At 58.6% G+C, this 56,046-nt stretch carries 53 protein-coding genes and 2 pseudogenes (1 of these 55 cut by a window edge); 25 read left to right on the top strand and 30 right to left on the bottom strand.

What is annotated here, in order from left to right; all coding sequences use genetic code 11:
* Both dcuC and rna read left to right on the top strand, forming a co-directional pair.
* A protein-coding gene (gene dcuC / locus C3451_RS07750) for an anaerobic C4-dicarboxylate transporter DcuC (RefSeq protein ID WP_017382481.1) crosses the window boundary here: on the top strand, positions 1 to 686 show its 3' portion. The gene continues 682 nt to the left of window position 1, outside the view; the window shows 686 of its 1,368 coding nt (coding positions 683–1,368); its start codon lies beyond the left edge, outside the window; the stop codon is at positions 684 to 686.
* Between the two features lie 94 nt (positions 687 to 780).
* Positions 781 to 1,590 carry a ribonuclease I gene (gene rna, locus C3451_RS07745; RefSeq protein ID WP_023299580.1) on the top strand — a complete coding sequence of 270 codons (810 nt, stop codon included), beginning with the start codon at positions 781 to 783 and terminating at the stop codon, positions 1,588 to 1,590.
* On the opposite strand, the gene C3451_RS07740 is transcribed toward rna, so the two are convergent.
* Positions 1,584 to 2,210, bottom strand: coding sequence for a flavin reductase family protein (locus tag C3451_RS07740; protein ID WP_023299579.1), 627 nt, complete (start codon positions 2,208 to 2,210; stop codon positions 1,584 to 1,586). The two genes, rna and C3451_RS07740, sit on opposite strands and share 7 nt — an antisense overlap.
* A 262-nt stretch (positions 2,211 to 2,472) precedes the next feature.
* Here C3451_RS07740 and rnk point away from each other — a divergent pair, with 262 nt between their 5' ends.
* Positions 2,473 to 2,883, top strand: coding sequence for a nucleoside diphosphate kinase regulator (rnk, locus tag C3451_RS07735; RefSeq protein WP_022647414.1), 411 nt, complete (start codon positions 2,473 to 2,475; stop codon positions 2,881 to 2,883).
* Positions 2,884 to 3,021: 138 nt separating this feature from the next.
* Here the strand turns inward: rnk and C3451_RS07730 are convergent, their stop codons facing one another.
* Positions 3,022 to 4,260 carry a zinc-dependent alcohol dehydrogenase gene (locus C3451_RS07730; RefSeq protein ID WP_045621820.1) on the bottom strand — a complete coding sequence of 413 codons (1,239 nt, stop codon included), beginning with the start codon at positions 4,258 to 4,260 and terminating at the stop codon, positions 3,022 to 3,024.
* Between the two features lie 179 nt (positions 4,261 to 4,439).
* Between C3451_RS07730 and uspG the strand changes: the two genes are divergently transcribed.
* The gene (gene uspG / locus C3451_RS07725; RefSeq protein WP_045621822.1) at positions 4,440 to 4,868 is read left to right on the top strand and encodes a universal stress protein UspG; all 429 of its coding nucleotides are present in this window, start codon (positions 4,440 to 4,442) and stop codon (positions 4,866 to 4,868) included.
* A 59-nt stretch (positions 4,869 to 4,927) separates the two neighbouring features.
* Here the strand turns inward: uspG and ahpF are convergent, their stop codons facing one another.
* Both ahpF and ahpC read right to left on the bottom strand, forming a co-directional pair.
* On the bottom strand, positions 4,928 to 6,493 hold the full coding sequence (gene ahpF, locus C3451_RS07720; protein ID WP_045621824.1) for an alkyl hydroperoxide reductase subunit F: 1,566 nt from the start codon (positions 6,491 to 6,493) through the stop codon (positions 4,928 to 4,930).
* Between the two features lie 187 nt (positions 6,494 to 6,680).
* Positions 6,681 to 7,244 (bottom strand): alkyl hydroperoxide reductase subunit C, encoded by a 564-nt coding sequence (gene ahpC, locus C3451_RS07715; protein ID WP_014882974.1) that lies wholly within the window; start codon positions 7,242 to 7,244, stop codon positions 6,681 to 6,683.
* A 621-nt stretch (positions 7,245 to 7,865) separates the two neighbouring features.
* On the opposite strand from ahpC, the gene C3451_RS07710 reads away from it, so the two are divergent.
* The 3 genes from C3451_RS07710 (at position 7,866) to C3451_RS07700 (ending at position 10,749) form a co-directional block, all read left to right on the top strand.
* Positions 7,866 to 8,786, top strand: a complete 921-nt coding sequence (locus C3451_RS07710) for a LysR family transcriptional regulator (protein ID WP_022647411.1) — start codon at positions 7,866 to 7,868, stop codon at positions 8,784 to 8,786.
* Positions 8,787 to 8,914: 128 nt separating this feature from the next.
* The gene (locus tag C3451_RS07705) at positions 8,915 to 10,138 is read left to right on the top strand and encodes a phosphoadenosine phosphosulfate reductase (RefSeq protein WP_045308962.1); all 1,224 of its coding nucleotides are present in this window, start codon (positions 8,915 to 8,917) and stop codon (positions 10,136 to 10,138) included.
* Positions 10,123 to 10,749: a ParB/RepB/Spo0J family partition protein gene (locus C3451_RS07700; protein WP_032624678.1), complete on the top strand. Its 627-nt coding sequence runs from the start codon at positions 10,123 to 10,125 to the stop codon at positions 10,747 to 10,749. The genes C3451_RS07705 and C3451_RS07700 overlap by 16 nt, the downstream gene beginning before the upstream one ends.
* On the opposite strand, the gene C3451_RS07695 is transcribed toward C3451_RS07700, so the two are convergent.
* Positions 10,750 to 11,910, bottom strand: a complete 1,161-nt coding sequence (locus C3451_RS07695; RefSeq protein ID WP_045622235.1) for a pyridoxal phosphate-dependent aminotransferase — start codon at positions 11,908 to 11,910, stop codon at positions 10,750 to 10,752.
* 122 nt (positions 11,911 to 12,032) lie between these two features.
* On the opposite strand from C3451_RS07695, the gene C3451_RS07690 reads away from it, so the two are divergent.
* From C3451_RS07690 to C3451_RS07680, 3 genes are read left to right on the top strand one after another with little or no spacing between them, the layout of a single operon-like run.
* A complete protein-coding gene (locus C3451_RS07690; RefSeq protein WP_022647407.1) occupies positions 12,033 to 12,647 on the top strand; it encodes a methylthioribulose 1-phosphate dehydratase in 615 nt (204 codons plus the stop codon).
* On the top strand, positions 12,644 to 13,333 hold the full coding sequence (gene mtnC, locus C3451_RS07685; protein ID WP_022647406.1) for an acireductone synthase: 690 nt from the start codon (positions 12,644 to 12,646) through the stop codon (positions 13,331 to 13,333). The genes C3451_RS07690 and mtnC overlap by 4 nt, the downstream gene beginning before the upstream one ends.
* Positions 13,330 to 13,872 carry an acireductone dioxygenase gene (locus C3451_RS07680; RefSeq protein ID WP_045622236.1) on the top strand — a complete coding sequence of 181 codons (543 nt, stop codon included), beginning with the start codon at positions 13,330 to 13,332 and terminating at the stop codon, positions 13,870 to 13,872. The genes mtnC and C3451_RS07680 overlap by 4 nt, the downstream gene beginning before the upstream one ends.
* Positions 13,873 to 13,993: 121 nt before the next feature.
* Here C3451_RS07680 and C3451_RS07675 read toward each other — a convergent pair whose 3' ends face one another.
* Positions 13,994 to 14,218: a helix-turn-helix transcriptional regulator gene (locus C3451_RS07675; RefSeq protein ID WP_023299573.1), complete on the bottom strand. Its 225-nt coding sequence runs from the start codon at positions 14,216 to 14,218 to the stop codon at positions 13,994 to 13,996.
* Between the two features lie 106 nt (positions 14,219 to 14,324).
* Here C3451_RS07675 and C3451_RS07670 point away from each other — a divergent pair, with 106 nt between their 5' ends.
* Positions 14,325 to 14,597 carry a helix-turn-helix transcriptional regulator gene (locus C3451_RS07670; RefSeq protein WP_032624682.1) on the top strand — a complete coding sequence of 91 codons (273 nt, stop codon included), beginning with the start codon at positions 14,325 to 14,327 and terminating at the stop codon, positions 14,595 to 14,597.
* A gap of 61 nt (positions 14,598 to 14,658) precedes the next feature.
* Here the strand turns inward: C3451_RS07670 and C3451_RS07665 are convergent, their stop codons facing one another.
* Both C3451_RS07665 and mtnA read right to left on the bottom strand, forming a co-directional pair.
* On the bottom strand, positions 14,659 to 15,129 hold the full coding sequence (locus C3451_RS07665; protein WP_045622238.1) for an SRPBCC family protein: 471 nt from the start codon (positions 15,127 to 15,129) through the stop codon (positions 14,659 to 14,661).
* Between the two features lie 43 nt (positions 15,130 to 15,172).
* Positions 15,173 to 16,189, bottom strand: a complete 1,017-nt coding sequence (mtnA, locus tag C3451_RS07660; RefSeq protein WP_045622240.1) for an S-methyl-5-thioribose-1-phosphate isomerase — start codon at positions 16,187 to 16,189, stop codon at positions 15,173 to 15,175.
* A gap of 102 nt (positions 16,190 to 16,291) precedes the next feature.
* Between mtnA and mtnK the strand changes: the two genes are divergently transcribed.
* Entirely contained in the window at positions 16,292 to 17,491 is a 1,200-nt protein-coding gene (gene mtnK, locus C3451_RS07655) for an S-methyl-5-thioribose kinase (RefSeq protein WP_045622241.1), read from the top strand.
* 87 nt (positions 17,492 to 17,578) lie between these two features.
* Here the strand turns inward: mtnK and C3451_RS07650 are convergent, their stop codons facing one another.
* From C3451_RS07650 to C3451_RS07635, 4 genes are all read right to left on the bottom strand, one after another.
* Complete coding sequence (locus tag C3451_RS07650; RefSeq protein ID WP_023299569.1) at positions 17,579 to 18,820, bottom strand: LVIVD repeat-containing protein; 1,242 nt, start codon at positions 18,818 to 18,820, stop codon at positions 17,579 to 17,581.
* Positions 18,821 to 18,903: 83 nt separating this feature from the next.
* Positions 18,904 to 19,968: a sugar ABC transporter substrate-binding protein gene (locus C3451_RS07645; protein ID WP_023299568.1), complete on the bottom strand. Its 1,065-nt coding sequence runs from the start codon at positions 19,966 to 19,968 to the stop codon at positions 18,904 to 18,906.
* Positions 19,969 to 19,987: 19 nt separating this feature from the next.
* The gene (locus C3451_RS07640; RefSeq protein WP_022647397.1) at positions 19,988 to 20,983 is read right to left on the bottom strand and encodes an ABC transporter permease; all 996 of its coding nucleotides are present in this window, start codon (positions 20,981 to 20,983) and stop codon (positions 19,988 to 19,990) included.
* Positions 20,980 to 22,482, bottom strand: coding sequence for a sugar ABC transporter ATP-binding protein (locus C3451_RS07635; RefSeq protein WP_045622243.1), 1,503 nt, complete (start codon positions 22,480 to 22,482; stop codon positions 20,980 to 20,982). Before C3451_RS07635 ends, C3451_RS07640 begins: the two co-directional genes overlap by 4 nt.
* 159 nt (positions 22,483 to 22,641) lie before the next feature.
* On the opposite strand from C3451_RS07635, the gene C3451_RS07630 reads away from it, so the two are divergent.
* The 4 genes and pseudogenes from C3451_RS07630 to C3451_RS07615 all read left to right on the top strand — a co-directional run bounded on the left by C3451_RS07630 (position 22,642) and on the right by C3451_RS07615 (position 25,396).
* Complete coding sequence (locus C3451_RS07630) at positions 22,642 to 23,730, top strand: oxidoreductase (RefSeq protein WP_023299565.1); 1,089 nt, start codon at positions 22,642 to 22,644, stop codon at positions 23,728 to 23,730.
* Positions 23,731 to 23,787: 57 nt separating this feature from the next.
* Positions 23,788 to 24,528, top strand: a pseudogene (locus C3451_RS07625) (3-oxoacyl-ACP reductase family protein); the annotation flags it as partial.
* A 186-nt stretch (positions 24,529 to 24,714) separates the two neighbouring features.
* Positions 24,715 to 25,017: pseudogene (locus tag C3451_RS07620) on the top strand (type II toxin-antitoxin system RelE/ParE family toxin).
* Positions 24,992 to 25,396 (top strand): helix-turn-helix transcriptional regulator, encoded by a 405-nt coding sequence (locus C3451_RS07615; RefSeq protein ID WP_124304281.1) that lies wholly within the window; start codon positions 24,992 to 24,994, stop codon positions 25,394 to 25,396. The pseudogene C3451_RS07620 and the gene C3451_RS07615 overlap by 26 nt, the downstream one beginning before the upstream one ends.
* Here the strand turns inward: C3451_RS07615 and C3451_RS07610 are convergent.
* Positions 25,393 to 25,590, bottom strand: a complete 198-nt coding sequence (locus tag C3451_RS07610; RefSeq protein ID WP_006809671.1) for a YbdD/YjiX family protein — start codon at positions 25,588 to 25,590, stop codon at positions 25,393 to 25,395. The genes C3451_RS07615 and C3451_RS07610 overlap by 4 nt on opposite strands.
* Before the next feature lie 104 nt (positions 25,591 to 25,694).
* A complete protein-coding gene (cstA, locus tag C3451_RS07605; RefSeq protein ID WP_038415638.1) occupies positions 25,695 to 27,800 on the bottom strand; it encodes a pyruvate/proton symporter CstA in 2,106 nt (701 codons plus the stop codon).
* Positions 27,801 to 28,068: 268 nt separating this feature from the next.
* On the opposite strand from cstA, the gene C3451_RS07600 reads away from it, so the two are divergent.
* The 3 genes from C3451_RS07600 to C3451_RS07590 are packed head-to-tail and all read left to right on the top strand — an operon-like array spanning position 28,069 to position 30,351.
* On the top strand, positions 28,069 to 28,764 hold the full coding sequence (locus tag C3451_RS07600; protein ID WP_045622246.1) for a nucleoside recognition domain-containing protein: 696 nt from the start codon (positions 28,069 to 28,071) through the stop codon (positions 28,762 to 28,764).
* Positions 28,761 to 29,225 (top strand): YjiG family protein, encoded by a 465-nt coding sequence (locus C3451_RS07595; protein ID WP_023305665.1) that lies wholly within the window; start codon positions 28,761 to 28,763, stop codon positions 29,223 to 29,225. The genes C3451_RS07600 and C3451_RS07595 overlap by 4 nt, the downstream gene beginning before the upstream one ends.
* Positions 29,226 to 29,238: 13 nt before the next feature.
* Positions 29,239 to 30,351, top strand: a complete 1,113-nt coding sequence (locus C3451_RS07590) for a M20 family metallopeptidase (protein WP_045622248.1) — start codon at positions 29,239 to 29,241, stop codon at positions 30,349 to 30,351.
* A gap of 90 nt (positions 30,352 to 30,441) precedes the next feature.
* Here C3451_RS07590 and entH read toward each other — a convergent pair whose 3' ends face one another.
* From entH to entC, 5 genes are read right to left on the bottom strand one after another with little or no spacing between them, the layout of a single operon-like run.
* Complete coding sequence (entH, locus tag C3451_RS07585) at positions 30,442 to 30,855, bottom strand: proofreading thioesterase EntH (RefSeq protein ID WP_022647384.1); 414 nt, start codon at positions 30,853 to 30,855, stop codon at positions 30,442 to 30,444.
* Positions 30,855 to 31,607 (bottom strand): 2,3-dihydro-2,3-dihydroxybenzoate dehydrogenase EntA, encoded by a 753-nt coding sequence (gene entA / locus C3451_RS07580; RefSeq protein ID WP_045622250.1) that lies wholly within the window; start codon positions 31,605 to 31,607, stop codon positions 30,855 to 30,857. The genes entH and entA overlap by 1 nt, the downstream gene beginning before the upstream one ends.
* A complete protein-coding gene (locus C3451_RS07575) occupies positions 31,607 to 32,461 on the bottom strand; it encodes an isochorismatase (RefSeq protein WP_022647383.1) in 855 nt (284 codons plus the stop codon). The genes entA and C3451_RS07575 overlap by 1 nt, the downstream gene beginning before the upstream one ends.
* 10 nt (positions 32,462 to 32,471) lie before the next feature.
* A complete protein-coding gene (entE, locus tag C3451_RS07570) occupies positions 32,472 to 34,082 on the bottom strand; it encodes a (2,3-dihydroxybenzoyl)adenylate synthase EntE (protein WP_045622252.1) in 1,611 nt (536 codons plus the stop codon).
* A gap of 9 nt (positions 34,083 to 34,091) precedes the next feature.
* Positions 34,092 to 35,267, bottom strand: a complete 1,176-nt coding sequence (gene entC / locus C3451_RS07565; protein WP_023299559.1) for an isochorismate synthase EntC — start codon at positions 35,265 to 35,267, stop codon at positions 34,092 to 34,094.
* A 188-nt stretch (positions 35,268 to 35,455) separates the two neighbouring features.
* Between entC and fepB the strand changes: the two genes are divergently transcribed.
* Positions 35,456 to 36,415 carry a Fe2+-enterobactin ABC transporter substrate-binding protein gene (fepB, locus tag C3451_RS07560; RefSeq protein ID WP_032676374.1) on the top strand — a complete coding sequence of 320 codons (960 nt, stop codon included), beginning with the start codon at positions 35,456 to 35,458 and terminating at the stop codon, positions 36,413 to 36,415.
* A 77-nt stretch (positions 36,416 to 36,492) separates the two neighbouring features.
* Here fepB and entS read toward each other — a convergent pair whose 3' ends face one another.
* Positions 36,493 to 37,719, bottom strand: coding sequence for an enterobactin transporter EntS (gene entS / locus C3451_RS07555; RefSeq protein ID WP_023299557.1), 1,227 nt, complete (start codon positions 37,717 to 37,719; stop codon positions 36,493 to 36,495).
* A 108-nt stretch (positions 37,720 to 37,827) separates the two neighbouring features.
* On the opposite strand from entS, the gene fepD reads away from it, so the two are divergent.
* From fepD to fepC, 3 genes are read left to right on the top strand one after another with little or no spacing between them, the layout of a single operon-like run.
* Positions 37,828 to 38,832: a Fe(3+)-siderophore ABC transporter permease gene (gene fepD, locus C3451_RS07550; RefSeq protein ID WP_045622254.1), complete on the top strand. Its 1,005-nt coding sequence runs from the start codon at positions 37,828 to 37,830 to the stop codon at positions 38,830 to 38,832.
* On the top strand, positions 38,832 to 39,821 hold the full coding sequence (fepG, locus tag C3451_RS07545; protein ID WP_074129344.1) for an iron-enterobactin ABC transporter permease: 990 nt from the start codon (positions 38,832 to 38,834) through the stop codon (positions 39,819 to 39,821). Before fepD ends, fepG begins: the two co-directional genes overlap by 1 nt.
* The gene (gene fepC, locus C3451_RS07540) at positions 39,818 to 40,618 is read left to right on the top strand and encodes an iron-enterobactin ABC transporter ATP-binding protein (protein ID WP_045622256.1); all 801 of its coding nucleotides are present in this window, start codon (positions 39,818 to 39,820) and stop codon (positions 40,616 to 40,618) included. The genes fepG and fepC overlap by 4 nt, the downstream gene beginning before the upstream one ends.
* Before the next feature lie 88 nt (positions 40,619 to 40,706).
* On the opposite strand, the gene entF is transcribed toward fepC, so the two are convergent.
* From entF to fes, 3 genes are read right to left on the bottom strand one after another with little or no spacing between them, the layout of a single operon-like run.
* Positions 40,707 to 44,564 carry an enterobactin non-ribosomal peptide synthetase EntF gene (entF, locus tag C3451_RS07530; RefSeq protein WP_045622258.1) on the bottom strand — a complete coding sequence of 1,286 codons (3,858 nt, stop codon included), beginning with the start codon at positions 44,562 to 44,564 and terminating at the stop codon, positions 40,707 to 40,709.
* The gene (locus C3451_RS07525) at positions 44,561 to 44,773 is read right to left on the bottom strand and encodes an MbtH family NRPS accessory protein (RefSeq protein WP_032624700.1); all 213 of its coding nucleotides are present in this window, start codon (positions 44,771 to 44,773) and stop codon (positions 44,561 to 44,563) included. The genes entF and C3451_RS07525 overlap by 4 nt, the downstream gene beginning before the upstream one ends.
* A 10-nt stretch (positions 44,774 to 44,783) precedes the next feature.
* Positions 44,784 to 45,983: an enterochelin esterase gene (gene fes, locus C3451_RS07520; RefSeq protein WP_045622260.1), complete on the bottom strand. Its 1,200-nt coding sequence runs from the start codon at positions 45,981 to 45,983 to the stop codon at positions 44,784 to 44,786.
* 146 nt (positions 45,984 to 46,129) lie between these two features.
* Here fes and C3451_RS07515 point away from each other — a divergent pair, with 146 nt between their 5' ends.
* Positions 46,130 to 48,370, top strand: coding sequence for a TonB-dependent siderophore receptor (locus tag C3451_RS07515; RefSeq protein ID WP_023299551.1), 2,241 nt, complete (start codon positions 46,130 to 46,132; stop codon positions 48,368 to 48,370).
* Between the two features lie 519 nt (positions 48,371 to 48,889).
* Positions 48,890 to 49,579 carry an enterobactin synthase subunit EntD gene (gene entD, locus C3451_RS07510; RefSeq protein ID WP_063139126.1) on the top strand — a complete coding sequence of 230 codons (690 nt, stop codon included), beginning with the start codon at positions 48,890 to 48,892 and terminating at the stop codon, positions 49,577 to 49,579.
* On the opposite strand, the gene C3451_RS07505 is transcribed toward entD, so the two are convergent.
* From C3451_RS07505 to betT, 7 genes are all read right to left on the bottom strand, one after another.
* Positions 49,515 to 50,354 (bottom strand): metal ABC transporter permease, encoded by an 840-nt coding sequence (locus C3451_RS07505; protein WP_063139125.1) that lies wholly within the window; start codon positions 50,352 to 50,354, stop codon positions 49,515 to 49,517. The genes entD and C3451_RS07505 overlap by 65 nt on opposite strands.
* Positions 50,351 to 51,199 carry an iron/manganese ABC transporter permease subunit SitC gene (gene sitC, locus C3451_RS07500; RefSeq protein WP_063139124.1) on the bottom strand — a complete coding sequence of 283 codons (849 nt, stop codon included), beginning with the start codon at positions 51,197 to 51,199 and terminating at the stop codon, positions 50,351 to 50,353. The genes C3451_RS07505 and sitC overlap by 4 nt, the downstream gene beginning before the upstream one ends.
* Entirely contained in the window at positions 51,196 to 52,002 is an 807-nt protein-coding gene (sitB, locus tag C3451_RS07495; RefSeq protein ID WP_023299548.1) for an iron/manganese ABC transporter ATP-binding protein SitB, read from the bottom strand. Before sitB ends, sitC begins: the two co-directional genes overlap by 4 nt.
* Positions 52,003 to 52,004: 2 nt before the next feature.
* On the bottom strand, positions 52,005 to 52,916 hold the full coding sequence (locus C3451_RS07490; RefSeq protein WP_063153497.1) for a metal ABC transporter substrate-binding protein: 912 nt from the start codon (positions 52,914 to 52,916) through the stop codon (positions 52,005 to 52,007).
* A gap of 211 nt (positions 52,917 to 53,127) precedes the next feature.
* Positions 53,128 to 53,412, bottom strand: coding sequence for a NadS family protein (gene nadS / locus C3451_RS07485; RefSeq protein ID WP_003858821.1), 285 nt, complete (start codon positions 53,410 to 53,412; stop codon positions 53,128 to 53,130).
* A gap of 2 nt (positions 53,413 to 53,414) precedes the next feature.
* A complete protein-coding gene (locus tag C3451_RS07480; protein ID WP_032610190.1) occupies positions 53,415 to 53,801 on the bottom strand; it encodes a type II toxin-antitoxin system RelE/ParE family toxin in 387 nt (128 codons plus the stop codon).
* Positions 53,802 to 53,939: 138 nt separating this feature from the next.
* Positions 53,940 to 55,973, bottom strand: a complete 2,034-nt coding sequence (gene betT, locus C3451_RS07475; protein ID WP_063139122.1) for a choline BCCT transporter BetT — start codon at positions 55,971 to 55,973, stop codon at positions 53,940 to 53,942.
* Positions 55,974 to 56,046: the final 73 nt, after the last annotated feature.

Genomic DNA, 56,046 nt, shown 5'->3' with positions numbered 1-56,046 from the left:
TCAGCCATGAGATGATGGACGTCAGTGAAATCACCACTACCGCCCCGGCGTTTTATTCCATCCTGCCCTTCACGCCGATTATTGGCGTGCTTATTTTTGACGGCAAATGGGGCCCTCAGCTGCACATCATCACTATCCTGGTGATCTGTATGCTGCTGGCGGCCATCCTGGAATTTGTTCGTGGCTTTAATACCCAGAAGGTGTTCACGGGTCTTGAAGTCGCCTTCCGCGGCATGGCGGATGCCTTCGCGGGCGTGGTGATGCTGCTGGTTGCCGCAGGGGTGTTTGCTCAGGGGCTGAGCACAATCGGCTTTATCCAGAGCCTGATCTCTATCGCCACCTCGTTCGGCTCGGCCAGCATTATCCTGATGCTGGTGCTGGTGGTACTGACCATGCTGGCGGCGATGACTACCGGCTCCGGTAACGCGCCGTTCTATGCGTTTGTTGAGATGATCCCTAAGCTGGCACACTCCTCCGGCATCAACCCAGCTTACCTGTCCATTCCGATGCTCCAGGCCTCCAACCTGGGTCGTACCATTTCTCCGGTATCGGGCGTGGTGGTTGCGGTTGCAGGGATGGCAAAAATCTCTCCGTTTGAAGTGGTAAAACGCACGTCAGTACCGGTGCTGGTTGGCCTGATTATCGTTATTATCGCCACCGAAGTGCTGGTTCCCGGCGCTGCCTAAGCGAAATTCCTGCTTTCCAAAAAGCGCCTGCGGGCGCTTTTTGTGCTTTAATAACCTCCAGAAATTAATCGCGCCCAACCAATCAGGAAAGCAAATGTTCAGGAAGGATATCGTTATCCCGTCTGGCGCAGTAGCGCTTGCACTCTGTGTCTTCTCAATTCAGGCAGATCCGCTTAAGCCAACCCAGTACGGCGATTTCGATCGCTACGTTCTGGCTCTTTCCTGGCAAACGGGATTTTGCCAGAGTATGGTCGAACGCAACCGTGACGAACCGGAAGAGTGTCGCCTGCAAAAAGAGAGCAGCAACAAAACCGATTTTCTGACCGTCCACGGCTTATGGCCAGCGCTGCCGAAATCTATTGCCGCTCGCGGAGTGGATGAACGCCGCTGGATGCGCTTCGGCTGTGCCACTCGTCCGGTTCCGAATTTGCCGGAAGCAAAAGCCAGCCGCAAATGTGACGCCGCAGAGACCGGACTATCGCTAACGGGCGCGGCGAAGCTGAACAGCGTGATGCCCGGCGCGGGCGGCAACTCCTGCCTTGAACGTTATGAATACGCGAAACACGGCGTCTGCTTTGGTTTTGATCCCGACGCTTACTTCGGCACCATGGTGCGCATGAACCAGGAAGTGAAAAATAGTGCGGTTGGGGAATTTCTGGCGGAAAACTATGGCAAGACCGTCCGCCGTAGCGATTTTGATGCAGCCGTGGCCAAAAGCTGGGGGAAACAGAACGTAAAAGCGTTCAAGCTTACCTGCCATGGCAATCCGGCTTATCTGACCGAGATGCAGATCTCGCTAAAATCCAGCACCATTAACAACTCGCTCTCAGCCAGCACCTTTGCGCCACAGCCGCATCCGGGCAACTGCGGCAAACAGTTTGTTATCGATAAAGCTGGTTACTGATTGTTCCTGCGCGCATCCGGGCGTACCAGATCGAAGCGATGGCTGTCGCTGATGCCGTAGTAGGCGGACGGTCCACCCGCACGCAGAATGGGCTGCGCTTTCGCGGTCTGGTAAATCCCCTCTTCCAGCAAACTCTCAGCGATATGGACGCCCACCACTTCGCCGAGCACCAGCCAGGTATCAATCGGTGTCCCATCCGCGCCGGTCAACTGAATGCACTGTGACAATCGACACTCGAAATTCACCGGGCTTTCCGCCACGCGCGGCGAGCTCACAAGCTGGCTGGCTACGGGCGTCAGGCCGGCAAAGGTAAATTCATCCTCGCCATGAGGGAGTGTGGCGGAGGTTTCATTCATCGCCTCAGCCAGATCGCGCGTTGCGAGGTTCCAGACAAACTCTTCCGTTTCGGTAATATTCCGCACGCTATCCTTCCAGCCGTTGCTGGAAAAACCAATGATCGGTGGGCGATAGTTAAAGCAGTTAAAGAAGCTGTACGGGGCAAGGTTCAGTTGACCGGCCTTATCACAGGATGAAATCCAGCCAATCGGACGTGGACCGATAATGGCGTTCAGCGGGTCGTGCGGCAGGCCGTGCCCCTGAGACGGTTGGTAAAAGTACATATCGCTCTCTCTACGCTGGGGCTGCAACGCGCATTGCCCGGTTTAAGTTTTACCAGCGTAACGAAATTTCCGTTCAGCGTGAATCGGGATGCCGGGTTTATTGCCAAAAATTCATATGGCGCACGAATGTGACCTTCATCACTTCAAACTTAGGGTTTCAGACAGTATCATCAGATAAGTTAAACCCTCGCTGCCAGACGGCGAGGGTTTTCTTTTGGATTGGTTTCTGCGTTACACGCAGCATTAACGACATGGAGTAAAAATGTCCAGACCTACGATTATCATCAATGAACTCGACGCAGAACGTATTGACCGACTGTTGGAGAAACCAGAATTCGCCTCGCTGCCGGTTGCCGATGCGCTGAACGAAGAGCTAGACCGGGCGCAAATGTGTACGCCTGAGACCATGCCGCATGATGTGGTCACCATGAACAGCCAGGTGAAGTTCCGCAACCTGACCACCGGGGAGGAACTCACCCGTACGCTGGTCTATCCGGCGCAGATGACCGACAGCAGCATGCAGCTTTCGGTGCTGGCACCCGTGGGCGCGGCGCTGCTTGGACTGCGCACGGGCGATACTATCCACTGGGAACTCCCGGGCGGCGCCTCAGCCCATCTGGAAGTGCTTGAGCTGCTCTACCAGCCCGAAGCCGCTGGCGATTACCTGCGTTAATCCCTTCTGAACAAGCGACCCCGCTTTGCACAGAGGATGCACCTGCATCCTCTTTCCGCAAATTCACCGATTGTCTTATATCGGACAAAAACCGCTTAATCCACGCTTACTCTGTTGTAGTGCCGTGGGGACGAAACCTCACACAACGCCGCTGGGGAAGGCATTCACCAGTCCCTTCACTTTCTGCTGCGCTGCCTCCGGGGTATCTGCGCCAGGCACCAGGATCACCTTGCGGCACTCCTCCTCCCGTTTTTCGAAGATCTTATAGGCGCGTTCCGCATCAGCCAGCGGAAGATAGTGGGTCACAATATCTTCTGGGGTAAGCAGCCCCTTTTCGATGAGCGGCAGCAGCTCTCCCAGCCAGGCATGGACGTGGGTCTGCCCCATCTTAAAGCTCAGCCCTTTATCGAAGGCATCGCCAAACAGGAAGCCGTGAATAAAACCGGCGTACACGCCCGGCACGCTGACCACGCCGCCGCGTCGCACCGCAGCAATGCATTGGCGCAGGGCTTTGCCGCTGCTGCCTTCAATTTTCAGGTTACTGAGGATCGTTTCCGTCGTGCTGCCTTTGGCCTCAAACCCGACGGCATCAATCACCGCATCCACCCCGCGCTGCCCGGCCGTTTGCTCAATGATTTTCTCCGCCGCGTCGTTATCATCATCAAAGTTAATCGGGATCGCGCCGTAGCGCTCCTGGGCAAACCGCAGACGATAGGGATGATGGTCAACCACAAAAATCTGCTCTGCGCCGAGAAGCCGCGCGCAGGCAATGGTCAGTAACCCCACCGGCCCGGCCCCGAATACGGCGACGCTGGAGCCTTTCTGGATCTGCGCATTTTTCGCCGCCTGCCAGGCGGTAGGCAGAATATCTGACAGGAAAAGCGCTTTGTCGTCTGACAGCAGCTGAGGCACTTTAAACGGCCCTACGTTGCCTTTCGGCACGCGCACATACTCCGCCTGTCCGCCCGGCACGCCGCCGTAAAGATGGCTGTAGCCAAACAGCGCGGCAGGGGCGGGAATTTGCTTTTTGTTCAGCGCCGCGCCCTGCCCGCGGTTCGTGTTTTCGCAGGCCGCGTACTGTTGCATCTGGCAAAAGAAACAGTCACCGCAGGCAATCACAAACGGGATCACCACCCGGTCACCTTTCTGCACGTTCTTCACTTCGCTCCCGCACTCCACCACCTCGCCCATAAATTCATGACCAAAGATATCGCCGTGCTGGACCTTGGGAATTTTTCCGCGATAAAGATGCAAATCAGAACCACAGATCGCCGTGGCCGTTACGCGCAGGATGATATCGTCAGGCTGTTCGATGCCCGGATCGGGGACATTATCGACCCGAACATGATGTGGACCGTGATAGGTGAGAGCTTTCATGCAACCTCCGAAAGGGTGTGGGTAAGCTTATAAAAGGGTAGCTACCTCTCGGGATATGCCCCGGAATCCGGCTGTTTTGAGATTTATCCTGGCGAGATAAAAGTGCTGTCGGGATTACAGAAACCATTTATATTTTGTGGTTGAATGATTGCAGCGTTTATAAACAAGGAGAAACGGGTATGTATCAAACAATCATTATGCCGGTTGATGTTTTCGAAATGGAACTGAGTGATAAAGCTGTACGTCATGCGGAATTTCTCGCGCAGCAGGACGGAGTTATTCATCTTCTGCATGTTTTACCGGGCACTGCCAGCCTGAGCCTGCATCGTTTCGCTGCTGATGTGCGTCGTTTTGAAGAGCATTTACAGCATGAAGCCGAGACACGCCTGCAAACCATGGTCGGGCACTTCAGCATCGATCCTTCCCGCATCAAAACCCACGTCCGGTTCGGTAGCGTGCGTGACACCGTTAATGAGCTGGCCGCGGAGCTGAACGCAGACGTGGTGGTGATTGGTTCGCGCAACCCGTCTATCACCACTCACCTGCTGGGGTCGAACGCCTCCAGCGTGATCCGCCACACCCACATTCCGGTGATGGTCGTCAGATAAAAAAAGAGGCCACCTTTTGGTGGCCTCTTGTATTGCAGGTGTCGTCTTGCTTTCTTTTATTATGCAGTTTTGGTGCGGATCAGGTAATCAAACGAGCTCAGCGACGCTTTCGCACCTTCACCGGTAGCGATGATGATCTGCTTGTACGGGACGGTGGTGCAGTCGCCCGCCGCAAATACGCCCTTCACGCTGGTTTCGCATTTCGCATCGATGATGATCTCGCCCATGCGGTTGCGCTCGATTGCGCCTTCCAGCCAGGTGGTGTTTGGCAGCAGGCCAATCTGAACGAAGATCCCCGCCAGCGCTACGCTGTGGATATCGCCACTCACGCGGTCACGGTATTCCAGACCGGTCACTTTGCTGCCGTCGCCTTTCACTTCTGTCGTCTGGGCATTGAGCACAATGTCGACGTTATTCAGGCTACGCACTTTATCCTGCAGCACCTGGTCCGCTTTCATCTCAGGGGCAAACTCCAGCAGGGTAACGTGTTCAACAATTCCCGCCAGATCGATAGCCGCTTCCACACCGGAGTTACCGCCGCCGATCACCGCTACGCGTTTACCTTTGAACAGCGGGCCGTCACAGTGCGGGCAATAGGTCACGCCTTTGGTGCGATACTGATCTTCGCCCGGCACGTTCATGTTGCGCCATTTCGCGCCAGTGGCAATGATCACGCTGCGCGCCTTCAGCACCGCGCCGGACGCCGTTTCAATCTGGTGCAAACCACCCTCGACCGCGGCCGGAACCAGCTTGCTGGCGCTCTGGCTGTCAATGACATCCACGTCGTAGTCGCTGACGTGCGCTTTCAACGCCCCGGCCAGCTTCTGGCCTTCGGTTTTCGGCACGGAAATGTAGTTTTCAATGTCTACGGTATCCAGAACCTGACCACCGAAACGCTCGCCCATCAGACCGGTACGGATCCCTTTACGTGCGGAGTAAACCGCTGCCGCCGCGCCCGCCGGACCGGAGCCAACAATCAGCACGTCGTACGCATCACGTTGGTTCAACTCTTCCGCCGCACGTTTTTCTGCGCCGGTATCCACTTTGGCGATGATTTCGGTCAGCGTCATACGCCCCTGGCCGAACTCCTGACCATTCAGGTAAACCGCCGGAACGCCCATCACGTTGCGCTCGGTGATTTCGTTCTGGAACGTACCACCGTCAATCGCCGTGTGCTTAATGCGTGGGTTGAGCACTGACATCAGGTTCAGCGCCTGCACCACGTCCGGGCAGTTGTGGCAGGAGAGCGAGTAATAGGTTTCAAACTCAAAATCACCGTCGATATCGCGGATCTGCTCCAGCAGCGCCTGCGCTTCTTTTGACGGATGACCACCGGTCCACAGCAGCGCCAGCACCAGGGACGTAAATTCGTGCCCCAGCGGAGAACCCGCGAAACGCGGCCCCTGGTCAGACCCTGGGTTGGCGATCAGGAAAGAAGGCTTACGGACTGCCAGCGTGTTGTCTTCTTTGAAGGTCACTTTCGGCGACAGCTCAGCAATATCTGTCAGCAGCGCTTTGATTTCTGCCGATTTCGCGCTGTCGTCCAGCGTGGCAATCAGCTCAACAGGTTTGGTCAGTTTCTCAAGGTAGGCCTTGAGCTGGGTTTTCATGTTAGTGTCGAGCATTATTCTTCCCTCTCTTAAAACGTCATCATGCAAGCCGCCTTATACGGGCTGCCTGAATGCAACTTGCATCATGGTGCTGGAATGAAATGGGCGCGGGTGCGCCCATTGATTGCCGGGTGGCACTTCGTTTACCCGGCCTACGATACTGTAGGCCTGTGCAAGCGTAGCGCCGCCAGGCTTTACAGACTTAGATCTTGCCGACCAGGTCCAGAGATGGCGCCAGCGTCGCTTCGCCTTCTTTCCATTTCGCCGGGCACACTTCGCCTGGGTGAGAAGCAACGTACTGAGCCGCCTTCACTTTGCGCAGCAGGTCAGATGCATCACGGCCGATACCTTCAGCGGTAACTTCGATAGCCTGGATAATGCCCTGCGGGTCAACAACGAAGGTCGCACGGTCAGCCAGGCCTTCATCTTCACGCATATTGTCGAAGTTACGGGTCAGGGCGCCAGTCGGGTCGCCGATCATCGCGTATTTGATTTTCGCGATAGTTTCAGAGCTGCTGTGCCACGCTTTGTGGGTGAAGTGGGTATCGGTAGAAACAGAGTAAACGTCTACGCCCAGCTTTTGCAGTTCTTCGTAGTGGTCTGCAACGTCGCCCAGTTCGGTCGGGCAAACGAAGGTGAAGTCAGCCGGATAGAAGAAGAACACGCTCCAGCGGCCTTCGGTATCTTTCTCAGTAACTTCGATGAACTCACCGTTTTTGAACGCCTGGTTTTTGAAAGGTTTAATTTTGGTGTTAATCAAGGACATCTGTACTTCCTCCGTGTTTTCGTTGAGGTGTAAGGTAACCAACTTTGTTCATCGGGGCTAATGCGTATGCTTTATCAAATCAATCAGCCAAACCTTACAACAGCAACAAGACAGCAAGGTGAACCTTTTACAGGAAAGCCTGAAAGTAAAAAGGCCGCCTCAACGGGCGGCCCTGATACCTGAATTCCCCGCAGGTACATTCAGTGCCAGCCGAAGCTGGCGTTGCGTTGCGCTCTACATACCTTGTATCAAGGCCGTAACAGCGGTTTGATTACAGCACCCCTGCGCGCAATGAGCAATGCATAAGAGGGATAGTCCTGCCTATGGCTGTGATAGGCAGATTCGAACAGGTCATTGAAACATTATAAATTTAATTTCATTATGGGTTTCACGCTATATATAAACGCCATTTGTCATTCAAATAATTCAATCACACTTTAAAGATAAAATTATCTTAATAACTCTTGAAGATATGTTTCAATAATCCAAAGCCGTGATATATTAAGATCACTTAAATTTTAAATTAAGCGAGTTATTCACACGGATTGTAAAGGGTAACTACACTCTGTCGTACTCCATGGTGTGATAACGACAGCAAACTCAACTCACTCAGGACGAAACATGGCAAACCTCTACGACCTAAAAAAATTCGATCTCAATCTGTTAGTTATCTTCGAATGCATTTACCAACATCTCAGTATCAGTAGGGCTGCCGAGACGCTTTATATCACACCATCCGCCGTCAGCCAGTCGCTGCAACGCCTGCGCGGTCAGCTTGATGACCCCCTGTTTATCCGTTCAGGGAAGGGAATCACGCCCACCACGGTAGGTACCAACTTGCATCATCATCTGGAAAAAAATCTCAATCAGCTTGAGCAGACGATCAACATGATGCATCACTCGGACATCAAGAAAAAGTTCGTTATCTATTGCACTCAAATGGTGTCTCCTGGTTCGATGCTGGAACCGTTGAAGCTTTTAATATCTGAGGAAAATTATGAGATAGAACAAAGAGATATGCTTATTTCCTCCGAATCAGCGGAAGATTTGTTGGCCTATCGTAAAGCCGATCTCATCTTCTCTATCGCACCTATCCACAATCGCTCTGTGGTCTGCACCCACTTCACTACGGTGCCGATAGCCTTAATCTGTAGAGCAGACCACCCAAGGCTCGCTGACACAGCCACGGTGGACGCGCTATACCAGGAGAAATTCACTTTTTACCAGAGTGCTCATCCGGGTGTAAAAGAGTTCCAGAGTCGGGCCAATGACGCTTTTCCGGAAAGAAATATTGCTTTTCGCACCGACTCCCTTAGCTCTCTCATCTCTATGGTCAGTTCATCTGATTTGTTAGGCTATATCCCCGTGTCGATCTATGAAACATTTAAAGAATCTTTGAAATTAAAAAGGCTTGAGCCACCGTTTGCGCTGCCTGAATTAAAGATCTATATGCTCTACGGCCGTTCATCACTGAATAGCTCTGTTTTTTCAACATTCATTGAAAAAATGCATAAGCTCTGCGTTTCTCCGCCGTCTGCGTAAAATACATTTGCATGGTGAATATAATTAAAGCGAACCGAAAAAAATGACTCCGTGAAATTAAGGATAAATAATTCCATAATATCGTTTTGATTTTCCCAAGACATTTAACACGCAGGACGCGATTAATCATGTCGAACTATAAAATCCCTTTACAGGAAAATGTTTTAGACGCTTCTGCGGAACGCATACACTGGACGCTTAACAATTTCCCCAAGGTATGCGTTTCCTTTTCCGGTGGAAAAGATTCTACCGTGATGCTGCATCTTGTTGCCCAGAAAGCACGGCAATTAAAGCGAAAAATAGACGTCATCTTTCTGGACTGGGAAGCGCAATTCTCGTCGACCATTCAGCATGTTGACGCTATGAAAACGCTCTATCGGGATGTTATCCACCAGTTCTGGTGGGTAGCGCTTCCGCTCACGACCCAGAACGCCCTGTCACAGTTTCAACCTGAATGGCAGTGCTGGGAACCCGGGACAAACTGGGTTCGCCAGCCACCAGAAGATGCCATTACCGATTATCACTATTTCGATTTTTATCAGCAGGGAATGACGTTTGAAGCCTTCGTGCGCGAGTTTGCCGAATGGTATGCGCAAAGACGTCCTGCCGCAGTCATGGTGGGGATCCGCGCCGATGAATCTTACAACCGCTTTCTGGCTATAGCGTCGGCGCGTAAGCAGCGCTTTTCTGACGATAAACCCTGGACGACCGTCGCCCCGGGTGGGCACGCCTGGTATATCTACCCACTGTACGACTGGAAAACCGCCGACATCTGGACGTGGTTCGCGAAATCAAAATGTTGCTATAACCCGTTATACGACCTGATGTACAAGGCGGGGGTGCCGCCGCGTTATATGCGCATCTGCGAACCGTTTGGTCCGGAACAGCGTCAGGGCTTATGGCTCTATCATGTCATTGAACCCGAACGCTGGGCGGCTATGTGTGAACGCGCCTGCGGCGTGCGAAGTGGAGGTATTTATGCCGGGCACGATAACCATTTTTATGGCCACCGGAAGATCCTGAAACCTGACCATCTCGGCTGGCGCGAATACGCCATGCTGCTACTCGACAGCATGCCGCAAAATACGGCGGAACATTACCGAAATAAAATCGCAATTTATCTCCACTGGTATCAAAAGCGAGGCCTGGACGATATTCCCGATACGCAGGAGGGTGACATTGGCGCAAAAGATATCCCTTCCTGGCGACGCATTTGCAAGGTTTTACTCAACAATGACTACTGGTGCCGGGCTCTCTCATTTAGTCCAAACAAACCTAAACACTATCAACGCTACAGCGAAAGAGTGAAAGCCAAACGCAAGGAATGGGGGATTTTATGCAGCAGCAAATAATCAGAGAAATGCAGACGTACCTGCAGGCCCTTTCTGAAGAAGAGAAAATCGGCGCTATTAATGCCTTTCGCCAGGCATTACACGAAATCAGCCCTTTTAATAATCAACCCGTCGACTGCGTATTGTGGATAAAACAGACTGACATCACCGCCAATGACTACAACCCAAATAATGTCGCTCCGGCGGAGAAGCGGTTGCTCAGCAAATCACTGGAGCTGGATGGATTCACACAACCTATCGTTGTGACGGAAAATGCGCCTGAGAGCTATGAAATTGTCGATGGATTCCATCGCCATGAGCTTGGCAGTCATCGGGCTATTCTGAAGCGTCAACTTAAAGGTTACCTCCCTGTTACCTGCCTGCGTAAAGCACGTCAGGAAAAGTTCGATCGCATGGCTACAACCATTCGTCACAACCGCGCGCGTGGACGCCACCAGATCAATGCCATGTCAGAAATCGTGCGAGAACTGGTGCTTATGGGCTGGAGTGAGCAGAAAATTGGCCTGGAGTTGGGTATGGACAGCGATGAAGTGCTGCGACTGAAGCAAATCAACGGTCTGCTGGAACTCTTCGCGGACCGTCGTTTTTCAGAAGCCTGGACGGTTGAATAGTCAGAGCGAATTTAAGCGCGCAGCCGCTGCCAGCAGCGTCGCCTCCTGCTTCGCAAAGCAAAGACGAATCAATTTATGCGGGAAGGGATCGGCGCAGAACACCGACAGCGGAATGGCCGCCACGCCCACCTCTTTCGTCAGCCACTGGCAAAAACTGACATCATCCAGATCGGAAATCGCGCTGTAGTCCGCCAGCAGGAAGTAGGTGCCTTCGCATGGCAGGATCTCCAGCCGACTCTCGCTCAAGGCAGTCACAAACCGATCCCGCCGCGCACGGTAAAAAGCTGGCAGGTCCCGGTAATGTTCAGGTTCAGCGCGCAGCATATCCGCCAGCGCCAGCTGGGCGGGTGTGTTTACGGCAAACGTCAAATACTGGTGCACTTTACGCAGCTCAGCACTGATGGCGGCGGGCGCCACGCAGTACCCTACCTTCCAGCCGGTCATATGGTAGGTTTTCCCAAATGATGATACCGCGATTGCGCGCTCGCGAAGCTTTGGATGCGCCAGCACGCTGGCATGACCCTCTTCGGCAAAGCAGATGTGCTCATACACCTCGTCGCTCAGAACATAGATTTCACGTTCGGCGATGGCCTGCCACAGGGCGGCAAAATCGCTTTTCTGCCACACCGTCGCCGATGGGTTGTGTGGCGTATTCAGGATCACCAGCCGGGTTTTATCGCTCAGCAGCGCGGCAAACGCCTGCCAGTCCGGACGAAAATGCGGCGGCTGGAGCGCCACGCGTTTCACCACGCCACCGGCCAGTTCAATCGCCGGGGCGTAGCTATCGTAGCTCGGGTCAAAACAAATCACCTCATCGCCCGTACGCACTAGGGCGGTTATCGCCGCATACAGCGCTTCGGTGGCCCCTGCGGTTACCGTGATATCGCTGTTCGCGTCAGGCTTATGGCCGTATAACTCCGCCGTTTTATCCGCAATGGCTTCACGCAACGCCTGCACGCCGGTCATCGGCGCATACTGGTTGGCTCCCTGCGCAACGTGGTACGCCAGACGCTCCTGCAAATATTTCGGCCCGTCAAAATCCGGGAAACCTTGTGAGAGGTTAATGGCGTTGTGCTGCTGCGCCAGGGCGCTCATCTGCGTAAAAATCGTCGTGCCGAGATTCGGAAGTTTACTCTGCGGGATCAACGGGTTATTGCTCATTGTAGTGTGCCTGCCTGTAATACTTATGTTGCTGACACTATAACACGATGTTAGTCTTTGGCAATCAAGACGCTTAGACGTCTAAATGATATAAATATTCCTGACCGAGAGGGTAAAAGGAAATGACAGACAACCTGCAACTCACACACCTGGTCGAGGCCTGCCGCTGGATTGGCGCTAAAGGCTGGGCGCCCGCTACCGGCGGCAATATGTCCGTGCGTCAGGATGAACATCTGTGCTGGCTGAGCGAATCCGGAAAAGACAAAGGCAGCCTGACCACCGCCGATTTTCTACAGGTTGAAATCGCCACCAACCGTGCGCCTTCTGGCCGTAAACCGTCGGCAGAGACCGGGCTGCATACCCTCATCTATCGCCTGTTCCCGGAGGCTAACGCCGTCCTGCACGTTCACACCGTCAATGCCACGGTGCTGTCGCGGCTGGTCAACGAGACCGAGCTGAAGATCTCCGGCTTCGAGATGCAAAAATCCCTTACCGGGCAGACCACGCATCGGGATACGGTGGCCATCCCGGTGTTTGATAATGACCAGGACATCGACGCCCTCGCCTCTCGCATCGCCCATTACGCGCAGGAACGCCCGCTTAATTATGGTTTTCTTCTGCGCGGTCATGGCTTAACCTGCTGGGGACGCGACGTGGCCGAAGCCCGCCGTCATCTGGAAGGTTTAGAATTCTTATTTGAATGCGAAATGCGTTTACGACAATGGGAGAGAGTATGATTCGCGCGATTGTGACGGATATTGAAGGGACCACCAGCGATATCCGTTTTGTCCATGATGTTTTGTTCCCTTACGCGCGTGAGCGGCTGGCGGCCTTTGTGACCGCGCAGCAGTACGCCGAGCCGGTCAAATCGATTCTGGACAACCTGCGCGATGAAATCAGCACTCCGCATGCCAGCGTCAGCGATCTCATCAACGTGCTGTTTACCTTTATGGATGAAGACCGCAAATCGACGGCGCTCAAAGCCCTGCAAGGCATCATCTGGCAGGACGGTTACGTCAACGGTGACTTTACCGGCCATCTCTACCCTGATGTACTGCCCGCGCTGGAAAAATGGAAGGCACAAGGGATTGATCTCTATGTTTATTCCTCTGGCTCCGTCGCCGCGCAGAAACTGTTATTTGGCTACAGCGACGAAGGTGATATTACTCATCTGTTCAGCGGCTATTTTGATACCCGCATCGGTGCCAAGCGTGAGGTGCAGTCTTATCAAAATATTGCGGCGCAAACGGGCATCGCCCCGTCGCAGATCCTGTTCCTGTCGGATATTCATCAGGAGCTGGACGCGGCTGAACAGGCGGGTTTTCGCACCCTGCAACTGATACGCGGTGAAGATGACGGCGCAAGCCATCACCATCAGATCCACCAGTTTGACGAGATTAACCCGGAGCAGATCCCTTCATGAGCGCATTGACCATTTATTCCGATAAAGACGCCAGTAAGCACCTGTGGCACAGCACCAACGCCGCCGAGATTGCCCAACAGCTCAACGCCAAAGGCGTGCGGTTTGAACGCTGGGCGGCAGACCGTGATTTAGGGCAGGATCCCGCGCCCGAAGCCGTGATCGAAGCGTATCAGCATGCAATCGACAAGCTGGTGGCAGAGAAAGGTTATCAGAGCTGGGACGTGATTAGCCTTCGCGCCGACAATCCGCAGAAAGAGGCGCTGCGCGCGAAGTTTCTCAACGAGCACACTCACGGCGAAGACGAAGTGCGCTTTTTCGTGGAAGGGGCGGGACTATTCTGCCTGCACATCGGCGATGAGGTGTATCAGGTGCTGTGCGAGAAAAACGACCTGATTTCCGTACCCGCAGGCACGCCGCACTGGTTTGACATGGGTTCAGAGCCGAACTTTACCGCCATTCGTATTTTCGACAATCCGGAAGGCTGGGTTGCCCAGTTTACGGGCGATGCAATCGCGGATGCGTATCCACGCCTGGCCTGATCTTTTCTCCCTACCCCGCAAAGTAATGCGAGCACCGTGCTATCCCCTCGCCCCTCTGGGGAGAGGGTTAGGGTGAGGGGAACATACGGCTCAGGTGGTCAGTTCCATACTCAGGCATTAATTAAATACTGGCGATAATCCTCTGCACATCTGCGCCAACCAGCCTCGCCAGATGCACAAACTCCACCACGTCCAACCTACGCTCACCGTTTTCCACTTTAGCAATAAACGATTGTGGTTTTCCCAGTGCCTCCGCAAGCTGCGCCTGAGTCATCCCCTTCTCTTTACGCGCTTTCTTCAACGCATTGATAACACGCTGGTATTCATCCGAGTAAACTGAAGCCATTGTTCCGATTCCATACAAATATCCTGAAATCGAATATCCTCCCGTTGCCTTTTTATCCCAAAATAGGATAATTGAGCACGTAACGAACACATGTAAGGAGGACACAATGCAACATCAGAACTGGCACCCGGCCGATATTATCGCTGCACTAAAGAAACATGGAACAAGCCTGGCTGCGTTGTCCAGAAAGGCTGGCCTTTCCTCATCCACACTGGCAAATGCGCTTACCCGACCATGGCCTAAAGGTGAATTGCTTATCGCTCAGGCGCCAGACATTCCACCCGATGTGATATGGCCGGAAAGATACTTTGATGAAAAGGGAGAGCGAGTATTTCGTCAGATGAGGAATACCAAAAAGAGAAATCTGTCTTCAACATAATCAATGAATTCTCCCCCCTCACCCCAGCCCTCTCCCTCAAGGGAGAGGGGGTCTAAGGGCACTACCGTTTCAGCCCTTTCACATACCCCACCAGCTGATCCAACACCACGCCCCACCCTTCGTGGAAGCCCATCTGTTCATGCTGCTCGCGGATTTCCTTCGTTGGGTGACGCGCAATCGCCGTGTAGCGGGTCTTGCCCTCCCCCACATCTTCCAGCAGCAGGATCGCTGTCATAAACGGCTTTTCAGCCGGCTTCCAGCCCTCAGTATAGCCATCGGTAAAGACCAGCTTGTTCCCCGGATCGATTTCAAGAAATACGCCCCGGTTATCCATCCGCTGCCCGTCCACCTCAAACACGGTATTGAACCGCCCACCCACACGCAGATCGAGGTCGCATTCAGTCACCTTATGGGGAGCAGGAATGAAGAAGTTTTTGATGTGCTCCGGTGTGGTCCAGCAGAGCCACAGCAGGTCGCGCGGTGCGTCCACCACGCGTTCAAGTTTTAAGTCTGTTTCAGGATCGAGCGTCACGATAACGTCCTCTAAAGGGAACCCCTTACAAGGATAGTCCCACTCAGGCGAATTTCCCTTTCGCTACCTCTTCAGGGGTGACCACGCCCGTATCCAGCACCCAGCCGCTAATCAGCGAGGCGGGGGTAACGTCAAACGCCGGGTTATAGACCTGCGCCTCTTGCGGCGCCCACTGCACCGCGCCAAAGCTTCCCGCCACGCCCGTCACTTCGCTGGCCGCGCGCTGCTCAATCGGGATCGCGTCACCGTTCGGGCAGTCCCGGTCGAGGGTCGTTTGCGGGGCGGCGACGTAGAACGGAATACCGTGGAACTTCGCCAGCACCGCCAGGGAATAGGTGCCGATTTTGTTCGCCACGTCGCCGTTGGCGGCAATGCGGTCTGCCCCCACCCACACGGCATCCACCTGCCCTTTTGCCATCAGGCTGGCGGCCATGGAGTCAGTAATCAGCTGATACGGCACGCCCAGCTCGCCCAGCTCCCATGCGGTCAGCCTGCCGCCCTGCAACAGCGGACGGGTTTCATCCACCCAGACGTTGCTGACGTTGCCTGCCTGATGCGAGCGGGCAATCACCCCTAGCGCCGTCCCGACGCCCGCCGTTGCCAGCCCGCCGGTATTGCAGTGGGTCAGCAGGCGGCTGCCGGGCTTCACCAGCGCGCTACCCGCTTTCGCAATCGCGTCGCAAAGCCGTTTGTCTTCATTAATCAGGCGCAGCGCTTCAGCCACCAGCGCCGGAACGAACGCTTCCTGCCAAAGCGCAATCTTCATGCGGTCGAGATTGTTCATCAGGTTCACCGCCGTCGGGCGGGAGGCACGCAGGGTCTCCAGCGCCGCCGCCAGCTCGTCGCGGCTTTTACCGCTTTCCGCTAACAGCGCCAGCAGCAGGCTTGCAGAGAGACCAATCAACGGCGCGCCACGCACGCGCAGAGCGTGGATATGCCCAACCAGCGCCTCCACCGTCGAGGCATCCAGCCAGCGTTTCTCCTGCGGAAGCGCCTGCTGGTCGAGAATATAGAGCTGATTATTCGCCACCCGCAGGCTGGTCGTCTGTAATGTCTGCATGTCGTTAATTCCCTGTTGCGTTGTTGTAGCACATTGTGTCAGGATGAAATCCAGATGTATAGACGTCTACATGTCTTAATTAGCAAAACTGAGGAGCAGGCCATGTCGCAATACCGTACCTTTACCGCTCAGGACGCCGTGGAGTATGCCAGGCAGTTTGGCGGACTTGACGATCCGTCATCGCTGGTGGAGGCGCAGGAAATCGGCGACGGTAACCTCAATCTGGTCTTTAAAGTTTTCGACCGCGCGGGCGTGAGCCGCATCGTCGTTAAGCAGGCGCTGCCCTACGTACGCTGCGTCGGCGAATCCTGGCCGCTGACGCTGGATCGCGCCCGTCTTGAAGCGCAAACTCTGGTCGAGCATTACCAGCACAGCCCGCAGCACACGGTGAAAATCCACCACTTTGACCCGGAACTGGCGGTGATGGTGATGGAAGATCTCTCCAGCCATCGCATCTGGCGCGGCGAGCTGATCAGAAATAATTATTACCCACAGGCGGCGCGTCAGCTGGGGGAATATCTGGCTCACACCCTGTTCCACACCAGCGATTTTTATCTGCATCCGCACGAGAAAAAAGCGCAGGTAGCGAAATTCATCAACCCGGAGATGTGCGAGATCACCGAAGATCTTTTCTTCAACGATCCGTACCAGATCCACGCGCGCAACAGCTACCCGGCCGAGCTGGAAAACGATGTTGCCGCCCTGCGCGACGACGCCCAGCTTAAAATCGCCGTGGCCTCCCTCAAGCACCGCTTTTTCTCGCACGCCGAAGCCCTGCTGCACGGAGACATTCACAGCGGTTCGATTTTTGTGGCCGACGGCAGCCTGAAGGCCATCGACGCTGAGTTCGGCTATTTCGGGCCGATTGGCTTTGACGTTGGCACTGCCATCGGCAACCTGCTGCTGAATTTCTGCGGCCTGCCGGGGCATCTGGGCATTCGCGATGCCGCCGCCGCGCGCGAGCAGCGCCTGACCGATATTCAGGAACTGTGGAACACCTTCGCGGAGCGCTTCCAGGCGCTGGCGAATGAGAAAACGCGCGACGCCGCGCTGAGCGCGCCGGGCTATGCCTCTGCGTTCCTGAAAAAGGTCTGGCATGACGCCATCGGATTCTGCGGCACCGAGCTGATTCGCCGCAGCGTCGGGCTTTCCCATGTGGCGGATATCAACACCATTCAGGATGAAGCGATGCGTCACGAATGCCTGCGCCACGCGATATCCCTCGGCAAGGCGCTGATTGTGATTGCCGACCGCATCGACAGCGCGGAAGAGCTGGTCGCGCGGGTGCGGCAGTACAGTTGAGAACGTTTGCCCGGTGGCGCTGCGCTTACCGGGCCTACGGGTGCAAAATGTAGGCCGGGTAAGGCGAAGCCGCCACCCGGCAAAAACTCACCCCAGATACTCAATCACTGACATCCCACCGTTATAATCCGTGCTGTAAATAATCCCCTGCGCATCCACAAACACGTCGCACGACTGGATCACCTGCGGGCGATTGGGCCGCGTATCCATCATCTTTTCCGGCGCCGCGGGCACCAGCGCCCCCGTTTCTACCGGGCGATACGGATTGGAAATGTCATACGCGCGCACGCCCGCGTTCTGGTACGTCGCGAAGATCAGCGTTGAGCTGACAAAGCTCCCCGGCCGGTTCTCGTGCAGGTTGTGCGGGCCGAAATGCGCCCCTTTCGCCACGTAGTCGGTTTCATCCGGCTGCGGGAAGGTAGAAATGCTCACCGGGTTCGACGGCTCGCGGATATCAAACAGCCAGATCAGCTTCTCGCCGTCCTGCTGGTTATCCAGCACCGCCTCGTCCAGCACCACCAGCAGGTCGCGATCCGGCAGCGGAAGCGCGGTGTGCGTCCCGCCGCCAAACGGCGGGCTCCAGTTACGGTGGCTAATGAGCTTAGGCCGGGTGCGGTCCTTCACGTCCAGCAGCGTCAGGCCACCGTCGCGCCAGCTGCCGTACGCGGTATCGCCTGCAATAATCGCATGGTGCAGGGCGTAGCGTTTGCCTTCCGGCCAGTTCGGCTGTTCGCCTTCGGCCTGATTCATCCCCGGCAGCCACCAGCGTCCCGCCACTTCAGGCTTGCGCGGGTCCGCCAGATCGATGGTCAGAAAGATGTAGTCGGTAAAGCCGTCTATCAGCGCTGAGACATACGCCCAGCGGCCACCGACGTACCAGATGCGGTGAATGCCGATGCCGCTCAGCGATAAAAAGCCTATCTCGCGTGGCCTGTCCGGTGTGGAGATATCAAAGACGCGAAGCCCGGCGCTCCAGCCTTTATCCTGCACGTCACTGACGGTCTCCCCCACCTGGCGGGTGTAGTAGACCTTCTCGTCGGCAAAACGCGCATCGGCAAACAGATCCCGGGCGTTGATCACCAGCAGCAGGTCGTCATGCGCCTGGAGATGCACATTCCAGGTACCCGGCGGCGCAGGCACGTATCCTGCGGCTTTTGGTTTTTTCGGGTCGCGCACGTCCACTATCGAAAAGCCCTGCGACACCATATGGCCGATATAGGCGAAACCGCGGTGTACCATCAGCTGCACGCCGTCCGGGCGACCGCCCTGATCGCTATGGCCAATCAGCCGCATATTGCGGCTGTATTCGGGTTGAGGTAATGCAGACATGTATAAGTCCTTTCGCCGGATGGCGGCTGCGCCTTATCCGGCCTACAACACCGTAGGCCCGGTAAGCGAAGCGCCACCGGCCATTATTTTGACCTGGCTTCCAGCGTCGCAAACCACGGCGCAACAAAATCTTCCGTCTGGCCCCAGCCCGGAATGATTTTCCCCAGAGACGCCACGTTCACCGCGCCCGGCTGGGCGGTCAGCAGCGCCTGCGGAATGGCCGCCGCCTTGAAATCGTAAGTGGCAGGCGTCGCTTCTCCGGCAATCTTATTGGCAATCAGGCGTACGTTGGTCGCGCCAATCAGCTTCGGATCCACCGCCACGCTCACTGCCCATGGGCTACCCGGCTCGCGCATCAGCTGTAAATCCTGGTTGGAGATGTCGATGCTGTAGAGTTTGATCTCGGTTCGGCCGTTCTCTTTCAGCGCCTTATACGCGCCCTGGCTGAAGGCATCCCAGGTACCCCAGATGGCATCGATTTTACCTTTCGGGTATTTCGCGAGGATCGCGCCCACCTTGTTGGCAGTGTCGCCCTGCACGTCAGAGGAGACCGCGCCGATGGACTCCAGCTCTTTAATCTCCGGGTACTGCTTTTGCAGTTCTTTGTAGGCCGCCTGACGGCGCTCCATCGGCGGGAAGCCCGCGACCCATAGCTTGACGATATTGGCCTTGCCGTTGAAATCTTTCGCCAGCTGGCCGAAAGAGAGGTTGGTCAGGGAGGCATCGTCCTGCTGGGTAACGGTTACGCCCGGGATCTCGCCGTTCACAGCGGTATCAAACACCGAAACTTTGATCCCGGCATCCACCGCCTTCTTCACCAGCGCGGTGGAGTACGGATCGCGCCCCTGAGAGAGAATAATCCCGTCGTATTTCTGGCTGATGGCCTGGTTAACGAAATCCTGGAATTTGGCGTCGTCCCCGTTACTTAAAAAGGTGCTGACCTTAAAGCCGAGCTTTTTCCCTTCCTGAATCGCCCCGGCAACAAACTGCGTGGTGTTGTCGTCCGAGCCCAGGTTGCGGATCACCGCGATGCGGATCGGGCCGTCATGGCTGGCAATGGCGGTCGGAACCGGCGCGGGGGTAGCCGCCAGGCCCGGCAGAGAAGTGAGTAGCCCAAGAGCTACCAAAGAGAGCGCAATCTTTTTCATTTATTATCCCGTTGTGTTGTCAGCGTTTTTGTATGTAGGTAATCGCCAGCGCTACCGCGAGCACCAGCCCTTTTATAATGTCCATGGCGTAATACGGCACGGAGAGCATCACCAGCCCGTTCGACAGCACGCCGAGGATCACCGCCCCCACCAGCGTACCCAGCGCGTTCGGCTTGCCGGATCCGGCCAGCGAGAAGCCGATCCACGCCGCCGCCACCGCGTCCATCAGGTAGCCGCCGCCCGCATTCACCTGCGATGAACCAATACGCGAGGCCAGCAGAATGCCGCCCAGCCCCGCCAGCAGAGAGGCAATCACGTAGGCTGCCACTTTGTAGCGGGTGGTGCGAATGCCGGAGAGGCGCGCGGCTTCGGGGTTGCCGCCAATGGCGTACATCCGGCGTCCATGGGTGGTCAGCGACAGGCCCAGCTGTGCCAGAATCGTCACCACCAGCATGACGATCACAATGGTCGGCACCTGCCCCAGCAGGCCAAACGCCGCCGGAATGGTCCCTTCCGCCATGTCGCCGCTCGGCAGTACCATGTTCTCGGTAATCGACCCGCCGTAGCTGTAGGTCATCGCCACACCCTGAATGACAAACAGGCTGGCAAGGGTCGCGAGCATGTCCGGAATGCGCAGGATGACGATCAGAAAGGCGTTAAACAGGCCGACCAGCGTACAGAGCGCGAGGGTCAGCAGAATCGACTCGGTGGTGCCAAAGCCGTGCCAGACGAAAAGCGAAATCACCAGCGCGTTCGCCAGCGACGCGGTAGATCCCACGGAGAGATCGAACCCGCCGACGGTCAGCGAAATAGAGACGCCAACGGCAATCACCGTCACGATGGCAATCGAGCGCAGAATGTTAATGATGTTGTTCGGGTCGAGGAAGCTGTCCGACGCCAGGCCAAACACCGCCACCAGCGCGACGACGGTCAGCAGCATGCCCCACTTATAAAGAAAATCGAAAATCTGCTGACGGCCAGACGCCGCCGTGGTCACTGAAAGGGCCTTGCTCACGACGCCGTTCCTCCGGTTGAATAATAAAGTAGTGTTTCTTCCCGGGCCTCTGCCCCGGCGATTTCCGCCACGATGCGCCCGTCCCACAGCACGCAGATGCGGTCGCACAGACCGACCAGCTCGGCAAATTCACCCGAGGCGTAAATCACCCCTTTGCCCTCGCGCGCCAGGCCGTCGATCAGTTGAAACAGATCGGTTTTGGCCTTCACGTCCACGCCTTTGGTCGGCTCGTCGAATATCAGCACGCTGGCGTCATTGCGCAGCCATTTCCCGATGGCGACCTTCTGCTGGTTACCGCCGGAAAGCCGACGCAGCACCTGCCCCGGCCCGCGCGTGCGCACGCCGACGCGGGCAATCACCTCTTCCGCCCAGCGCCACGCCTGACGATGACCAAACAGGCTCCAGCGCGAGAAACTGTTATCGGCGCACACGGCAAGGTTCATGCTCACCGGCTCGTCGATAAAAATGCCCTCTTTGCGCCGCTCCTCCGGCACCAGCGCCAGACCGCGTAGCACCGAGTCTGCCGGATCGCGCGGTTTCCAGGCCTGATGGTTCAGCTCGCCGCGCGCCACGCGGCTTTTGCTGGCGCCAAACAGCGCCTTGCAGAGTTCCGTTTTCCCCGCCCCCGCCAGCCCGGCAATGCCGAGGATTTCACCTTTGCGCAGTTGCAGGGAGATATCTTTCAGCAGCGCGTCGTCGTGCAGGCCTTCCACCCGCAGCAGCATCTCTTCACCGTGCGGCGGTCGCGGGGGCGGATAGATATCGCTCAGCTCGTGGCCGAGCATCTTCTCGACGATCTCCTCTCCACTCAGATCCGCCATCGGGCCGGACTCAATCAGCCTGCCGTCGCGCAGCACCGTCAGGGTGTCGCAGATGGCCTTCAGCTCGTGAATGCGGTGAGAAATAAACACCACGCCAATGCCCTGCTGTTGCAGACGTCTTACTACCGCAAACAGACGCTCGCTTTCTTGCGCGTCCAGCGGCGCGGTGGGCTCATCGAGAATGAGAAAACGGCAGTGGTGCGAGAGCGCCCGCGCCAGCAAAATCTGCTGCTTTTCAGCCAGCGTGCAGCTGTCGATGGAACGGCGAACGTCCAGCGAAACATCCAGCTGCGCCAGCGCCTGCCGCGCCTGCTGACGAATCGCGCGCCAGCTGTAGCGGTGTCCCGGCTGCGCCAGCTGGTCGAGCATAATGTTCTCCGCAATGCTCAGCCCGGGGATCAGCGCCACGTCCACCTCCTGCTGCACAAGGTGGATACCCAGCCGTTTGGCGTCCAGCGGCTCGCGGATGCTTACCGGCTGGTTGTTAATGCAGATTTCGCCTTCATAACGATCGTGCGTGCCGCACAGCACCGCCATCAACGTCGATTTTCCCGCGCCGTTGGCGCCGGTCAGCGCATGCACCGACCCGCCATTCAGGGTGAAATCCACGCGCGACAGGGCCTGAAAGCCGGAAAAGGCCAGGCTGATACCGCGCATCTCAAGGCGACTGGAAACCATCCGCGTAAATCCTTCATTACTCTTCTGATTTAGCGAATTTTTCACAGCTCCGGTTGACTGACAACGACGGAAAAGGCATAAGATAAAGCGAAATATTATTAGCCATCCGGATGTCCAGACATAACATCGGGTTAGCGCTTGCTAAAAAAGGACAACTTCATGAGCAACACCGATATCCGCGTCGTGCCCGGCCCGGCGAACTACTTCTCTCATCCGGGAAGCCTTGCGCACCTGGATGATTTCTTTACTCCGGAACAGCTTTCCCGCGCGGTGTGGATCTACGGCGAGCGGGCTATCGAGGGCGCACGCCCTTATCTGCCGGAGAGTTTTAACGCGACGGGGGCAAAACATCTGCTGTTTAAGGGCCATTGCAGCGAGCGTGACGTCACTCATCTGGTGAACGCGTCGGGTGGTGAAGCCAGCGTGGTGATTGGCGTGGGCGGCGGTGCGGTAATGGATACCGTCAAGGCCGTGGCGCGTCGTCTGGGCGTGCCGTTCGTGGGCATTCCCACCATCGCCGCCACCTGCGCGGCGTGGACCCCGCTCTCCGTGTGGTACAACGATGCAGGGCAGGCGCTACAGTTTGAGATTTTTGACGACGCCAACTATCTGGTGCTGGTGGAGCCGCAAATCATCCTTAACGCCCCGGCGGAATACCTGTTGGCAGGCATCGGCGATACGCTGGCGAAGTGGTACGAAGCGGCGGTACTCGCCCCTGAACCGGAAAACCTGCCGCTGACCGTGCGTCTTGGCCTGAACGGTGCGCTGGCGATCCGCGACGTGCTGCTGGAGCGCAGCGAAGAGGCGCTGGCCGACCAGCAGCGCGGCGACCAGACGCAGGCGTTTCGGGACGTGGTGGACGCCGTTATCGCCGGTGGCGGTATGGTCGGCGGTCTGGGCGAACGCTATACCCGCGTGGCGGCGGCACATGCGGTGCACAACGGCTTAACCGTGCTGCCGCAGACGGAAAAATACCTCCACGGCACCAAGGTGGCCTACGGCATTCTGGTGCAGAGCGCCCTGCTCGGTCAGGAGGACGTGCTGGCGCAGCTGGTGGCGGCATACCAGCGTTTTAACCTGCCGACCACGCTTCGCGCGCTGGAGGTCGATATCCATAACCGCGACGAGCTGGACAAGGTCATTGCTCACACCCTGCGCCCGGTGGAGTCGATTCACTTTTTACCGATTACGTTAAGCCCTGACGTTCTGCGCGCCGCGTTTGAGAAGGTGGAATCCTTCAGCCGTTAATCGCGCCGACGGGCTATACCTAATGATGATTCTCTCCACTCTTGCAACGAGGTCATCATGCAGATCGATTTAACAGGTAAAAAGGCGCTGGTCACCGGCGCCAGTCGTGGGCTGGGTCGGGCAATTGCGCTGTCGCTGGCACGCGCCGGTGCCGATGTGGTTATCACCTACGAAAAATCCGTCGATAAAGCCCAGCAGGTCGTCGATGAAATCAACGCGCTGGGGCGACACGGCGAGGCGATTCAGGCCGACAGCGCCAGCGCGCAGGCGATTCAGGATGCGGTCACGCAGGCGGCGCGCTCCCTCGGCGGGCTGGATATTCTTGTCAATAACGCCGGGATTGCACGCGGCGGCCCGCTGGAGTCCATGACCCTGGCGGACATCGACGCTCTGATCAACGTCAATATCCGCGGCGTGGTGATCGCCATTCAGGAAGCGCTGGTGCATATGTCTGACGGCGGACGCATCATCAACATCGGCAGCTGTCTGGCGAACCGCGTGGCGCAGCCGGGGATCGCCGTCTACTCGATGACCAAATCGGCCCTAAACTCCCTTACCCGGGGTCTGGCCCGCGATTTAGGCCCGCGCGGCATTACCGTCAACCTGGTTCATCCCGGCCCGACCAACAGCGATATGAACCCGGAGGACGGTGAACAGGCTGACTCACAGCGTCAGCTTATTGCCCTGGGCCATTACGGCCAACCGGAAGACGTCGCGGCGGCGGTCACCTTCCTTGCCAGCCCGGCAGCCGGGCAGATCTCAGGCACCGGTCTGGACGTGGATGGCGGTTTGAACGCCTTATCGCAATTTTCCTGCAAGCCTCTGTCGCCCAGCAGAGGCCTTTTCGAGCCGCCTCGACGGTTTGCGTTTTGCCTCTTACCTGCGCTTTTTTTCCGCTCTACAGTACCCCATAAGAAATTCGGAATTTATCTAATAGTCTTATTATTTCCTTATATTTTGTGTGGGCGTACAGTGGAGGTACGGATGAAGATCGTGTGGTCAAAAACAGCAGAGAAGCAATTTTCTAAAATCGATACGCGATATCAGAACCGCATTAAATTCAGGCTGGAGAAGATGGATGATTAAACATCACCTGTCTCGGATATCAAGAAATTATCTTCTCCCGAAAACCACTACAGGTTGCGATTAGGTGATTACAGGGTCATTTACACCTTCGGGGATCCGCCGGGTGATATCTGCTACGTAGTGGCGGTAAAACGCCGGACAACCACCACCTACCTTCATGAGGAGCATACGGAATATGACTGTTCAGTTCATCGAGGATGAAGAAGGAAAAAAACAGTATGTTGTCATTCCCTACGATGAATATTTTCGCATGCGTTTAGCCATGCTTGAGTATGATGACGATGATGAAAACGACTGGGAAGACATCCCTTACGAATCAGATATCTACGATAACGTAGGTTTACCGGGTGAAGTGTGCGACATCATGCATAGCGAGAACGTCAGCCTGCAGGCCGCGTGGCGTATCCTGCGCGGGCTATCCCAGCAGGAGGTGGCGGAAAAACTCGGCATCAGCCAGTCCGCCGTGTCACAGCTGGAAGCGCTGGACTCCCGTCCGCAAAAGCGCACACGCGAAAAGCTGGCGGCAATTTATGGCTGCAAGCAGGAGCAAATCAGCCTCTATTTACCGAAAGAGGGTTAACAGCACTTCGCCCCGCCCTTACCGCCGTAGCGGGCGTCCTGGCGGTCGCGGAAAAATTCTTCGTAGGTCATTGGCGTCTGATCCGGGTGGTTGACGCGCATATGCTCGACGTAGTTGTCGTAATCCGGCACGCCAATCATCATTTTAGCGGCCTGGCCCAGGTATTTACCTGCTTTGGAAAGGGTGTCGAACATAGTCAGTTTCTCGTTTGTTTCCCTCACCCCGGCCCTCTCCCGGAGGGAGAGGGAGGATAAGAAATGTAGGCCGGGTAAGGCGAAGCCGCCACCCGGCACACGGGTTAATGCGCCCCTTTCGCCTGGGTGACAATCTCGTCCAGGTTCTCAGGCATTGGCTCATACGGCGTCTCTTTCGCCGTTGGCGTGTCGACTTTCAACGCCGCCAGCGCGGTTTTCAGAGAATACAACGCCAGCACCACAACCACCACCATAAAGAAGATGGTCAGCCCGGCGTCCAGACGGTTGTTAAACACCAGCTGGGACAGCTGAGATTCGGTGTACTGCGCCGGGATCTTGCCGCTGTCGATCATCGCCTGGAACTTGTTGGCAATGGCCAGGAAGCCCACCTTGTTGTCCGGGCTGAAGGCTTTCTGCCAGCCTGCTGTCAGGGTACAGATCAGCAGCCACGCCGTTGGCACCAGCGCCACCCATGCGTAACGCTGGCGCTTCATCTTGAACAGGACTACGGCACAAAGCATCAGCGCCATGCCCGCCAGCATCTGGTTGGCGATACCGAACAGCGGCCACAGGGTGTTAATCCCGCCCAACGGATCGACCACGCCCTGATGCAGGAAGTAGCCCCACGCCAGCACGCACAGTGCCGTCGCCAGCAGGTTAGCCGGGAGTGAATCGGTACGTTTCAGATTCGGGGAGATCACCCCCAGCAGATCCTGCAACATAAAGCGCGCCGCGCGCGTACCGGCATCCACCGCCGTCAGGATAAACAGCGCCTCGAACAGAATGGCGAAGTGATACCAGAACGAGACATCCATCAGCCCGCCCAGCGCACCGTGCAGGATGTAGGCCATGCCCACCGCCAGCGTCGGCGCCCCGCCCGCACGGGAGATAATCGACTGCTCGCCGACCTCGTTAGCGATATGCGTCAACGTTTCAGGGGTAATCGCAAAGCCCCAGCCGCTCACCACCTGCGCGGCAGAGGCGACCACGTCAACAGTGCCGGCCGGGGCCAGTACCGCCATCGGGCTGTTCATCGCGAAGTACACGCCCGGGTCGATAATACAGGCCGAGACCAGCGCCATAATCGCCACGAAGGATTCCATCAGCATGCCGCCATAGCCAATCAGGCAGGCCTGATTTTCATTCGCCAGCATCTTCGGCGTGGTCCCGGAGGCGATAAGCGCATGGAAGCCAGACACTGCCCCACAGGCGATGGTGATAAACAGGAACGGGAACAGATTGCCGGTCCAGACCGGGCCGGTACCGTCAATGAATTTGGTCAGGGCAGGCATGGTCAGGGTCGGGCGCATAATCAGAATGCCGATCGCCAGCCCGACGATGGTACCAATTTTCAGGAACGTAGAGAGGTAGTCACGCGGGGCCAGCAGGAGCCATACCGGCAGCACCGCCGCCACGAAGCCGTAACCCACCAGCATCCAGGTCAGCTGCACGCCGGTGAAGTCGAAGAACGGTGCCCAGGTCGGGCTTTCCGCCACCCAGCCGCCGGAGATAATAGCAAACACCAGGAACACCAGGCCAATGACTGAAACTTCACCAATGCGTCCCGGACGCAGATAGCGAATGTAGATCCCCATGAACAGCGCCAGCGGAATGGTGAAGGCGACGGTATAGGTTCCCCACGGGCTGTGGGTCAAGGCTTTCACCACAATCATCGCCAATACCGCGAGGATGATGACCATGATCATAAAGGTCGCCACCAGCGCAATCACCCCGGCAGTTGCCCCCATCTCCTCTTTCACCAGCTCACCCAGCGAACGACCGTCGCGACGGGTGGAGACGAACAGCACCATGAAGTCCTGCACCGCGCCCGCCAGCACCACCCCCGCGAGGATCCAGATCATCCCCGGCAGGTAGCCCATCTGCGCGGCCAGTACCGGCCCCACCAGCGGGCCTGCCCCGGCAATCGCCGCGAAATGGTGACCGAACAGCACTTTTTTATCGGTCGGCACGTAGTCCAGACCATCGTTATGACGCACGGCCGGCGTCATGCGCGTGCCGTCTACGCCCAGTACCGTCTTCGCGATATAACGGCCATAAAAACGGTATGCGATCAGATAAATGCAGACGGAGGCGACCACGATCCAGAGCGCATTGATCTGCTCCCCCCGGTTGAGGGCGATGTAGCCCAGGGCAAAGGCTCCCACAACGGAGAGCCCTGCCCATATAAGGTATTTCCCTGAGTTGTTCATAATGGTTATCCGTTGTTGTGAAACAGTGAGATGTTACATTTTGTTTCTAGAACAACGGATAAAATTTAACAACTTTGAAACGCAATAATGCGTGGTCAAACCAGACATTTACACCACATTGTTAAGCCGATCACTTTCGTAGCGTCACCGTTCACACTTTTACCTTTTTCGGCCAGACACCGCCTTACGGAATGATTTGTATCATTTTTTTTGGCCATAACCTCGCCAGAATGATCCTGCGCAATCGCGTGCATACAAGGAAAAGGATATGAACAGTTCAGTACCTCAGGATAGTCAGGTCGGGCCGGGCGCGTACTTCGCGCTGGCGTTTGCAGCCGTTTTCTTCTCGGGTCTGTTAGGTGGACAAGAGTGGTACGGCGTCTTTGATTTCACCACCCTCAACGGCGCATTTGGCAAAGTGGTCAGCAAAGCCAGTCTGGATGACGGTACGTTAACCACAGCCAGCAGCGCCTTTCGCGGCACCGGCGGCAGCGGCGCGATGGACGGGTTTATCTTCGCGCTCGGTTTAATTCCCGCGGTGATGTTCGCCCTGGGGATGATCAACGTGCTGGAGCACTATGGCGCCCTGCGTGCCGCGCGAAAACTCTTAACTCCTCTGCTGCGCCCGCTATTGGGGATCCCTGGCACCACCGGGCTGGCGCTGATTGGCAGCCTGCAAAGTACCGACGTGGGCGCGTCGCTTACCCGTAATCTCTCTGATGAAGGGCAAATCAGCGAAAAAGAGAAAGACGTTTTCGCCATGTTCCAGTTCTCCGCCGGGGCGATGATCACCAACTTTTTCTCTTCCGGGGCGATCCTCTTCACGCTGCTCGCCGTTGACGGCACGGCGGCGGTGCCCACCTCCATCGGGGCCTGTATCGCGGTGATGTTTATCATGAAAATTGTCGGCGCCAATCTGCTGCGCCTGATCCTGACGTTTACCCATAAAGGAGACGCCGCATGAGTGCCCCACAGTCCAATCCCGTCATTACCGATGTGTTTATCGAAGGCGCGCGCAAAGGCTGGAGCATTGCCACCAGCAGCACGCTGCCCAACGTGGTGATGGCCTTTATCATCATCAAGGCGCTGGAAATTACCGGCGCGCTGAAAGGGCTGGGCACGATCTTCTCCCCGCTGATGGGCCTGTTTGGCCTGCCGGGCGAAGCGGCCGCCGTGCTGATTGGCGGCTGGATGTCGATGGGCGGCGGGATCGGCGTTGCCATCGGCCTGTTTGATAAAGGCATCCTCACCGGCGAGCACCTGGCGATCCTGGCGCCCGCCATCTACCTGATGGGCTCGCAGGTGCAGTACCTGGGCCGCATTCTGGGGGTGATTGGCACCCGCGCCAAACGTATTCCGCTGATGATCGCCCTCTCGGTGGTCAACGCTTTCTTAGCCATGCTGCTGATGCGCATTATTCTCTGAACAGGACGTGAACATGAACCTTGACCATTATATCGAAGAGCTGAAAACCCTGGTGAACGTAGACTGCGGCACCCAGACGATTGACGGCGTCGCCGCTGTTGCAGGCATCATGCAGCAACTGTGGCAGCGCGAAGGCTGGCATACGGAGCAGGTGAACCTGGGCGACAAGGTGGGCCCCGGCGTCTTCGTCAGTAACAAGCCGCAGGCGGAACGGTTCGACGTGCTGCTGGTCGGGCATCTGGATACCGTATTTCCCGCCGGCACCGTAGCCGCGCGTCCGCTGAGCGAGGATGAAACCCGCCTGTACGGCCCCGGCGTCTCGGATATGAAGAGCGGACTTCTGAATATTTTGTGGGCAATGCGCGCGCTTGACGCCGCAGACAACGATCGTCTCGCGATTGCCGTTGCGATGAACCCGGACGAAGAGACCGGATCTGTCCATTCCCATGAGTGGATTGGCGAGCTGGCTAAGCGTTCCCGCTGCGTGCTGGTGTGCGAAGCCGCCCGCGCCGACGGTTCGCTGGTGAAAGCGCGTAAAGGGATGGCGGGCTATCACCTCACCTTTAGCGGCGTGGCGGCACACGCGGGCAATGACCCGGAAAAAGGCCGCTCGGCGATCACCGCGCTGGCAAAGAGCGTTATCGCCATCAATGCGCTGACGGACTGGGATCGCGGCACTACACTTAACGTCGGCGTGATTCAGGGCGGCAGCGCGGCGAACGTGGTCGCGGACAGCGCTGTGGCAGAACTGGACGTTCGCTTCTGGGAAAACGACGAGTATGACCGGGTGAACCAGGCGCTGGAGTTGTTATGTGAACAAGGCTTTTTAGACGGCGTGACCACCACGCTGACGCGGGTTAATCACAAACCGGCGATGGCCGCGAGCGACGCGACGCAGGCGCTGATGCAGCAGGTTGAAGCGGCGGGTAAAGCGGAAGGCATCGACATTACCTGGCAGGCAGTCGGCGGCGGCAGCGACGCCAACCACACCGCCGCGCTCGGCATCCCCACGCTTGACGGCTTCGGGCCGGTTGGCGCCGGGTTCCACAGCCCGGCGGAATGGCTGGATAAAGCGTCCATTGCGCCGCGAGTTCGGCTGTTGAAGCGGGTGGTATCGATGTTGTAACAACCGCCGCGTGGCGCTTCGCTTACCGGGCCTGCATGTTTCGTAGGCCGGGTAAGGCGAAGCCGCCACCCGGCACTCACGCCGCACAATCTAACCCAGCACCATCGTACTCAACCGACACGTACAGCACCGCCGCCCCTGCTCGTCGAACACCACAATCTCCCAGCTCTGACTGGAGCGGCCCAGATGCAGCGGCTGACATACGCCGCGCACCTTACCGTGAGAGACCGCGCGGTGGTGCGTAGCGTTCAGTTCCGTGCCCACCACATTCTGCCCGTCGCGGGTCATCAGAAAACCGGCCATCGACCCCAGCGTTTCCGCCAGCGCCGCCGACGCACCGCCGTGCAGCAGGCCAAACGGCTGGTGGGTGCGCGCATCCACCGGCATCTCCGCTTCCAGCGTATCGTCCCCGAGGCGGGTATAGACGATGCCAAGGTGTTCCACCATCGTGTTCTGGCTAGTGGCATTCAGCTCGTCGAGGGATAAATGACGTTTCCAGATCATTACGCCCCCAGCGTGGAGCCGCCGTCCACCACGATATCCTGCAAGGTGATATGGCTGGCGGCATCGGATGCCAGGAACAGCACGGTCGCGGCAATCTCCTGCGGACGGGCAATTTTACCGAGCGGAATGCCGAGTTTGAACTGCTCGCCGAAGCCGCGAATGCGCCGCTGTTCCGCATCATCGCTGGTCCACAACGTGCGCTGCATGTCGGTATCCGTAGAACCCGGCGACACCAGGTTACAGCGTACGCCGCTGCCCGCCAGCTCCAGCCCGACAGTCAGCGCCAGGCTTTTCAGCGCCGCTTTCGACGCGCCGTAGGCGCTCATGCCGATGCGCGGCGTGTGCGCCGCGTCAGAGGCTACGGTCACAATCGCCCCGCCCTGCTGATGACGGAACTGGCCCATCGTCTGCTGGAACAGGTTGAACGCGCCGCCGACGTTGACCGCAAAGGTCTGCTGCCAGTCCTCCTGCGAAAGCTGATCCGTCGCGCCCATACGCAGAATGCCCGCCGCGTTAACCAGCACGTCGAGCCGCTCAAGGCTGCTGAGCAAACGCCTGCAGACATCACTCGCCTGCGCCGCATCCGCCACGTCCAGCGTTTCGGTGGCAAACGGATATTCGCCGTGAGGGAAAGCCAGATCGAACCCGGTCACCTGCGCCCCGGCCTCCACAAATGCCAGCGCGGTCGCATAGCCAATGCCCTTACCCGCGCCCGTCACCCAGACGGTTTTACCGGTAAAATCAAAAGCCATCACTTCACCTCGCGGGAGAGCAGCGCCCACCAGGCATCGAGGGTCGGATTTTTTGCCAGCATCACGAAATCAATGTCGCCGTGCACTTTGCGCCAGCGGGCGGCCAGCGCCATCATCCGTACTGAATCCAGACCGTAGTCGATCAGGTTTTCGTCATCCATCGGCTCGTCGGACTCGTCCAGCAGCGGCAGGATCAGCTCACGCAGCGCGGCTTTCGTTGCCGGAACAGACGGCAGCAACTCGTCGGTCATCACCACGCGGCCCGAACGTCCGGCCACGTATTTCAGCGACATCAGGTGCTCGTCGCGGGTGAAATCCGCCAGCGCGTCGGCGATAAAGAACGGTTTGATGTCGCGCATAAAGGCGTCGGTGGCGGTGGTCATGCAGCCGATGTGGGCGTACACGCCGGTGATCAAAAGCTGGTTGCGGCCGGTCTCTTTCAGCATCTGCTCCAGCGGGGAGCGGTGAAACGCGCTGTAGCGCCACTTCACCAGCACGGTGTCCGCTTCGTCCGGGGTCAGCTCAGCGACGATGCGCTGCTGCTCCGGTGAGCGAGTCAGACCCGGCCCCCACATATCGTTCAGCAGGGCGCGGTCTTCATCGCTCTGATCTTTCGGCTGCGCGGTGTAATACACCGGAATATTGTGCTCTTTGCAGTACGCGCGCAGTTTAGCGATGTTCGCCACTACCTGCTGCATCATATCGCTATTTTCGCCCCAGAAATTCAGGAAGTACTCCTGCATATCGTGGATCAGCAGCGCGGCGCGTTCCGGTTCAAACGCCCAGCTTACTTTACTGGTCGGCAGTTCGGCGGCGGTTGGCAGCGCATATGCGGTTAATTTTGGAATAGCCATTCTCTGTTCCTCAGCCCCGGGCGCGTTCAGCAAGCCACAGGCGCAACTGTTTCTTATCAACTTTGCCGACCGGCGTGAGCGGAAGCGCATCCACGCTCTCCACGCGGTCCGGCAGCTTAAATTCGGCAACGCCCTGCTCGCGCAGGAAGCGGCGCACCTCCACCGCGCGCAGCGGCTGTTTCACCACCAGGTACGCGCAGCTTTTTTCGCCCAGCAGGCTGTCCTCCATGCTCACCAGCGCGGCGTGGATCACCGCGTCGTGGCGCAGCAGCAGGTTTTCGATCTCTTCGGCGGCGATTTTCTCGCCACCGCGGTTGATCTGATCTTTCTCGCGCCCCTGCACGGTGATGTAACCCTGCTCGTCGATGGCGATCAGATCGCCCGAGCAGTAGAAGCCGTTGGCATCGAAGGCGCTGGCGTTGTGGTCCGGGCTGTTGAAATAGCCGCGGAAGGTGTAAGGGCCGCGCGTCATCAGACGCCCGACCTCCCCGCGCGGCAGCGGGTTACCGTCCTCGTCCGCCACCCACACTTCATCGTCCGGGCACATCGGGCGGCCCTGGGTATTGATGATGCGCTCCGGCGCATCGTCGAGGGCGGTATAGTTCACCAGCCCTTCCGCCATGCCAAATACCTGCTGAAGCTGGCAGCCAATTTCCGCCGGAATGCGCGCCGCAAGCGTGGCGGAGAGGCGTGCGCCGCCCACCTGGAGCAGCCTGAGGGATTTCAGCTGGGCGTTCCCCGCGCCGTCGGCAATCGCCTGCAACCACAGGCTGACCGCGGGCGGCACCAGCGAGGTGACGTTTATCTGATGCTGCTCAATCAGCGGGAAGCAGAGCGTGGCGCTCGGATCGTTCGCCAGCACCACGCAGCCACCCGCCGTGAAAACGCCTAACGATCCTGGCGAGCTCATGGCGTAGTTGTGCGCCGCGGGAAGCGCGTTCAGATAGCGGGTGTGCGCAGTGATACCGCAGATTTCGTTGCTGCGACGGATGCTGTAGTCGTAATCGTTATGCGTGCGCGGGATCAGCTTCGGCGTGCCGGTGCTGCCGCCGGAGAGCTGGAAGAACGCCACTTCGTCGGCGGGCGTCGGGTTCGGGATGAAATTGTCCGCCGGGCGCGCAATCGCCGCCTCCAGCGCATGTTCGCCCTTATCGCCACGCAGCAGCACAACGCGTACCGAGCGATGCGCATCCACAAAGGTGTTGAGAAAATCGTCGCCCGAGAACAGCGCGTGGTCGCGATCGGCAATCAGCACGGCGGGTTTGATCTGCTCCGCGTAGGCGTTGAGTTCACTGCGCTGATGGCTAAAGAGCGCGTTGACCGGCGCGACGCCGATTTGCAGTAGCGCGAAGAAGGTGATGTAGAACTCGGCCACGTTGCCAAGCTGCACCAGCGCGGTCTCACCGCGATGCAGCCCCTGCGCCTGAAGGGAGGACGCCAGATTCGTCACCGCCTGATTAAACGCGCGGTAGGTGATGCGGCGTTCGCCGTCAATTATCGCGACCGTATCGCTGTCCGCATGGTCCGTCAGGATGTGGGTCAGCGGCAGATCCTGCCAGTAGCCTTTTTCACGGTAGCGGCGGGCAAACTCCTCAGGCCAGCGGGTAAAAGGGATGGTCATGAGTATTCCTTAGTGCAAACCAAACACGTTGAGCATGGTGGAGAGCTTCACGCCCGTCTCGCGCCACTCGCCGACCGGGGAGGAGGCAGGCACAATGCCCGCGCCGGCAAACAGGCGAACGGTATTTTGATGCAGCCGCGCGCAGCGGATAGTTACCACCCACTCGCCGTTACCTTCGCTGTCGCACCAGCCGACGATGCCGCCGAACAGCTCGCGGTCGAACGGCTCCAGCTCGGCAATCAGCTCTTTTGCCGCCTGATGCGGGAAGCCGCTCAGCGCGGGCGTCGGGTGCAGCAGGCAGGCCAGCGTCAGGGCGTTCTCGTTTTCACGTGCCTCACCTTCTACCGGCGTGGCCAGATGCCACAGCGTCGGGGTGGTGATGAGCTGCGGGGAAGCCGGCATGCTCAGATGATGGCTACGCGGTTCCAGAATGGTTTTCATCGCCTGCGTGACCAGATCGTGCTCGTGGCGGTCTTTTTCGGAGGCCAGCAGCTTAGTGCCCGCTTCGCGATCCAGCACATCGTCCGGCTGACGGCGCGCAGAGCCTGCCAGCGGCAGCGAGCTAAAGTGCGCGCCCTCTTTGCGCAGCAGCAGTTCCGGGCTGGCGCCCAGCAGCACGCCGCCGTCTTCCAGCGGTACGTGGAAGTTAAAGCTCGCCGGGTTCTGGGCGATAAGACGCTCCATCAGCGCGCTGCTATCGATCTGTTTGTCGGTAGCGATATCAATCAGGCGCGACAGCACCACCTTATTCACCTGCGGCGTAGCGGTGAGCGACGCGGCGCGAGCAACCATCTCCTCGAAAACCGGCTGCGACGGGATCTCGGTGCGCTGTTGCACGTTCAGCGTCTGCGCGCCGGAGGCATAACGTGCGGACTGCTGACGCGCCGGGCGGGAGAAGGTTTGCCAGCGTTGTGGAATAAACAGCGATGACGGTTTGCGGGTATCGAAGGGGATCGCCCCTACCATCACCGGATGGGCAATGCCGCTGTTTTTCGCATTCCGGAAAGCCTGAGCTAATTTCTGCTGAAAGGGACCCGCCGGATCGTCACCGCCGACGGCGGGTTCAGAAAAACGGGCAAAACAGCCGGACGTGGTAAAACTGCGGTAAGGCGACATAAAGAAAAAGCTGTCTGATTGCAGCGTTGTCGCGGTGTGCTGAACTTCCTCAGCCAGGGACGTGTCCATATCATCCTCCTTAAAATGATAAAAGAAGCAATAATGATTATCATTTATATTTTCGTCGGCTAACCTAATCCCACATCGCCCCGCTGTCAACCGTCGGGCAAATAACTTGTGCGACAAACGCTTGCATCCCTTCCCTACAGCCCTGAAAATGAGAAGCATTATCTTCAATAAAATCAGGATGCCGCTCTGTGAAAATCGCTGCCGTTTGCCGCAATGCCCTTCTTTTAACAGGACTTTTTGTTTTAGGACTAACCTCAGCCCTCGCCGCCGACTGGCCGCGCCAGGTCACCGACAGCCGCGGCGTTCACACGCTTGAGAGCAAACCGACGCGCATTGTCTCCACCAGCGTGACCTTAACCGGCTCCCTGCTGGCCATTGATGCGCCGGTCATTGCCAGCGGCGCGACCACGCCAAACAACCGCGTGGCGGATGCGCAGGGCTTCCTGCGTCAGTGGGGCGATATCGCCAAACAGCGTAAGGTTGCCCGGCTGTACATCGGCGAGCCGAGCGCCGAAGCCGTCGCGGCCCAGATGCCGGACCTGATTTTGATCAGCGCCACCGGCGGGGATTCCGCGCTGGCGCTCTACGATCAGCTTTCCGCCATCGCGCCGACGCTTATCATTAACTACGACGACAAAAGCTGGCAGGAACTGCTGACCCAACTGGGGACGATCACCGGGCAGGAGACACAGGCCGCAGAGCGCATCGCTGCCTTCGACAAACAGCTCGCCAAGGTGAAACAGCAGATGAAGCTGCCGCCACAGCCGGTGAACGCCATCGTCTACACCGCCGCGGCGCACACGGCGAACCTGTGGACGACAGACTCCGCGCAGGGCAAGCTTTTGCACCAGTTGGGCTTTACGCTGGCCGACGTACCTGCCGGGTTGCACACCTCAAAAAGTCAGGGCAAACGCCACGACATTATCCAGTTAGGGGGTGAAAACCTGGCGACGGGGCTGAACGGCGAAGGGCTGTTCGTGTTTGCCGGCGATCAGAAAGACGTGGACGCGATTTACGCCAACCCGCTGCTGGCGCATCTGCCGTCGGTGAAGAACAAGCGCGTCTGGGCATTAGGAACCGAGACGTTCCGCCTGGATTATTACAGCGCGATGTTGGTGTTGCAGCGTTTGAATTCAATTTTTAAATAAGTGGCACGTTCCCCGTAGGCCCGGTAAGCGCAGCGCCACCGGGCGTTTTGTCGGGTGGCGGCTACGCCTTACCCGACCTACAGGGTCTGCCTGAACCGACGCAACTCCACCAGAACCGCCAGTAAAATCACGCCAACAACGGCTAACACAAACCCGCTGCTGCTCGCCGACGCCACCGGGGTCATTATCGCCCCCAGCCCGCCGAGGATCGCCGCGCCAATCGCATCGCCCGTGACGTTCTGCGCCGTCCACAGGCCGTTAATGCGCCCGAGCATCCCTTCCGGCGTCTGGGTCTGGATCAGGGTGTACTGTAAAAGAGAGCTGACCGCGCTCAGCCAGCCGAAAATCACCAGACACATCACGCCCAGCGCCCACACCGGCATCAGGCTAAAGAAACCAATGGCGATAAACGAGGCCAGCGTCGCCACCAGCATGATCAACCCCGGTCTCGCGCTCTGCGCCAGGTTGCCGCTGGTCAGCGCCCCGAAGGCCGCACCGAGCGGAATGGCGGCGTACAGCACACCAATCTCTGAGGCGCTCATCTGCCACTCACCCGCCAGCGCCGGATACAGCACGCGCACGGCGCTCGCCATCGTCAGCAGGCCGCCGAGCAGCGCAATGCCGCCAATCAATGGGTTGCTGAACAGGAAACGAATCGCGGCCATCAGGGACTTCAGCGGATGCTCGCGCGGCTGCGGCGGGGGTGGCAGGAGCGGCAGACGCAGTAGCGTCAGGGTGGTAATAAACGTCCCCGCCGCGGCAAGGCCGTAGTTCCACGCCACGTTGCCGGTCGCCAGCAACAGACCGCCCACCATCGGCGAAATCACCGAGCCGAGCCGTACGGTGAGCATGGTGATCGCCCCCGCCTGCATCAGGTTCTCGCGCCCGACCAGCGCGGGCGTGGCCGCCAGCAGCGCCGTCACGCCTAACGAAGCAAAAAAGCCGTCCCACAATCCCAGCACGTAGATGGCCACCAGCGACGGCTCCGGCAGCATGGCGTTCAGACACAGCCCGACAAAGCCCACCCCGCAGGTGCCGCGCGCCAGCAGGATCAGCTTTTTACGCTCGTAGCGGTCCGCCAGCACGCCGCCCACCATCAGGCCGATAAACATCGCCCCGCCGGTTAAGGTGACGGATAACCCCACCAGCCAGCTGGAGTGAGTCATGGTCTGGATTTGCACCGGTACGGCCACACCAAGCAGACCGAGGGACAAAATGGAGATAAAGCGAGCGATAAAAACGGCGCGATACGCCGGGTGTGTTTTGAGCAGGCTGAGGTTAAGCAGCCAGGATTTTTGATTCATGACAAAGCCTTGAGTCTATTTCTACCCATTCCATGGGCGCACATGCTAACATAGCCAAATAAGATAGATAACGATAATCACTATCATTATCAAATCATGGATGTTGCTATGTCGTTTTCCTCTTCTGCGGTGCGCGCCCTTGCCGTGCCCGTTTTATTGCTACTGCTAATCCTTGCGATTGCACTCAGCCTGCTGGTCGGCGCAAAACCGCTGCCCGCGTCCGTTATTGTCGATGCGCTATCCGGTACCTGTCAGAGTGCCGACTGCACCATCGTGCTCGACGCTCGCCTGCCCCGCACCCTTGCCGGATTGCTGGCTGGCGGTGCGCTCGGCCTTGCCGGTGCCCTGATGCAAACCCTCACCCGCAACCCGCTGGCGGACCCCGGCATTCTCGGCGTTAACTCCGGCGCCAGCTTTGCCATCGTGCTCGGCGCAGCGCTGTTTGGATTTACGTCCCCCTCTGAACAGCTGGTGATGGCTTTTTGCGGCGCGCTGGCGGCCTCGCTGGTGGTGGCGTTTACCTGCAGCCAGGGCGGCGGCCAGCTCAGCCCGGTACGCTTAACGCTGGCGGGCGTAGCGCTCGCGGCGGTGCTGGAAGGCTTGTCCAACGGCATCGCCCTGCTCAACCCGGACGTGTATGACCAGCTGCGCTTCTGGCAGGCGGGTTCGCTGGATATTCGTACCCTTGAAACCTTAAAGGTGGTGGTGATCCCGACGATCGTCGCTGCCGCCGTGGCGCTCTGTTTAAGCCGGGCGCTGAACAGCCTGAGCCTCGGCAGCGATACCGCGACCGCCCTCGGCAACCGCGTGGCGCGCACGCAGCTGACGGGGCTACTCGCCATTACCGTGCTCTGCGGCAGCGCGACCGCCGTGGTCGGGCCGATTGCCTTTATCGGCCTGATGATGCCGCACATGGCGCGCTGGCTGGTGGGGGCGGATCACCGCTGGTCGCTGCCGGTCACGCTGCTGGCGACCCCTGCCCTGCTGCTCTTTGCCGACGTACTGGGCCGCCTGCTGGTGCCGGGTGAACTGCGCGTCTCGGTGGTCAGCGCCTTTATCGGCGCGCCGGTTCTGATCTTCCTGGTTCGACGCAGACGCGGGGGTGGCGCATGATGGCCCCGTCCCGTCGTTTACTTACCAGCGTCGCCCTGCTGGTCGTCGCCAGTCTGCTGCTGGCGGTCTGGAGCCTGCAAAGCGGTGCCGTAACGCTTGATTTCGCGCAGGTCTTTCACGCTCTCAGCGGCAGCGCGCCGCGTAACATCACCATGGTGGTCACCGAATGGCGACTGCCGCGCGTGGCGATGGCGATCCTGGTGGGCGCGGCGCTTGGCGTCAGCGGCGCGATATTCCAGTCGCTGATGCGTAACCCCCTCGGGAGCCCGGACGTGATGGGCCTGAATACCGGCGCGTGGAGCGGCGTGCTGGTGGCGATGGTGCTGTTCGGGCAGCATCTTACGGCCATTACCTTTACGGCGATGGCGGGCGGCATTCTCACCTCCCTGCTTATCTGGGCCCTGGCCTGGCGCAACGGCATCGACACCTTCCGTCTGATCATCATCGGGATCGGCATCCGTGCGATGCTGATGGCGTTCAACACCTGGCTTCTGCTACAGGCATCGCTGGAAACCGCGCTCTCCGCCGGGCTGTGGTACGCCGGCTCCCTCAACGGTCTGACGTGGGGAAAAACCTGGCCCGCCGCGCCGCTGATTTTGCTGATGTTTATTGGCGCTTTGCTGCTGGTCAGGCGCATGCGGCTGCTGGAGATGGGCGACGACAGCGCCTGCGCGCTGGGCGTGAGCGTAGAGCGCTCGCGACTGATGCTGATGCTGGTGGCGGTCTTGCTGACCGCAGCGTCTACCGCCATCGCCGGGCCGATCTCGTTTATTGCCCTCGTAGCCCCGCATATCGCGCGGCGTCTTAGCGGTACCGCGCGCTGGGGATTAACCCAGGCGGCGCTGTGCGGCGCATTGTTACTGCTGGCCGCCGATCTCTGCGCTCAGCAGCTGTTTATGCCTTATCAACTGCCGGTGGGCGTGGTGACCGTCAGCCTCGGCGGGATTTACCTCATCGTCTTGCTCGTTCAGGAGTCACGCAAGAAATGACAGATTCAACATTCCGCTTGCGCGGCGAAAACTTGACCCTCGGCTACGGCAAAAAAATCATTGTCCGGGATTTATCCGTGTCCATTCCGGACGGCCACTTCACCGCCATTATCGGCCCGAACGGTTGCGGCAAATCGACCCTGCTGCGCACGCTGAGCCGCCTGATGTCGCCGGTTGAGGGTAGCGTGTTCCTCGACGGGGAGCAGATCCAGCGCTTCGCCAGCAAAGAGGTGGCGCGCCGAATTGGCCTGCTGGCGCAAAACGCCACCACGCCGGGGGATATTACCGTGCAGGAGCTGGTCTCCCGCGGGCGCTACCCGCACCAGCCACTGTTTACCCGCTGGCGCAAAGAGGACGACGAGGCGGTGAAGCGCGCGATGCAGGCTACGGGCATCACCAATCTGGCCCAACAAAGCGTCGATACTCTCTCCGGCGGACAGCGCCAGCGCGCCTGGATTGCAATGGTACTGGCGCAGGAAACCTCGATTATGCTGCTGGACGAGCCGACAACCTGGCTCGATATCAGCCATCAGATTGATCTGCTGGAGCTGCTGAGCGAACTGAACCGCACGCAGGGGTACACCCTGGCGGCAGTGCTGCACGACTTAAATCAGGCGTGCCGCTACGCGACGCATCTGATTGCGCTGCGCGACGGCGAGATTGTGGCGCAGGGCGCGCCGAAGGAGATTGTGACGCCGGATCTGATCGCGCGGATCTACGGCATGCGCTGCATGATTATTGACGATCCGGTGGCGGGTACGCCGCTGGTGGTGCCGTTGGGCAAGCGTGCGGTCTGATGCCCTCACCCCGGCCCTCTCCCACAGGGAGAGGGAGCAAACCATCCCCTCTCCCCGTGGGAGAGGGTTAGGGTGAGGGGCATTTGCACTATCCTAAAATTTCCTTCAGTACCGGCCCAATCTTTTCAAACGCCTGCGGTGAAATAATATCCACGTGGGCGCAGTCCTGGCTGTACACCTCCAGCGCACTCACCCACGGCGCCCATGCGGCCTGCGGATCCATGGTTCGCGTGCGTTCGGCGACAAACAGCGTCGCTTTACCGTCGAACCGTGAACTATGCGCGGTGGTGAGCAGCCGCACCGCATCGGCGTAGTTGCCTTCAATAGCGTTAAACAGCTCGCTGGAACCTTGCCCCTGCTGGGCGGCGATAAACGCCTGACGCTCGCGCTCAATTTCCGCCAGCACCTCAGGATCGAGGCCATTGGCCTCTTTCTCCGCCCAGTTCTGGGTTTCCGGCGGCCAGGTATCCAGCAGGCCGAGGAACGCTACGTTTTCACCCTGCTCGCGCAGACGCGCCGCAATGCCCTGCGCCAGCGTGCCGCCGAGGGAATAGCCGAACAGATAATACGGCCCCTGCGGCTGCTGCTTACGCAACGTGTTCAGATGATGTTCGATCACCGCATCGAGATCCGCACACTGCTCCATCGGCCCCTCAGGCCGGGGAGACTGAATACCGACGATTGACCAGCGCGGGCTGAGGTAGCGCGCCAGGACGCTAAACTGCCAGGCAAAGCCGGATGCCGGATGGAAGCAGAACAGCGTCGGGCCGTTGCTTTCACGCAGCGGGAGAACAGTTTCATACCCCAGACGCTGCGCCTGCTCGTCGCTCATCTGCGAGTCCAGCAGGCCGCTAAGCTTACTCACCGTCGAGGCGACCATAATCTGGCCCGGCGTGACCTTACGGCTGAACGCACGGCTGAGCTGAGCCGCGAGGCGCATCGCCAGCAGCGAGTGGCCGCCGAGGGCAAAGAAATCGGCTTCGATATCGTTCACCGCGCAGCCCAGCAGGGCAGAAAACGCCTGCGCCACGGCGACTTCGGTTTGTGTCTCAGGCGCGCGACCAGAGGTTTTGCTGGTCAGCTCCGGCAGCGGCAACGCCTTGCGATCCAGCTTGCCGTTGGCGCTTAACGGCAGCGCGCTGATTTGCAGCAGCACCACCGGCACCATATGTGGCGGCAGCTGGGCTTTGAGTGATGCTAGCAGCGCGTCGCGATCCAGCGGTAAGCCGGATTCGGAGACAACGTACCCCACCAGCTGGCGGGCATCGCCACCTGTCGCCGCTGCCTGGTTGAACACGCAGGCGTGCGCCACGGCCTGGGCCACATCCGGCAGCGCAAGCATGGCCCGGTCGATTTCGCCCAGCTCAATGCGCTGACCGCGAATTTTTAACTGGTCATCGCTGCGGCCCAGATATTCTACCGCGCCGTTGTCCAGCCAGCGGGCAACGTCCCCGGTGCGGTACATCCGCTCGCCGGGGGCAAACGGATCGGCGATAAAGCGGCTGGCGGTAAGGTCGGGGCGTCCCAGATACCCCTGCGCCAGCTGGATGCCGGTGAGATACAGATCCCCCGCCACGCCGAACGGCACCGGGCGCATCATCGCGTCCAGAATGCGCAGCCCCGTATTCCACACCGGGAAGCCGATCGGCACGCTGTTCCCTTCCACCGCCGCCAGCTCGGGGCCGTACGCCGGATACCAGCTGACGTCCACCGCCGCTTCGGTCGGGCCATAGAGGTTGTGCAGCGGCGCATGGGTGAGCTGTTCCCACTCGCGGCACAGCGCAGTCGGCAACGCCTCGCCGCTACAGAACACCTGCTTCAGCGTCCTGCAACAGTTGACGTTTTCCGGCGTCAGCGAGGCGATGAACGCCGCCAGCATCGACGGCACGAAGTGGGTGGTGGTTACGCCATATTGTGCGAAGAAGCTCTGCATCGCCTGCGGATCACGGTGCGCGTCCGGCTCGGCCATCACCAGCTTCGCCCCGGCGATAAACGGCCACCAGAACTCCCACACCGACACGTCAAAGCTGCACGGCGTTTTCTGCGCCACCACGTCATGCGCCGCCAGTGGATAATGATCCTGCATCCACTTCAGGCGGTTAACGATGGCGGTATGGCCGACCATCACGCCTTTTGGTCGTCCCGTCGAACCGGAGGTAAAGATGATGTACGCGGTCTGCTCCGGCTTCGCCAGGCGCAGAGGTTCAGCATCGGTGGCCGGTAATAGTGTGTTGTAACTAAAGGTGGCGATCGGCAGATCGTTAAAGCGCGGAAGCTGCTCGTCGGTGGTAATGAGCAGCGACGGCTTCGCGTCCTCCAGCATCATCCGCAGACGGTCGTCCGGGTAACCGGTATCCAGCGGCAGCCAGGCGGCGCCAGCTTCAACAATCCCGTGCAGCGCCAGGGTCAGGAACACCGAGCGCGGGAGCGCCACCGCCACGCTGTCGCCCGGCTTCACGCCGCGCGCGCGCAGCAGATTTGCCAGCGCGACCACCTGCTCGCGCATCTGGCGGTAGTTCAGCTCAGTATGGGCATCCGCCAGCGCCGGGGCGTCCGGCGTTTTGCTCGCCTGCTCCGCGACAAGGTCCGCCAGCGTGATGGACGGCAGCGCCAGCCCGGTATCGTTGATTCGCGCCAGCCGGGCGTATTCCTGCTCTGATACGGTTTCCACGTCGCAACAGCGCAGGTCCGGGTTGGCGGCAAACTGCGTCAGCATTGCGTTCAGCCGCGCCGCGTGCCCCTTCAGCGTCGCCTCGTCGTAACGCTGCCTGTTGGCGAGGATCTCAATGCTTAGTCCGCCCTGCTCGTCCGGGAACAGCGCCAGCTCCAGATCGTTCACCGGGCCGGTCGCCAGCGTGTGGGTAATGGCCTCCACGCCGTCGATATCCAGCTGATAATCGAACACCTTGACGTTCAGCACCGGACCAAACAAGGGTTCGTCCCCTGCGGCCTGCCCGCTGTCGCGCACGATCTGCTCGGCATCGTAGCGCTGATGGCGGCGCATCTTTTTCAGCTGGTTCGCCAGGCGCAGCGCCAGCGCTGGCAAGCTCTCGTGCGGGCGAATATTCACCGCCAGCGGCAGGACGTTGAGCACCGGTCCGGTCGCGGTCAGCGCGGCGGAGCCCATGCGGCGCATAAAGATAAACCCGGCGGCGTAGTCCAGCCGCCCGGTCAGGCGGCCCAGCCACAGCGCCACCAGCGCAAGCGCCAGATCGGTTCGCTGCGTTTGTCCGGCCGCCTGTGCAAGCTGGCTGAACGCACGGCCGTCCATCGCCATTTTCAGGCGCAGGATGTCGGTGGTGGCGGCACGTCCCGGCAGGGGCGCGGAAGAGAGCGAGACCGGAGAAGGAAGCTGTTTGCGCTGTTCGGTCCAGAAAGCACCGTCGCGCTGATACGCCTCGCTGTCGCGATAGCGCTGATACTCCTCCACCACCTCGGCGAACGGAGTAAACGGGGAGGCGGGCGCAGGTTCACCTTTCTGCCACGCAGCGTAAATGGCGGCGATTTGACGGGTAATGGCCGGGAAACTGAAGCCATCTACCACCAGATGATGATACCGCTGATACCAGTACCAGTGGTTTTCTCCCACCTGAATCAGCTGGTGAAACGCCAGCGGCTGACCGCTGTCGACGCGCAGGTTCTGGTTGAGATCGGCCTCCATCAGCGCCACGGCGGCGTCGTGGGAGTTAACGCGCACAATGGACGGCTCCGGCAGGATCATGGCCTCATCGACCCACTGCCACACCTCGCCGTTATCCTCAGTGAAACGCATCCGCAGGGTGTCGGCCTGCATCATGCCTTCAGCGATGGCTTTTGCCAGCAACGGCGCGTCGATAGCGCCTTTCAGTTCGGTGTAGTGCGCCACGCTCCAGGCGTTTGGCAGGGAGGAAAGCTGCTCTGCCATCCAGATCCCCGGCTGGGCGGCGACAAGAGGGAGACGGTTCATGCGCGCTCCCCCGCAAAATAAGACGGCTCAAGCGTCTGCCACTGTTCCGCCAGCCACTGCTGGCACGCCTCCTGAGATTGCGGTTCGCACACCACGCGCCAGCCCGCGGGCAACTCGCACTCCTGCGGCCACAGGCTGTACTGCCCCTGGTCATTTTGCAAAATGGCGAACTGTCCCTGCGGATTATCGAAAGGATTGCTGAATTCCATACAGACTCCGTTATTGATTAAGCGGCTGCCAGAGGGTCATCAGCCCCTGTGTCAGCCCACCGCGCCAGCAAAGCGCATCGTGTCCGCCGTCAACCTGACGCCAGAAAACCGGTTGCTGAGTGTGTAGTTCGGCGAGGATCGCCTGGTTTGCGCGTAAGATAAGCGGCTCGTTGCGCCCGGCCTCAAGGACGATGCGCAGCCCGCGAGCGGTTTTTTCACCCGCTTTGAGTTGTTCAATGAGCAGCCCGTCCTGCTGCGCGCCGCGGTGCGGCCACCAGTAGGATCCGGACTGGCTGAGGATGCAGCCAAAACGCTGCGGCCAGTTGAGGCCCGCATAGAGGGAAGAGAGCCCGCCGAAGCTTTGGCCCGCCACCACGGTATGGTCGGCGCGGTCGCTGAACGGGGCCATGCTTTTCACCTGCGGGAGGAGTTCGTCCTGCACCGCCAGCCAGAAATCAGGGTTGCACGGCAGCTCGCGGCTGCGGTGTGCGGTGTCAATGACGTCGATTAAGACATAAACCGCAGGCGGCAGTTTGCCTTCATGGGTGAGCGACGCCAGCGCAGGCCAGACGGGCATGCTTTCGGCCCAGAACTGCCCGTCAAGCAGCACCGCCAGCGGGCGCTCCGGGCTTTCATCCCCGGTGGTAAAAATCCACACGCGGCGATGGTTCTTCAGACGCGCGCTGTGCCACTCAATGCAGACAGGCTTTTTATAGGGCGTATCGGGATGATTCCAGCCGGGCTGTACGGGCGCCTCCGGCATCTCCAGCGCCGAGACGGCGTGCCCGCGCCCGCCGCGCCAGCTCTGCGCATTCAGCGGATCGGAAACCGCGTGCGGCAGCAGTTTGCGCCAGCCTTCGCGCAGCGCCATGCGGTCCGGCTGCTCGCCTTCAAACACTGCGCTGGCAAAATCATCTTCATTGTCGGAGGGGATAAAACAGTAGCTGCCGCGCCATTCGGGGCTGAACTCGCCCTGCCACTGCCAGACGTCGGTATCCGGGATACGTTCAAGGGACTGCGGACGGGCATTTTGATGGTGATCGGTCACGCCGGTGACGTAGAGCCAGACGCGTTTAATCGTCGACGTCTGCTGCGTTCCCGCCGGGTCCCGCCACCAGAATGTCACGCGATAGTTTTCCTGATGACGTTCCCGTTCCGGCCCGTTTTTCGCCTGCCACCACGCTTCACTTCCGGTTGTTAACGCCGTCACCCTTATAACCCCATGTTTAACAGTCTTTTTTGTTTCAGAGCAAATTTTATTGATAATATTATTGATAACTATTTGCATTTGCAATAGCGTAATGCCCGCGCTGTGGGAAGCGCGCTCATTAAATAACCATAAAAGCGGGACGTACAATGAATAAGAAGATTCACTCTCTGGCCTTGCTGGTCAATTTAGGGATTTATGGTGTCGCGCTGCCCGCCATGGCAGACGACAACACCGCCTCCGCGCAGCACGAAGACACCATGGTGATCACCGCCGCCGAGCAGAATTTGCAGGCGCCGGGCGTGTCAACCATCACCGCCGATGAGATCCGCAAAAACCCGCCCGCGCGCGACGTGGCGGAAATCATCCGCACCATGCCGGGCGTTAACCTGACCGGCAACTCCACCAGCGGCCAGCGCGGGAACAACCGTCAGATTGACATTCGCGGCATGGGCCCGGAAAACACCCTGATCCTGATCGACGGCAAGCCGGTCACCAGCCGCAACTCCATCCGTCTGGGCTGGCGCGGCGAGCGTGACACCCGCGGCGATACCGGCTGGGTACCGCCAGAGATGATCGAGCGCATCGAAGTGATCCGTGGCCCGGCCGCTGCACGCTACGGTAACGGCGCGGCGGGCGGCGTGGTGAACATCATCACCAAAAAATTCGACGACCAGTGGCACGGCTCCTGGAACACCTATCTGAACGCGCCAGAGCATAAGGACGAAGGTTCGACTAAACGCACCAACTTCAGCCTGAGCGGCCCGCTGGGCGGCGACTTCAGCTTCCGCATGTTTGGTAACCTGGACAAAACCCAGGCCGATGCGTGGGACATCAACCAGGGTCACCAGTCTGAACGTACCGGTGCCTACGCCAACACCCTGCCCGCAGGCCGTGAAGGTGTGGAAAACAAAGACATCAACGGCGTGGTGCGCTGGGACTTCGCACCAATGCAGTCGCTGGAGTTTGAAGCGGGCTACAGCCGCCAGAACAACCTGTATGCGGGCGACACGCAGAACACCAACAACGACAACGCGCTGGTGAAGAAGAACTACGGTAAAGAGACGAACCGTATTTATCGCCAGAACTTCGCCGTGACCTGGAACGGCGGCTGGGATAACGGCATTACCACCAGCAACTGGGCGCAGTACGAGCACACCCGCAACTCCCGTCTGGGTGAAGGACTGGCGGGCGGTACTGAAGGTCTGTTCAACAGCAATAAATTCACCGACACCGATCTGTCCGACGTGATGCTGCACAGCGAAATCAACCTGCCGATTGATTTCATTGTGAACCAGAACCTGACGCTCGGCACCGAGTGGAACCAGCAGCGCATGAAGGACTCGACCTCCTTCACGCAAACCCAGCAGGGCGGCACCATCCCGGGCATGAGCGAAGACCGTAGCCCCTACACGTCAGCGGAGATCTTCTCCCTGTTCGCCGAAAACAACATGGAGCTGACCGACAGCACCATGCTGACCCCTGCCCTGCGCTTCGATCACCACACTATTGTCGGCAATAACTGGAGCCCGTCCCTGAACCTGTCGCAAGGTCTGGGGGATGACTTCACCCTGAAGATGGGCATCGCGCGCGCCTATAAAGCGCCAAGCCTGTATCAGACCAACCCGAACTACCTGCTGTACAGTAAAGGCCAGGGCTGCTACGCCAGCTCCGACGGCGTGGGCTGCTACATGATGGGTAACGACGATCTGAAAGCGGAAACCAGTATCAACAAAGAGATTGGCCTGGAGTGGAAACGCGACGGCTGGCTGGCGGGCGTGACCTGGTTCCGCAACGACTATCGCAACAAGATTGAAGCGGGCTACGCGCCGATTGGCCAGACGTCCACCGGCAAAGTCACCACCGATATCTACCAGTGGGAAAACGTACCGAAGGCGGTAGTGGAAGGTCTGGAAGGCTCCCTGAACGTGCCGGTCAGCGATACCATCAACTGGACCAACAACATCACCTACATGCTGCAAAGCAAGAACAAGGAGACCGGCGATCGTCTGTCGATCATCCCGGAGTATACGCTGAACTCTACCCTGAGCTGGCAGGTACGTCAGGATGTCTCATTGCAGTCGACCTTCACCTGGTACGGCAAGCAGCAGCCGAAGAAGTACAACTACAAAGGTCAGCCGGTGACCGGGTCTGAGAAAGACGAAGTCAGCCCTTACAGCATCGTTGGCCTGAGCGCGACCTGGGATGTGACGAAAAACGTCAGCCTGACCGGCGGCGTGGACAACGTCTTCGACAAGCGCCAGTGGCGCGCCGGTAACGCCCAGACCACGGGTAATACCACGACGGGTGCGTATATGTACGGTGCGGGTGCGTATACGTATAATGAACCGGGTCGCACCTGGTATATGAGCGTGAATACGAGGTTCTGATACAGGCAGTGACTTCCCCCTCTCCCTATGGGCTGAGGGATCCCCAGTAATTTTTTTATGCAGAAGCAATAAAGTTGCTTTCTAAATGACTGAGGGCTGTCAGCGATGCCCTGGTCCGGCTGTAAATCGCTGAGGCGTTTGCCTTCCGGCCGGGGCGAGGCGCAGGGATGCGCCGAGAGGGCGGCTTTACAGGGACGTTGCCTCCGCCCGTACCCGATAAGCCGGAAGGAATAAGCCGAGGGCACCGCGAAGCGGCGATTTACCGCCGGGAGCCCGGGTCGCCAGGGTGGTGGCGACTGAGCCACCCTGGCACGTTCACCGGTCATGTCGTTACAGAGTAGCAAGGAACATAAAGTGAACGGAATGACCACCACCGCCGTATATTCCCCTCACCCTAACCCTCTCCCCGGAGGGGCGAGGGGATTGCTCAGTGCTCGCATTAATTTGTGGGGAACCCTCAGCCCTTTGGGAGAGGGCCGGGGTGAGGGCATCAGGCCGCACAATACTGAAGGGAAAACCATGCACACAACCCACAGCACATTTTCTCTCGCCGGCCACACCCTTCACCGCATCACTTTCGACCCCACCACCTTCACCGACGCCGATCTCCTCTGGCTCCCCCATCACGCACAGCTGTCTGACGCCGGACGCAAGCGCAAATCCGACCACCTGGCAGGCCGCATCGCCGCGGCGCATGCGCTAAACGAGCGCGTAATCCCCGGCATCGGCCCCAGCGGCGAACCGCTCTGGCCGCAAGGTATTTCCGGCAGCATCACCCACAGCGGCACGCAGGCGATGGCCGTCGTCACGCAATACCCTGCGCTTATCGGCATCGATTGTGAAACGATCCTTTCCGAAAACGAAGCCTGGGAAATCAAAGACGGCATTATTGATACGCAGGAAGAACCTGTGCTTTCCCGCTCGGGATACCCGTTCGCCCTTGCTCTCACGCTGGCGTTCAGCGCCAAAGAGAGCATGTTCAAGGCCCTCTTTCCGCAGGTGCAGGCCTGGATGGGTTTTGACAGCGCCCGCATTACCCTGCTCGACGACAGGACGCTTACGCTGGCATTGACCCGTCAACTTGCAGGCTTTGAGGAAGGCACTGCCTTCACCCTTCACTGGCAGCAGCACGGCGAACAGGTCATCACCCTGCTGTCACACGCTCCTGCCGACGTGCCTTCACGCTGGTCAACACAAACGTCACGATAAACACCAACGCGAACAGGACCACAATGGTCGGCGCGGGCGCGCTGTCGAGATAAAACGAGGCATACACGCCGCTTACCGACACCAGCGCTGAAACGGCGACCGCCACCAGCAGCGCCATGTGAAAGCGTCGGGTGATCAGCACCGCCACCGCGCCGGGGGCAATCAGCAGCGAAATCGACAGAATTATACCCACCGCTTTCAGCGTCGCCACGATGGTCAGCGAAACCATGCACAGTAAGCCGTAGTGCAGCCAGCGGGTGCGCAGGCCGCTCGCCTGCGCCTGCTGATAGTCAAAGCAGAACAGCAGAAAATCGCGCCACTTCAGGCCAATCACCAGCGCAATCAACCCCGCGACGAGACCGCTTTGCAGAATGTCCATCCCGTTAATGCCCAGCATATCGCCGAACAGAATGTGGTCGAGATGCACCTCAGGTTTGACGGCGATATAGAGGATCAGCCCGGCGCCGAACATGCCGGAAAAGACGATCCCCATAACCGTATCTTGCTTGATTCGGCTGTTATCCTTCAGGTATCCGGTGGCGACCGCGCAGAACAGACCAGCCACGAATGCGCCCAGCGCCAGCGGCAGGCCCATCATCCAGGCCAGCACGACGCCGGGAAACACCGCGTGGCTCATGGCGTCGCCCATCAGCGCCCAGCCTTTCAGCACCAGAAAAACCGACAGCAGCGCGCAGGGCACGGCCACCAGGAGTGAAATCAGCAGCGCGTTGTTCATAAACGCAAAATGGAACGGTTCGAGGATCAGCGTCATCATGGATGTGCCTCCCGCGCCCGACGGCGGCTGGCAAGCAGCCCGTGCTTCGGCGCAAAGACGAACGCCAGCAGGAACAGCAGCGTCTGGGCGACCACGATAATGCCGCCGGTGGCGCCGTCCAGGTAATAGCTGGCCCACGCACCGAGGAAGCTGGTGATGCTGCCAATGGCGACGGCAATCATCAACAGGCGCGGGAAGCGATCGGTCAGCAGCCAGGCGGTCGCACCGGGCGTAACCACCAGACAGATCACCAGAAATGCGCCGACGGTTTGCAGCGCCGCCACGGTAGAGACCGCCAGTAGCGTAAAGAAGAGAATTTTCAGACGTTCCGGGCGCAGGCCGATGGTGCGGGCGTGGTTCTCATCAAAAAAGGTCACCATCAGATCTTTCCATTTGAACAGCAGGATAACTATCGACACCACGCCGATAATCGCCAGCTGGACGATATCTTCCGGGGCGATGGCGAGAATATTGCCGAGGACGATGGTCTGAATGTTCACCGAGGTCGGGTTGAGTGAGACCATAAACAGCCCCAGCCCGAAAAAGGAGGAGAAGATCAGCCCGATGATGGCGTCCTCCTTCAGGCGGCTGCGCTGGTTGAGAAACAGCATGCTGCCCGCCGCCAGCCCGCCCGATAAAAACGCCCCCAGCGAGAACGGCAGTCCGAGCATGTAAGCGCCCGCTACGCCCGGCACGATGGAGTGCGACAGCGCATCGCCGATCAGCGACCAGCCTTTGAGCATCAGATAGCAGGAGAGAAACGCGCACAGCCCGCCCACCATCGCCGAGACCCACATCGCGTTGAGCATGTACTCGTAGCCGAAGGGTTCGAGAAGCGCGTTCATTTGGCCTCCTGTCGGTGCGTGACGAAGGGGCGTTCGTCGTCGGTAATAATGCGATCTTCCGAGCCGCTGAGCACCACGTGGCGCAGCACGCCGCTGAAGGCGCGCTCAAGATTCTCGGCGGTAAAGGTGATATCCGTCGGGCCGCTCGCCAGCACGGTGCCTTTGACCATCACCGTGTAATCGCAGAATTCCGTGACCGAGCCCAGATTGTGGGTCGAAACCAGCATCGTTTTACCCTCGTCGCGCAGCTCCCGCAGCAGGCTGATGATCCTGGCTTCGGTTTTGACGTCCACGCCGGTAAACGGCTCGTCGAGCAGGATCACCTCGCCCTGCTGGGCAATCGCCCGCGCCAGAAACACGCGCTTCTTTTGGCCGCCGGAGAGCTCGCCAATCTGCCGATGACGCAGCTCAAGCATATCCACGCGCTTCAGGGCGTCGGTTACAATCTGCCTGTCGCGCTCTTTAGGCCGACGCAGAAACCCCATATGCCCGTAGCGGCCCATCATCACCACGTCCTCGACCAGCACCGGAAATGACCAGTCGACCTCTTCCGACTGCGGCACGTAGGCGACCAGGTTCAGGCGCAGCGCCCGGTGAGGCGGAAGCCCAAGAATGGAGATAGTGCCGCTCGCCGCCCGCACAAAGCCCATCACCGCCTTAAACAGCGTGGACTTGCCGGAACCGTTCACCCCCACCAGGGCGGCAATCGATCCGCCCGGCACGCTGAACGACGCGTCGCGCAGCGCCGTGTGGCCGTTGCGGTAGGTCACGGTCACGTCGGTTACAACAATCCCCTTCTGCATGGTTACTCCTTCATCCCGTCGCGGATGCCCTGCACCAGCGTGCGGGTGGTGACGTTCAGCAGATCGATATAGGTCGGCACCGGGCCGTTTTCTGCGCTCAGAGAGTCGACGTACAGCACGCCGCCGTAATGGGCGCCGGTTTCACGCGCCACCTGACGGGCGGGCTTATCCGAGACGGTGCTTTCGCTGAACACCGCCGGAATGTGATGTTTTTTCACCAGATCGATAACCTTGCGTACCTGCTGCGGCGTGCCCTGCTGATCGGCGTTGATCGGCCACAGGTACAGCTCTTTCAGGCCCAAATCCCGCGCCAGATAGGAGAACGCCCCTTCGCTGGTCACCATCCATCGCTTGTCTTCCGGGATCGCCGTGACCTGCTTGCGCAGCGGTTCGAGAGTGGCGGTGATCTTCTGCTTGTAGGCGTCGGCGTTACGCTGATAGGTCTGCGCGTTGGCCGGATCGTACTTCACCAGCGTGTCGCGGATGTTATCGACGTAAATCAGGGCGTTGTCCGGCGACATCCACGCGTGCGGGTTGGGCTTGCCGTTATAGGGCCCTTCGCTGATGCCCATCGGGGTGATGCCTTTGGTAACAATCACCTCCGGCACGCCGTTCAGATGCTGATAAAAGCGCTGGAACCACAGCTCCAGATTCATGCCGTTCGCCAGGATCAGCTGCGCCTTCTGCGCGCGTTTGATATCGCCCGGGGTGGGCTGGTATTCGTGAATTTCCGCGCCCGGTTTGGTGATGGAGGTGACCTCTGCGGCATCCCCCGCTACGTTTTTCGCCATATCAGCGATAACGGTAAAAGTGGTGATGACCTGGAACTTTTCAGCCGCCAGCGCGCCGGTTGTGGTCGCGGTCATAAGCAGCGCGCCGAGCAACAGACGCTTCAATCCTTGCCGTGGATGCATCGCAGAAGTCTCCTGAGGTGATTAAATTAAAAGCAAAATTAGCCCGTGCTATAAGGTATAGCACAGGCTATATTTAAATGAAAATAGTTATCATTAAAGTTATGTCAACGGAGGGAGAGCCTGATGGCGCTTCGCTTATCAGGCCTACGGTAAAGCAGTTTTGGAGTTTTGTAGGCCGGGTAAGCGCAGCGCCACCCGGCATAAGGGCGACTCACTGCCCGGCAAGTGCCTTATAAAATGCAGGATTCTCCCGAATCACATTAAGTACCTTCGCCGCCAGCCCGGTTGGGTTGCGACGTTTAGACTCCCAGCTCTTTATCGTATCGACGCTCGTGCCAAGCGCCTTCGCCATTTCGCTTTGCGTGATATTGAGCTGCTCTCTGATGGCGCGCACATCAGCAACTTCATAGCGGGTTACCCGGGAAGCGGCTTTTCTTCCGTTATGGATCTCAACGGCCTCTTCAAGCGAAGATTTTAATTCATTAAAAATACTCATTATCAGCCTCCACCTGCCTGATTAGGGTACATAGTACACCTCAAATTTACGGCACTGGAAGCAGTATTTTTCAGAATGGAAGTCAGCTTTTTAAGTTCTGCTTTCTCTGTCTCTGTCAGGCTGTCCTTTATGCATTTTGGATAGGCCATAATGAAATAGATCACCTCCTCTGTGGCAAGAAAGTAAATCACTCTGATCCCCCCTCTCTTTCCCTTTGAGCCTGCCGCCATCCTTATTTTACGTAAACCCCCCGTCTGCTGGATCAGGTCACCTTTATCAGGCCAGGCAATAAGTTCCTTTTGCAGATCCTTTAATTCATCATCCGTAGCAATGCTTTTAATCTGTCGGGTAAAGAGTGATGTTTCGATAAACTCTATCGCATGACTCATCCATAGTTCCTTCCCTAAACGCAGCAAAAGCCCGAATGCTTCAGCATCAGGCTCTTGCTGCATGGTTACTCTTCCTTGAGTAATGCTGCGCCAAATAACTGTATTTATATACAGTCTGAAGGTATTTTAAGAATCCGTTTAGACATCCGGGAACATCACGCTATTCCCCGGCGCTTCCCTGTGGAGATGGATAAAGTTCAGGTGTCGTTCATACTGGTCCAGAATGTCCGTAATCACCTGCTCCTTGCTGTAGTCCATCAAATCATTCCCCTGGCTGCCTTCCAGCAGGAAGGTCTCCAGCCGGTAGTAGGTCGATTTGCCGCTGCGCGCGCGGTAGGTAAACCCGGGCACGGAATACTGCTGCGGCCAGATCTGATAGACAAAGTTCTGCTCGTCGCCCATGTGCACCAGCAGATCCAGGTGCCCAAGGGTCTCGCCCTCTTCCGGCGGCAGGTTTTTCAGCTCGACGTAGGCACCGCGCAGGCGCAGCTCCTGGGCTACTTCCTCCATCGCCGGGAAGCAGACCGTCTCCATCATCTGGCTGGTATAGCGCGTGCCGGGATAATTCATCAGGCGCGACAGGCGTTTCTTCCAGCTCAGACGGTCCTGGGCGCCCATCGGACGCGGCGCGGTGTCGCGGCTGGCGCTTTCGCGGCGGTAATCTTCCACCTTGAGCGATTTATACAGCCCGGCCATCACGAAGAAGATGACGAAGCTGAACGGCAGCCCCATGATCACCGTGGTGTTCTGCAGCGCCGAGATCCCGTTGGTCATCAGCATGCCGAGCGTCAGCAGGCCGATGGCGACGGACCAGAAGATGCGCAGCCAGTTCGGGGCGTCGCTGTTAATATCCTTCAGCTTCGAGGTGAAGTTACCCAGCACCAGCGCGCCGGAATCCGCCGAGGTGACGTAGAACAGCAGGCCGGTAATGGTCGCCACGGAGGCGCTAAAGGTAAACGCCGGATACTGCGCCAGCAGGCTGTAGAAGCCGCGCTCCGGGTGTACCATCGCTTCCTGAGCAAAGGTCGCGTTACCGTGAATAATCTCGTGCAGCGCGCTGTTGCCGAAAATCGACAGCCACAGCAGGGTAAAGGTGAACGGGATGATCAGCGTGCCCATCACGAACTGACGGATGGTGCGCCCACGCGAAATTCGCGCCAGGAACAGGCCGACAAACGGCGACCAGGCCACCCACCACGCCCAGAAGAAGAGCGTCCAGTTGTTCATCCACTCCACCGGGCGGTCAAAGGCGAAGCTGTTCAGCGTCATGCCCATAAAGCGGTTCACGTAATCACCTACGTTGAGCACTAGGGCGTTGAGCAGGAACGAGGTGTCGCCCATAAACAGCACGAACAGGATCAGCCCCAGCGCCAGCGCGACGTTCAGCTCGGAGAGCACGCGAATACCTTTATCCACGCCGGAGGTCACCGAGATGGTAGCGATGATCACCGACAGTGCAATTAGCGCCGCCTTCGCCGCCATCGAATCCGGGATGTCAAACAGCACGCTCAGCCCGTAGTTAAGCTGCACTACGCCAATCCCGAGCGTGGTGGCGATGCCGAAGATGGTGCCGATCACCGCCGCGATATCGACGCTGTGGCCAATCGGACCGTTGATCTTTTTCCCGAAAATCGGGTACAGCGCGGAGCGGATGGTAAGGGGCAAATTATAACGATAGCTAAAGTATCCGAGCGCCATGCCCATCAGGGCATACATTGACCAGCCCGTCAGGCCGTAGTGGAACAGCGTCCAGACCATCGCCTGACGCGCGGCCTCCATCGTCTGCCCTGCCCCTTCCGGCGGCTGCATATATTGCGTGACCGGTTCCGCCACGGAGAAGAACATCAGGTCGATGCCAATGCCCGCGGCAAACAGCATCGCGGCCCAACTCAGCAGGCTGAACTCGGGCTTGGACTGCTCCGGCCCAAGCTTCACCGAACCGAAGCGCGAGCAGGCAATGCAGACGACGAACACGATATAGAGCGTCGCCGCCAGGAGGTAGTACCAGCCGAAGGTCTTCGACACCCAGTTCAGGGTGCGCCCAATCCACTCGGCAGAAAAATCACGAAAGAAGATGGTCGTCAGGGAAAACAACAAAATCAGCCCGGCGGATGTAAAAAAAACGACCGGGTTGATTTTGTCTTTTTCTCTGTCTTGTGAAAGGTCTGTCATCCAGTATCCCCACTGTTTTTGTAACTATTAAAATCCAAAATCGCAACAATTAAGACACATTTTATATTGAACG

Origin of the sequence: Enterobacter sp. 301B (assembly GCF_003850715.1) — a bacterium.
GTDB lineage: Bacteria > Pseudomonadota > Gammaproteobacteria > Enterobacterales > Enterobacteriaceae > Enterobacter > Enterobacter intestinihominis.
The sequence above is the reverse complement of the archived record's forward strand: the minus strand, read 5'-3'. Positions and strand labels throughout refer to the sequence as shown.

Excerpts from the sequence above, each read along its gene's own strand:
- rna (WP_023299580.1), top strand. The coding sequence starts at position 781 with ATGTTCAGGAAGGATATCGTTATCCCGTCTGGCGCAGTAGCGCTTGCA.
- C3451_RS07740 (WP_023299579.1), bottom strand. The coding sequence starts at position 2,210 with ATGTACTTTTACCAACCGTCTCAGGGGCACGGCCTGCCGCACGACCCG.
- rnk (WP_022647414.1), top strand. The coding sequence starts at position 2,473 with ATGTCCAGACCTACGATTATCATCAATGAACTCGACGCAGAACGTATT.
- C3451_RS07730 (WP_045621820.1), bottom strand. The coding sequence starts at position 4,260 with ATGAAAGCTCTCACCTATCACGGTCCACATCATGTTCGGGTCGATAAT.
- uspG (WP_045621822.1), top strand. The coding sequence starts at position 4,440 with ATGTATCAAACAATCATTATGCCGGTTGATGTTTTCGAAATGGAACTG.
- ahpF (WP_045621824.1), bottom strand. The coding sequence starts at position 6,493 with ATGCTCGACACTAACATGAAAACCCAGCTCAAGGCCTACCTTGAGAAA.
- ahpC (WP_014882974.1), bottom strand. The coding sequence starts at position 7,244 with ATGTCCTTGATTAACACCAAAATTAAACCTTTCAAAAACCAGGCGTTC.
- C3451_RS07710 (WP_022647411.1), top strand. The coding sequence starts at position 7,866 with ATGGCAAACCTCTACGACCTAAAAAAATTCGATCTCAATCTGTTAGTT.
- C3451_RS07705 (WP_045308962.1), top strand. The coding sequence starts at position 8,915 with ATGTCGAACTATAAAATCCCTTTACAGGAAAATGTTTTAGACGCTTCT.
- C3451_RS07700 (WP_032624678.1), top strand. The coding sequence starts at position 10,123 with ATGCAGCAGCAAATAATCAGAGAAATGCAGACGTACCTGCAGGCCCTT.
- C3451_RS07695 (WP_045622235.1), bottom strand. The coding sequence starts at position 11,910 with ATGAGCAATAACCCGTTGATCCCGCAGAGTAAACTTCCGAATCTCGGC.
- C3451_RS07690 (WP_022647407.1), top strand. The coding sequence starts at position 12,033 with ATGACAGACAACCTGCAACTCACACACCTGGTCGAGGCCTGCCGCTGG.
- mtnC (WP_022647406.1), top strand. The coding sequence starts at position 12,644 with ATGATTCGCGCGATTGTGACGGATATTGAAGGGACCACCAGCGATATC.
- C3451_RS07680 (WP_045622236.1), top strand. The coding sequence starts at position 13,330 with ATGAGCGCATTGACCATTTATTCCGATAAAGACGCCAGTAAGCACCTG.
- C3451_RS07675 (WP_023299573.1), bottom strand. The coding sequence starts at position 14,218 with ATGGCTTCAGTTTACTCGGATGAATACCAGCGTGTTATCAATGCGTTG.
- C3451_RS07670 (WP_032624682.1), top strand. The coding sequence starts at position 14,325 with ATGCAACATCAGAACTGGCACCCGGCCGATATTATCGCTGCACTAAAG.
- mtnA (WP_045622240.1), bottom strand. The coding sequence starts at position 16,189 with ATGCAGACATTACAGACGACCAGCCTGCGGGTGGCGAATAATCAGCTC.
- mtnK (WP_045622241.1), top strand. The coding sequence starts at position 16,292 with ATGTCGCAATACCGTACCTTTACCGCTCAGGACGCCGTGGAGTATGCC.
- C3451_RS07650 (WP_023299569.1), bottom strand. The coding sequence starts at position 18,820 with ATGTCTGCATTACCTCAACCCGAATACAGCCGCAATATGCGGCTGATT.
- C3451_RS07645 (WP_023299568.1), bottom strand. The coding sequence starts at position 19,968 with ATGAAAAAGATTGCGCTCTCTTTGGTAGCTCTTGGGCTACTCACTTCT.
- C3451_RS07635 (WP_045622243.1), bottom strand. The coding sequence starts at position 22,482 with ATGGTTTCCAGTCGCCTTGAGATGCGCGGTATCAGCCTGGCCTTTTCC.
- C3451_RS07630 (WP_023299565.1), top strand. The coding sequence starts at position 22,642 with ATGAGCAACACCGATATCCGCGTCGTGCCCGGCCCGGCGAACTACTTC.
- C3451_RS07615 (WP_124304281.1), top strand. The coding sequence starts at position 24,992 with ATGACTGTTCAGTTCATCGAGGATGAAGAAGGAAAAAAACAGTATGTT.
- C3451_RS07610 (WP_006809671.1), bottom strand. The coding sequence starts at position 25,590 with ATGTTCGACACCCTTTCCAAAGCAGGTAAATACCTGGGCCAGGCCGCT.
- cstA (WP_038415638.1), bottom strand. The coding sequence starts at position 27,800 with ATGAACAACTCAGGGAAATACCTTATATGGGCAGGGCTCTCCGTTGTG.
- C3451_RS07600 (WP_045622246.1), top strand. The coding sequence starts at position 28,069 with ATGAACAGTTCAGTACCTCAGGATAGTCAGGTCGGGCCGGGCGCGTAC.
- C3451_RS07595 (WP_023305665.1), top strand. The coding sequence starts at position 28,761 with ATGAGTGCCCCACAGTCCAATCCCGTCATTACCGATGTGTTTATCGAA.
- C3451_RS07590 (WP_045622248.1), top strand. The coding sequence starts at position 29,239 with ATGAACCTTGACCATTATATCGAAGAGCTGAAAACCCTGGTGAACGTA.
- entH (WP_022647384.1), bottom strand. The coding sequence starts at position 30,855 with ATGATCTGGAAACGTCATTTATCCCTCGACGAGCTGAATGCCACTAGC.
- entA (WP_045622250.1), bottom strand. The coding sequence starts at position 31,607 with ATGGCTTTTGATTTTACCGGTAAAACCGTCTGGGTGACGGGCGCGGGT.
- C3451_RS07575 (WP_022647383.1), bottom strand. The coding sequence starts at position 32,461 with ATGGCTATTCCAAAATTAACCGCATATGCGCTGCCAACCGCCGCCGAA.
- entE (WP_045622252.1), bottom strand. The coding sequence starts at position 34,082 with ATGACCATCCCTTTTACCCGCTGGCCTGAGGAGTTTGCCCGCCGCTAC.
- entC (WP_023299559.1), bottom strand. The coding sequence starts at position 35,267 with ATGGACACGTCCCTGGCTGAGGAAGTTCAGCACACCGCGACAACGCTG.
- entS (WP_023299557.1), bottom strand. The coding sequence starts at position 37,719 with ATGAATCAAAAATCCTGGCTGCTTAACCTCAGCCTGCTCAAAACACAC.
- fepD (WP_045622254.1), top strand. The coding sequence starts at position 37,828 with ATGTCGTTTTCCTCTTCTGCGGTGCGCGCCCTTGCCGTGCCCGTTTTA.
- fepG (WP_074129344.1), top strand. The coding sequence starts at position 38,832 with ATGGCCCCGTCCCGTCGTTTACTTACCAGCGTCGCCCTGCTGGTCGTC.
- fepC (WP_045622256.1), top strand. The coding sequence starts at position 39,818 with ATGACAGATTCAACATTCCGCTTGCGCGGCGAAAACTTGACCCTCGGC.
- entF (WP_045622258.1), bottom strand. The coding sequence starts at position 44,564 with ATGAACCGTCTCCCTCTTGTCGCCGCCCAGCCGGGGATCTGGATGGCA.
- C3451_RS07525 (WP_032624700.1), bottom strand. The coding sequence starts at position 44,773 with ATGGAATTCAGCAATCCTTTCGATAATCCGCAGGGACAGTTCGCCATT.
- C3451_RS07515 (WP_023299551.1), top strand. The coding sequence starts at position 46,130 with ATGAATAAGAAGATTCACTCTCTGGCCTTGCTGGTCAATTTAGGGATT.
- entD (WP_063139126.1), top strand. The coding sequence starts at position 48,890 with ATGCACACAACCCACAGCACATTTTCTCTCGCCGGCCACACCCTTCAC.
- C3451_RS07505 (WP_063139125.1), bottom strand. The coding sequence starts at position 50,354 with ATGATGACGCTGATCCTCGAACCGTTCCATTTTGCGTTTATGAACAAC.
- sitC (WP_063139124.1), bottom strand. The coding sequence starts at position 51,199 with ATGAACGCGCTTCTCGAACCCTTCGGCTACGAGTACATGCTCAACGCG.
- sitB (WP_023299548.1), bottom strand. The coding sequence starts at position 52,002 with ATGCAGAAGGGGATTGTTGTAACCGACGTGACCGTGACCTACCGCAAC.
- C3451_RS07490 (WP_063153497.1), bottom strand. The coding sequence starts at position 52,916 with ATGCATCCACGGCAAGGATTGAAGCGTCTGTTGCTCGGCGCGCTGCTT.
- nadS (WP_003858821.1), bottom strand. The coding sequence starts at position 53,412 with ATGAGTATTTTTAATGAATTAAAATCTTCGCTTGAAGAGGCCGTTGAG.
- C3451_RS07480 (WP_032610190.1), bottom strand. The coding sequence starts at position 53,801 with ATGAGTCATGCGATAGAGTTTATCGAAACATCACTCTTTACCCGACAG.
- betT (WP_063139122.1), bottom strand. The coding sequence starts at position 55,973 with ATGACAGACCTTTCACAAGACAGAGAAAAAGACAAAATCAACCCGGTC.